At 47.8% G+C, this 57,671-nt stretch carries 57 protein-coding genes, 1 riboswitch and 1 other annotated feature (1 of these 59 running past the window's edge); of the genes, 48 read left to right on the top strand and 9 right to left on the bottom strand.

What is annotated here, in order from left to right; translation table 11 throughout:
* Positions 1 to 597, bottom strand: the 5' portion of a protein-coding gene (locus PCH02S_RS27720) for a sensor histidine kinase (protein WP_127457343.1). Its footprint begins 240 nt before the window's first position; 597 of the gene's 837 nt are visible here — the first part of the coding sequence; it begins with the start codon at positions 595 to 597; the stop codon falls past the left edge of the window.
* 172 nt (positions 598 to 769) lie between these two features.
* Between PCH02S_RS27720 and PCH02S_RS27715 the strand changes: the two genes are divergently transcribed.
* From PCH02S_RS27715 to phnE, 3 genes are all read left to right on the top strand, one after another.
* Positions 770 to 1,795, top strand: a complete 1,026-nt coding sequence (locus PCH02S_RS27715; RefSeq protein ID WP_246069278.1) for a HoxN/HupN/NixA family nickel/cobalt transporter — start codon at positions 770 to 772, stop codon at positions 1,793 to 1,795.
* Between the two features lie 186 nt (positions 1,796 to 1,981).
* Positions 1,982 to 2,755, top strand: a complete 774-nt coding sequence (gene phnC, locus PCH02S_RS27710; RefSeq protein WP_127457341.1) for a phosphonate ABC transporter ATP-binding protein — start codon at positions 1,982 to 1,984, stop codon at positions 2,753 to 2,755.
* Positions 2,752 to 4,326 carry a phosphonate ABC transporter, permease protein PhnE gene (gene phnE / locus PCH02S_RS36775; protein WP_127457340.1) on the top strand — a complete coding sequence of 525 codons (1,575 nt, stop codon included), beginning with the start codon at positions 2,752 to 2,754 and terminating at the stop codon, positions 4,324 to 4,326. Before phnC ends, phnE begins: the two co-directional genes overlap by 4 nt.
* 61 nt (positions 4,327 to 4,387) lie before the next feature.
* Here the strand turns inward: phnE and PCH02S_RS27700 are convergent, their stop codons facing one another.
* Positions 4,388 to 4,636 (bottom strand): hypothetical protein, encoded by a 249-nt coding sequence (locus PCH02S_RS27700; protein ID WP_127457339.1) that lies wholly within the window; start codon positions 4,634 to 4,636, stop codon positions 4,388 to 4,390.
* 187 nt (positions 4,637 to 4,823) lie between these two features.
* On the bottom strand, positions 4,824 to 5,816 hold the full coding sequence (locus tag PCH02S_RS27695; protein ID WP_127457338.1) for a phosphate/phosphite/phosphonate ABC transporter substrate-binding protein: 993 nt from the start codon (positions 5,814 to 5,816) through the stop codon (positions 4,824 to 4,826).
* 153 nt (positions 5,817 to 5,969) lie between these two features.
* Between PCH02S_RS27695 and PCH02S_RS27690 the strand changes: the two genes are divergently transcribed.
* From PCH02S_RS27690 to PCH02S_RS27630, 13 genes are all read left to right on the top strand, one after another.
* Entirely contained in the window at positions 5,970 to 7,568 is a 1,599-nt protein-coding gene (locus tag PCH02S_RS27690; protein ID WP_127457337.1) for a bifunctional metallophosphatase/5'-nucleotidase, read from the top strand.
* Positions 7,569 to 7,728: 160 nt separating this feature from the next.
* Complete coding sequence (locus PCH02S_RS27685; RefSeq protein WP_246069277.1) at positions 7,729 to 8,532, top strand: alpha/beta hydrolase; 804 nt, start codon at positions 7,729 to 7,731, stop codon at positions 8,530 to 8,532.
* Complete coding sequence (gene pxpB, locus PCH02S_RS27680; protein ID WP_127457336.1) at positions 8,529 to 9,317, top strand: 5-oxoprolinase subunit PxpB; 789 nt, start codon at positions 8,529 to 8,531, stop codon at positions 9,315 to 9,317. Before PCH02S_RS27685 ends, pxpB begins: the two co-directional genes overlap by 4 nt.
* Positions 9,307 to 10,293, top strand: a complete 987-nt coding sequence (locus PCH02S_RS27675) for a 5-oxoprolinase subunit C family protein (RefSeq protein ID WP_127457335.1) — start codon at positions 9,307 to 9,309, stop codon at positions 10,291 to 10,293. Before pxpB ends, PCH02S_RS27675 begins: the two co-directional genes overlap by 11 nt.
* 76 nt (positions 10,294 to 10,369) lie before the next feature.
* Positions 10,370 to 11,131, top strand: coding sequence for a LamB/YcsF family protein (locus PCH02S_RS27670; protein WP_127457353.1), 762 nt, complete (start codon positions 10,370 to 10,372; stop codon positions 11,129 to 11,131).
* A 939-nt stretch (positions 11,132 to 12,070) separates the two neighbouring features.
* The gene (locus PCH02S_RS27665) at positions 12,071 to 12,358 is read left to right on the top strand and encodes a CD3324 family protein (RefSeq protein ID WP_127457334.1); all 288 of its coding nucleotides are present in this window, start codon (positions 12,071 to 12,073) and stop codon (positions 12,356 to 12,358) included.
* 151 nt (positions 12,359 to 12,509) lie between these two features.
* Entirely contained in the window at positions 12,510 to 12,899 is a 390-nt protein-coding gene (locus PCH02S_RS27660) for a gamma-glutamylcyclotransferase family protein (RefSeq protein ID WP_127457333.1), read from the top strand.
* An 87-nt stretch (positions 12,900 to 12,986) separates the two neighbouring features.
* Positions 12,987 to 13,361, top strand: a complete 375-nt coding sequence (locus tag PCH02S_RS27655) for a response regulator (RefSeq protein ID WP_127457332.1) — start codon at positions 12,987 to 12,989, stop codon at positions 13,359 to 13,361.
* A 51-nt stretch (positions 13,362 to 13,412) separates the two neighbouring features.
* Complete coding sequence (locus PCH02S_RS27650) at positions 13,413 to 15,164, top strand: response regulator (RefSeq protein WP_127457331.1); 1,752 nt, start codon at positions 13,413 to 13,415, stop codon at positions 15,162 to 15,164.
* A 137-nt stretch (positions 15,165 to 15,301) separates the two neighbouring features.
* A complete protein-coding gene (nikR, locus tag PCH02S_RS27645; protein ID WP_127457330.1) occupies positions 15,302 to 15,757 on the top strand; it encodes a nickel-responsive transcriptional regulator NikR in 456 nt (151 codons plus the stop codon).
* A 50-nt stretch (positions 15,758 to 15,807) separates the two neighbouring features.
* Entirely contained in the window at positions 15,808 to 16,212 is a 405-nt protein-coding gene (locus PCH02S_RS27640) for a DUF2203 domain-containing protein (RefSeq protein WP_127457329.1), read from the top strand.
* Between the two features lie 12 nt (positions 16,213 to 16,224).
* Positions 16,225 to 17,877: a copper resistance CopC/CopD family protein gene (locus PCH02S_RS27635; RefSeq protein ID WP_127457328.1), complete on the top strand. Its 1,653-nt coding sequence runs from the start codon at positions 16,225 to 16,227 to the stop codon at positions 17,875 to 17,877.
* A 26-nt stretch (positions 17,878 to 17,903) separates the two neighbouring features.
* Positions 17,904 to 18,089 carry a hypothetical protein gene (locus PCH02S_RS27630; protein WP_127457327.1) on the top strand — a complete coding sequence of 62 codons (186 nt, stop codon included), beginning with the start codon at positions 17,904 to 17,906 and terminating at the stop codon, positions 18,087 to 18,089.
* A gap of 57 nt (positions 18,090 to 18,146) precedes the next feature.
* Here PCH02S_RS27630 and glsA read toward each other — a convergent pair whose 3' ends face one another.
* The 4 genes from glsA to PCH02S_RS27610 form a co-directional block, all read right to left on the bottom strand.
* Positions 18,147 to 19,100 carry a glutaminase A gene (glsA, locus tag PCH02S_RS27625; protein WP_127457326.1) on the bottom strand — a complete coding sequence of 318 codons (954 nt, stop codon included), beginning with the start codon at positions 19,098 to 19,100 and terminating at the stop codon, positions 18,147 to 18,149.
* A 24-nt stretch (positions 19,101 to 19,124) separates the two neighbouring features.
* On the bottom strand, positions 19,125 to 20,045 hold the full coding sequence (locus PCH02S_RS27620; protein WP_127457325.1) for an aldo/keto reductase: 921 nt from the start codon (positions 20,043 to 20,045) through the stop codon (positions 19,125 to 19,127).
* A gap of 113 nt (positions 20,046 to 20,158) precedes the next feature.
* Entirely contained in the window at positions 20,159 to 21,790 is a 1,632-nt protein-coding gene (locus PCH02S_RS27615; protein WP_268597375.1) for an MDR family MFS transporter, read from the bottom strand.
* 54 nt (positions 21,791 to 21,844) lie between these two features.
* The gene (locus tag PCH02S_RS27610; protein WP_157319565.1) at positions 21,845 to 22,273 is read right to left on the bottom strand and encodes a MarR family winged helix-turn-helix transcriptional regulator; all 429 of its coding nucleotides are present in this window, start codon (positions 22,271 to 22,273) and stop codon (positions 21,845 to 21,847) included.
* Positions 22,274 to 22,463: 190 nt separating this feature from the next.
* Positions 22,464 to 22,725, top strand: a binding site (T-box leader).
* Between the two features lie 70 nt (positions 22,726 to 22,795).
* On the opposite strand from PCH02S_RS27610, the gene pheS reads away from it, so the two are divergent.
* The 4 genes from pheS to PCH02S_RS27590 all read left to right on the top strand — a co-directional run bounded on the left by pheS (position 22,796) and on the right by PCH02S_RS27590 (position 28,952).
* Complete coding sequence (gene pheS / locus PCH02S_RS27605) at positions 22,796 to 23,830, top strand: phenylalanine--tRNA ligase subunit alpha (RefSeq protein ID WP_127457323.1); 1,035 nt, start codon at positions 22,796 to 22,798, stop codon at positions 23,828 to 23,830.
* A gap of 25 nt (positions 23,831 to 23,855) precedes the next feature.
* Positions 23,856 to 26,309 carry a phenylalanine--tRNA ligase subunit beta gene (gene pheT, locus PCH02S_RS27600; protein ID WP_127457322.1) on the top strand — a complete coding sequence of 818 codons (2,454 nt, stop codon included), beginning with the start codon at positions 23,856 to 23,858 and terminating at the stop codon, positions 26,307 to 26,309.
* Between the two features lie 91 nt (positions 26,310 to 26,400).
* On the top strand, positions 26,401 to 28,392 hold the full coding sequence (locus PCH02S_RS27595) for a hypothetical protein (protein ID WP_164819764.1): 1,992 nt from the start codon (positions 26,401 to 26,403) through the stop codon (positions 28,390 to 28,392).
* A gap of 8 nt (positions 28,393 to 28,400) precedes the next feature.
* A complete protein-coding gene (locus PCH02S_RS27590) occupies positions 28,401 to 28,952 on the top strand; it encodes a CvpA family protein (RefSeq protein WP_246069276.1) in 552 nt (183 codons plus the stop codon).
* Positions 28,953 to 29,059: 107 nt separating this feature from the next.
* Here PCH02S_RS27590 and PCH02S_RS27585 read toward each other — a convergent pair whose 3' ends face one another.
* Both PCH02S_RS27585 and PCH02S_RS27580 read right to left on the bottom strand, forming a co-directional pair.
* Positions 29,060 to 29,446, bottom strand: a complete 387-nt coding sequence (locus PCH02S_RS27585; RefSeq protein ID WP_127457320.1) for a cupredoxin domain-containing protein — start codon at positions 29,444 to 29,446, stop codon at positions 29,060 to 29,062.
* A gap of 195 nt (positions 29,447 to 29,641) precedes the next feature.
* A complete protein-coding gene (locus PCH02S_RS27580; RefSeq protein ID WP_127457319.1) occupies positions 29,642 to 30,010 on the bottom strand; it encodes a phage holin family protein in 369 nt (122 codons plus the stop codon).
* A 250-nt stretch (positions 30,011 to 30,260) separates the two neighbouring features.
* Between PCH02S_RS27580 and PCH02S_RS27575 the strand changes: the two genes are divergently transcribed.
* The 28 genes from PCH02S_RS27575 to PCH02S_RS27440 form a co-directional block, all read left to right on the top strand.
* Positions 30,261 to 32,621 (top strand): endonuclease MutS2, encoded by a 2,361-nt coding sequence (locus PCH02S_RS27575; protein ID WP_246069275.1) that lies wholly within the window; start codon positions 30,261 to 30,263, stop codon positions 32,619 to 32,621.
* 138 nt (positions 32,622 to 32,759) lie between these two features.
* A complete protein-coding gene (locus tag PCH02S_RS27570) occupies positions 32,760 to 33,440 on the top strand; it encodes a PspA/IM30 family protein (RefSeq protein WP_127457317.1) in 681 nt (226 codons plus the stop codon).
* A gap of 115 nt (positions 33,441 to 33,555) precedes the next feature.
* Positions 33,556 to 33,975, top strand: a complete 420-nt coding sequence (locus PCH02S_RS27565; RefSeq protein ID WP_127457316.1) for a DUF350 domain-containing protein — start codon at positions 33,556 to 33,558, stop codon at positions 33,973 to 33,975.
* 136 nt (positions 33,976 to 34,111) lie between these two features.
* On the top strand, positions 34,112 to 34,612 hold the full coding sequence (locus PCH02S_RS27560; protein WP_127457315.1) for a hypothetical protein: 501 nt from the start codon (positions 34,112 to 34,114) through the stop codon (positions 34,610 to 34,612).
* Positions 34,613 to 34,732: 120 nt separating this feature from the next.
* A complete protein-coding gene (locus PCH02S_RS27555) occupies positions 34,733 to 36,046 on the top strand; it encodes an MFS transporter (RefSeq protein WP_246069274.1) in 1,314 nt (437 codons plus the stop codon).
* A gap of 80 nt (positions 36,047 to 36,126) precedes the next feature.
* On the top strand, positions 36,127 to 37,035 hold the full coding sequence (cysK, locus tag PCH02S_RS27550; RefSeq protein WP_127457349.1) for a cysteine synthase A: 909 nt from the start codon (positions 36,127 to 36,129) through the stop codon (positions 37,033 to 37,035).
* 148 nt (positions 37,036 to 37,183) lie between these two features.
* A complete protein-coding gene (locus PCH02S_RS27545; protein WP_127457314.1) occupies positions 37,184 to 37,453 on the top strand; it encodes a hypothetical protein in 270 nt (89 codons plus the stop codon).
* 178 nt (positions 37,454 to 37,631) lie between these two features.
* Positions 37,632 to 38,123: an Lrp/AsnC family transcriptional regulator gene (locus PCH02S_RS27540; protein ID WP_127457313.1), complete on the top strand. Its 492-nt coding sequence runs from the start codon at positions 37,632 to 37,634 to the stop codon at positions 38,121 to 38,123.
* 15 nt (positions 38,124 to 38,138) lie between these two features.
* Positions 38,139 to 39,344: an aminotransferase class I/II-fold pyridoxal phosphate-dependent enzyme gene (locus PCH02S_RS27535; RefSeq protein WP_127457312.1), complete on the top strand. Its 1,206-nt coding sequence runs from the start codon at positions 38,139 to 38,141 to the stop codon at positions 39,342 to 39,344.
* 67 nt (positions 39,345 to 39,411) lie between these two features.
* Positions 39,412 to 39,678, top strand: coding sequence for an aspartyl-phosphate phosphatase Spo0E family protein (locus PCH02S_RS27530; RefSeq protein ID WP_127457311.1), 267 nt, complete (start codon positions 39,412 to 39,414; stop codon positions 39,676 to 39,678).
* A gap of 62 nt (positions 39,679 to 39,740) precedes the next feature.
* Complete coding sequence (locus tag PCH02S_RS27525) at positions 39,741 to 40,271, top strand: hypothetical protein (RefSeq protein ID WP_127457310.1); 531 nt, start codon at positions 39,741 to 39,743, stop codon at positions 40,269 to 40,271.
* A gap of 31 nt (positions 40,272 to 40,302) precedes the next feature.
* A riboswitch (cobalamin riboswitch) is annotated at positions 40,303 to 40,463 on the top strand.
* A 150-nt stretch (positions 40,464 to 40,613) separates the two neighbouring features.
* On the top strand, positions 40,614 to 41,633 hold the full coding sequence (locus PCH02S_RS27520; protein ID WP_127457309.1) for an ABC transporter substrate-binding protein: 1,020 nt from the start codon (positions 40,614 to 40,616) through the stop codon (positions 41,631 to 41,633).
* Positions 41,634 to 42,671 (top strand): FecCD family ABC transporter permease, encoded by a 1,038-nt coding sequence (locus PCH02S_RS27515; RefSeq protein ID WP_127457308.1) that lies wholly within the window; start codon positions 41,634 to 41,636, stop codon positions 42,669 to 42,671. It abuts the gene before it with no gap.
* 5 nt (positions 42,672 to 42,676) lie between these two features.
* Complete coding sequence (locus tag PCH02S_RS27510) at positions 42,677 to 43,453, top strand: heme ABC transporter ATP-binding protein (RefSeq protein WP_164819763.1); 777 nt, start codon at positions 42,677 to 42,679, stop codon at positions 43,451 to 43,453.
* Between the two features lie 23 nt (positions 43,454 to 43,476).
* Entirely contained in the window at positions 43,477 to 44,559 is a 1,083-nt protein-coding gene (cobT, locus tag PCH02S_RS27505) for a nicotinate-nucleotide--dimethylbenzimidazole phosphoribosyltransferase (protein WP_407670135.1), read from the top strand.
* Positions 44,560 to 44,586: 27 nt separating this feature from the next.
* Positions 44,587 to 45,168, top strand: a complete 582-nt coding sequence (cobU, locus tag PCH02S_RS27500) for a bifunctional adenosylcobinamide kinase/adenosylcobinamide-phosphate guanylyltransferase (RefSeq protein ID WP_127457305.1) — start codon at positions 44,587 to 44,589, stop codon at positions 45,166 to 45,168.
* 23 nt (positions 45,169 to 45,191) lie between these two features.
* Complete coding sequence (cbiB, locus tag PCH02S_RS27495; RefSeq protein ID WP_127457304.1) at positions 45,192 to 46,166, top strand: adenosylcobinamide-phosphate synthase CbiB; 975 nt, start codon at positions 45,192 to 45,194, stop codon at positions 46,164 to 46,166.
* A complete protein-coding gene (cobS, locus tag PCH02S_RS27490; protein ID WP_127457303.1) occupies positions 46,142 to 46,972 on the top strand; it encodes an adenosylcobinamide-GDP ribazoletransferase in 831 nt (276 codons plus the stop codon). Before cbiB ends, cobS begins: the two co-directional genes overlap by 25 nt.
* Before the next feature lie 17 nt (positions 46,973 to 46,989).
* Positions 46,990 to 48,096 carry a threonine-phosphate decarboxylase CobD gene (gene cobD, locus PCH02S_RS27485; protein WP_127457302.1) on the top strand — a complete coding sequence of 369 codons (1,107 nt, stop codon included), beginning with the start codon at positions 46,990 to 46,992 and terminating at the stop codon, positions 48,094 to 48,096.
* Positions 48,089 to 49,693 carry a cobyric acid synthase gene (locus PCH02S_RS27480; protein ID WP_127457301.1) on the top strand — a complete coding sequence of 535 codons (1,605 nt, stop codon included), beginning with the start codon at positions 48,089 to 48,091 and terminating at the stop codon, positions 49,691 to 49,693. The genes cobD and PCH02S_RS27480 overlap by 8 nt, the downstream gene beginning before the upstream one ends.
* Positions 49,690 to 50,259 (top strand): cob(I)yrinic acid a,c-diamide adenosyltransferase, encoded by a 570-nt coding sequence (locus tag PCH02S_RS27475; protein WP_127457300.1) that lies wholly within the window; start codon positions 49,690 to 49,692, stop codon positions 50,257 to 50,259. Before PCH02S_RS27480 ends, PCH02S_RS27475 begins: the two co-directional genes overlap by 4 nt.
* Entirely contained in the window at positions 50,256 to 51,197 is a 942-nt protein-coding gene (locus tag PCH02S_RS27470; protein WP_164819762.1) for an RluA family pseudouridine synthase, read from the top strand. The genes PCH02S_RS27475 and PCH02S_RS27470 overlap by 4 nt, the downstream gene beginning before the upstream one ends.
* A 125-nt stretch (positions 51,198 to 51,322) precedes the next feature.
* Positions 51,323 to 51,691, top strand: coding sequence for an arsenate reductase family protein (locus tag PCH02S_RS27465; protein WP_127457298.1), 369 nt, complete (start codon positions 51,323 to 51,325; stop codon positions 51,689 to 51,691).
* 7 nt (positions 51,692 to 51,698) lie between these two features.
* Entirely contained in the window at positions 51,699 to 52,796 is a 1,098-nt protein-coding gene (locus PCH02S_RS27460; protein ID WP_127457297.1) for a site-2 protease family protein, read from the top strand.
* A 32-nt stretch (positions 52,797 to 52,828) separates the two neighbouring features.
* Positions 52,829 to 54,004 carry an aminotransferase class I/II-fold pyridoxal phosphate-dependent enzyme gene (locus PCH02S_RS27455; protein WP_127457296.1) on the top strand — a complete coding sequence of 392 codons (1,176 nt, stop codon included), beginning with the start codon at positions 52,829 to 52,831 and terminating at the stop codon, positions 54,002 to 54,004.
* A 93-nt stretch (positions 54,005 to 54,097) separates the two neighbouring features.
* On the top strand, positions 54,098 to 55,234 hold the full coding sequence (locus tag PCH02S_RS27450) for a DNA sulfur modification protein DndB (protein WP_127457295.1): 1,137 nt from the start codon (positions 54,098 to 54,100) through the stop codon (positions 55,232 to 55,234).
* Positions 55,234 to 56,412, top strand: coding sequence for a DNA sulfur modification protein DndB (locus PCH02S_RS27445; protein ID WP_127457294.1), 1,179 nt, complete (start codon positions 55,234 to 55,236; stop codon positions 56,410 to 56,412). Before PCH02S_RS27450 ends, PCH02S_RS27445 begins: the two co-directional genes overlap by 1 nt.
* Positions 56,413 to 56,985: 573 nt before the next feature.
* Positions 56,986 to 57,671: transcriptional regulator (locus PCH02S_RS27440; protein ID WP_127457293.1), on the top strand; the 686-nt coding region annotated here is incomplete at its 3' end.

Here is a 57,671-nt window from a genome sequence, read left to right as displayed (position 1 = left end):
GATTGCCGCTTCTGTTGCCATGGAGTGTTTGCGAATGTTCGTAAAGGCCTCCTGGATGATGCCGAAAAGCTGTACCTCCTCTGCGGGAGTGAAGCTGTTCTCCTCAATTTCCAGCTCCTCCTGCAGCTCGATGCCCGTCACCATCCGCCAGTCGTGCAGAAACTTATGGATACGCTGCTCAAGGCCGGTTCCTTCTTCAGGCGGCGTGCGAAGATTGAAAATCGCCTGCCGGAGCGAGTTGTCGATTTCCGATACGGCGGCTTTGGCTTCCTCCAAATCACCTTGCTTTAACTTGACGTTGAGGAAAAAAAGCGTCTGAGCCAAGTCGTCATGCAGCTCTCTGGCGAGACGTTCCCGCTCTTCGTAGACGGCTCTGCGGGCTTCGCCCATGGTAAGCTGCTCATTGCTGCGTTCAATGCTTTGAAACATCCACGAAGCGAAGAGGTACGAGAGCAGCAGCGTAATAACGGTAATGGAGAAGTTGCCGGCTTCCATTGTTAAGTAATTTAATAGGAATTCGTGGCGTATATATTCAAAGCCGCCGATGATGACCACAGGTACGAAAATGGTAAAAAGTTTAAAAAGACGAAGAGACATCAGATCGTTTACACTCCTTACATAGCTCATTATTTTGGAACGGATACTATTATATCAAATAAATGTTAGAGATCTTCACAATAAATTAGGCAAAATGCTATTCAAGTCACGCACACGTGTGCTACATTGTAAATAAATCGTAGCACGAATGGAAAGGTTGTGTGTATACCACATGTGGAAATCATTGCTGGAGCAGCGGAAAAGCTGGGGCGGATACATAGGCTTTATCTTGCTTCTCCATATATTAGGCCTTATTGGCCTTTATTCGGTGGCCAAAACGTCTCCTGCTTTTTGGGGGATCGGACTGCTTGCCTATACGCTGGGTATGCGGCATGCCTTTGACGTCGATCATATCGCGGCCATTGACAATACCGTGCGCAAGCTTGTTCAACAGAAACGCAACCCCTTAGGCGTCGGTTTTTATTTCTCGCTAGGTCATTCTTCGGTCGTTTTCCTCATGTCGATTGTGACCGCTTTTTCGGTGACATGGGCGGAGCGTGAGCTTCCATGGATGCAGCGTTTCGGAGGCGTTATCGGCGCTTCGGTATCCGGGCTTTTTCTAGTTATCATTGGTGTCATTAACTTGATTATTCTAATAAGCTTATATAAGCTATTCGTCAAATTTCGCGGCGGCAAGCAGGATGACAATGAGTTTGAAGAGCTGTTGGAATCCCGGGGCTTCATTGCCCGCATGATCAAACCGTTGTTCTCTTTCATCAGCAAAAGCTGGCATGTGTATCCGCTAGGTTTTCTCTTTGGTCTGGGCTTCGATACGGCTAGTGAAATTGCGCTGTTAGCCATTTCCGCCCATGCGGCCAAAGATGCCATTCCGTTCATCGGCGTCATCTCACTTCCGCTGCTATTTGCAGCAGGCATGAGTTTATTTGACACAGCTGACGGGATGTTCATGACTAAGGCCTACAAATGGGCTTTCCACACGCCCGTGCGCAAGCTTTATTACAATTTGACTGTAACCGCTCTAGCCGTCATCGCCGCTTTAATTATCGGTGTCATTGAGTTGGGGCAGGTGCTCTCGGAAGAATTCGGCATGGAAGGCACCTTCTGGACTTGGCTGCAGGATATTGATTTCGGCACCTTGGGCTTCATCCTCGTCGCCCTGTTCGTCATTGCGTGGATCGTCTCCATTGCAGTGTGGAAAGGGATGAAAATCGAGGAGCGCTGGCGTGCTAAAGTATAGTTCTAAAGTTTGAAAATAAGTAATTATGACTAGCCTCGGATCATATTCCGGGGCTCTTTTGTTGTCATGGTGAACAATGGAATATGAATATTTTCTAAAGGTTATCATAGAAAGAAGGATTTTGACGAATTTCGTTGAATTAATTTGGTCTGATCTTTGATACCATTTAAAGAAAGTAGGACTTATATGATTGAGTTTAAACATATTTCCAAGGTGTATCCTAACGGAACTGTGGGTCTGAACGACATTAATTTGACGATTAACCCGGGAGAGTTTATTGTGATCGTTGGCCTCTCAGGCGCAGGGAAATCTACTTTATTGCGTTCAATCAATCGCTTGCATGAGACGACAGACGGAGAAATTCTGATAGATGGCAAATCGATCACAAAAGCAAATGGTTCGGAATTACGCCGGATGCGCAGAGATATCGGGATGATCTTCCAAACCTTCAATCTCGTTAAGCGTTCCACGGTTCTTCGCAACGTATTATCTGGTCGCGTAGGTTATCACTCCACATTACGTACTATCCTTGGTTTGTTCCCTAAACATGATATCGAGCTTTCCCTGAAAGCACTGGAAAGAGTGAATATTCGGGAGAAGGCCTATTCACGCGCTGATGAATTGTCCGGTGGTCAGCAACAGCGTGTTTCCATCGCGAGGGCGCTTGCCCAAGAAGCCAAAATCATTTTGGCGGATGAACCTGTTGCCTCCTTGGATCCTTTAACTACAAGACAGGTTATGGATGATCTGAAACGCATTAACACGGAACTGGGTATCACAACGGTTGTTAACCTGCACTTTATTGATCTTGCGCGTGAATACGCAACGCGGATTATCGGCCTTCGTGCAGGTAAAGTCGTATATGACGGACCCGTTGCTGAAGCGACAGACGAGGTATTCTCCGAAATTTATGGCCGTGCCATTAAGAAAGATGAGCTGTTGGGGGTGCAGGAGGGATGAGTGTGACGTCTGTCAAAAGACCTCCTCGAACGAAGATTTATCTCACAGCCATCATCATGATCTTGTTCCTGATCGGAAGCATCTATCAGACGGACGCGACACTCTCGAAGCTGGTTACCGGAACACCGGAAATCCTCAAATTCATTGGGGAAATGTTTCCGCCGGATTGGGCGTTTTTCGCTGATATTTGGAAGCCGATGGCACAAACCATCCAAATGTCCATTATTGGTACAACTGTTGGAGCTATTTTCGCTTACCCAATGGCGCTTCTTGCAGCACGTAACGTAACAACGACGCCATGGCTTTTTTATCCGGCCAGGCTGATCATGAACTTGCTTCGCACGATTCCGGACCTGCTGTACGCTGCACTGTTCGCGGTGTTGGTAGGCTTTGGCCCCACAGCAGGTACGCTCGCGCTGATTTTCTTCACGTTCGGTATTTTGTCCAAGCTTGCATATGAATCGACGGAAGCGATTGATCCAGGCCCTCTGGAAGCGATGACAGCCGTTGGTGCCAATAAACTGAAGCTGATTCGTTTCGGCGTTCTGCCACAGGTCGCACCTACGTATCTCGCTCATTTCCTGTATACGTTTGAAGTCAGTATCCGCGCCTCCGCGATCCTAGGTTTGGTAGGAGCCGGCGGTATCGGTTTGCTGCTCAAAAACACGCTGGATCTGTTCCGTTACGATCAGTCCTGTGCGATTGTCATTTATACGTTGATCGTTGTTGTCATTATTGATTTGGTAAGTACCCGGTTCCGTTCCTACCTGCTGAAGGGCAGCGCAAAGCCAATGTCAGAATCTCGTGCGCGCACTTACAAAATTGTAGGATGGGTCGCGGTTATCGCTTTATTCATCTGGTCGTTGACAGGTCTGGAGTTAACAGGCTTTCAACCAACAACTTGGATTTTGACGAAAGCCATGATTACCGGTTTGTTTCATCCGGATTGGGCGTATGTCTATATTCCGGAAGGCGAAGATTTACTTCGTTCTTTGCTTGAAACGTTATCGATTTCCTACTTGGGGAACTTCGTTTCGGCGATTGTCTGTTTGCCGTTTGCCTTCTGGGCTGCAGCGAATATGAGCCGTTTCCGCGCCGTCTCGGGAACAGGGAAATTGTTCTTGAGTATTGTTCGTACGATTCCTGAAATTATTATGGCTTTGATCTTTATCAAAGCTGTAGGACCTAATGCGTATGCCGGGGTAATGGCCTTAGGATTGCACTCCGTAGGGATGCTCGGGAAGCTGTATGCCGAAGCCATTGAAAATATGGATATGGGGCCTACAGAGGCGATGAACGCCGTTGGCGCTAATATTTGGCAGCGGATGGCCTTTGCCGTCATTCCACAAGTCATTCCTGATTTCATCTCGTATACGCTATATCGTTTCGAGATCAACGTTCGTTCCGCAACCTTGCTTGGAGTCATTGGTGCCGGAGGGATCGGTACGCCGCTTATTTTCGCGCTGAATGCAAGGCAGTGGCCGCGCGTAGGGATCATCCTGATCGGGATAATCATTACCGTCTCAATTATTGACTACATTTCAGGATCGCTTCGTAAACGCATCGTATAAAGCAACAGACGCCGCATCAGCGGCGTCTGTTTTGTTATGCACGTTGTATGATGTATGTCTGTTACACTTGACTTGAAAGCCTCTCGCGGGTTACTAAACGAAGAGAACTGCGGCTAAGTTTTGATAATCCGGCTGAGCTGTTTGTCGGTTCCAGGACTTCAATCTGTTCGATTAGCTCCAGGGGAATCATGATGTTTCTTATTTTCAACAGTTGGAAGGCTGAATAGTAATGCGTAATAACTCCTCTAATTTCGTCGTTGCCGCACCGGATGGAGACTTCATTTTTACTGCTAATAAGCTTTTCGAACATTCCATTTTCACCCCACTATGATATATGACAAGTTCAAGTAAACGTTTGTCATGCAAAAGTAAAAAAAAATTTACCGGACGTGCCACATCCATAGTATGCAAGCGTGGAAATACGTAGAATTGAAAAAAAAAGAGGCTATCCCTCCGTCAATGGATGACTTTGGGACAGCCTCTTGATTTAGATCGGCTTATTTCAAGCCCATTTCTTTGTTCGCATCACGAACGATGTTGAAATCTTCATCTTTCGCTACAACATAACCTTTATGTGTGTAAACATCAAAAATGATTTTTTGGCCTTCTGGATCCGTACCAAGTGCTAGGAAAGCGTCTTGGATTTTCTTTTTCCATGCTGCATCCATATCGGAGCGAACAGCAATGGTATCGTTAGGGATTTTATCGGAGAAAGCAAGAACTTTCGTTTGTTTGAAAATGTCTGGGTAATCTTTGATCATGTTCGTACGAATGTCTTGGAATACGCCGACAGCATCAACTTGACCGTTAAGAAGCGCGATAACCGCTTTGTCATGTCCTTGGAATTGTACGCCTGTTACGTCTTTCACTGGATCAACGCCAGCTTTTTTCAACAATAGACCTGGGTAAACGTAACCAGCTGCGGAAGTAACACCTTGCCAGCCCATTTTTTTGCCTTTCAAGTCAGTTACAGATTTAATAGGGGAATCTGCTTTCACAAGGATTTCGGATTTGTAGAAATTCACGAGATCTTTTGTTGGTTGGCCTGTTGCATCGTCAACGCCGAAACGTGTCGCTTGGGCAAGCAGATCAGCCGCTTTGCGGTTATCATGGGCAACAACATAGTTGCTCGGAGGCAGGAAGCCAACGTCAACTTGTTTGGAAGCCATAGCTTCGATTACAACGTTGTAGTCAGTTGAAACGGATACTTTAACCGGGATACCCAGCTTGTCCCCAAGAAGTTTTTCAAGTGGTTTGGCTTTCGCTTCAAGCGTCTCCGCATTTTGGGAAGGAACGAATTGTACTTTAAGTTCTTTTGGAACAAAACCCGTTGCTGCAGCTGGACTAGCGGAAGCTGCTGCTGCCGGAGAAGCACTCGCTGCTGCACCTGCTGAAGCGGATGGAGCCGGTGTTTCTTTCTTTGCGCAGCCAGCAAGCAGACCTGTGGCAACAACCATCATGGAAAGGGTAATCACTGTTAATTTTTTCATTACTTTTTTGACCTCCGTTTAAATTTATTTGCTATTTATCTAAGATGTAATATAACATTAACATAAGGGATATGGAAGATAGTGTGAAGTATTTGTTAAACTGCCAATTGTTATGTACGTATTTACAAAATAAAAAGTTGTGGAGTGGGGAACTTGACTCAACCTGGTAAGGTGCAGAAAAGTATAGTAACCATACTGGAAACAAGCGATTTACATGGCAATATGCTGCCTTTGCATTACGCGAATAACTTGCCCAACGATGTGGGTTTAGCCAAAATAGCGGCATTGGTAGCAGGTGAACGGAAGAAGGAAGCCAATGTGATCGTCATCGACAACGGGGATCTCATTCAAGGCACTCCGCTGGCCTACCATCATGCCAGATTGGATAACGAGCCGATGGATCCGATGGTGATCGGACTCAACTATATCGGCTATGATGCTGCTGTAATCGGGAATCATGAGTTTAATTATGGTCTTGATGTACTTGGCAAAGCGGTCAAGGAATCCGAGTTCCCGTGGCTGTGCGCAAGCATTGTAGACGCAAGCGGAGAGCCGTTCTTAGGCAAACCTTATATCATCAAGGAACTTCCTGAAGGTGTTCGCATCGGTATTTTGGGATTAACGACACCGTATATTCCAAATTGGGAAAACCCTGCACACATCGCCGGTTTGCAGTTTGTGGATGCTGTAGAAGCAGCTCACAAGTGGGTGAGAGTGCTTAAGGAAGAAGAGCGAGCGGATGTTGTAGTCGTCTCTTATCATGGCGGCTTTGAAAGACATTTGGAGACAGGGGAACCAACGGAACCTTTGACAGGTGAAAATCAGGGCTATCAGCTTTGTATGGAAGTTGAAGGGGTGGATGTGCTTCTGACCGGGCACCAGCACCGGAGCATTGCAGGGCAAAGCATCAATGGCGTCCTTGTTGTGCAACCGGGAACGGCTGGCGTTACGCTTGGGAAAGTGAAGCTGGAGCTTTCATTGGTGGAAGGCAAATGGCAGATCGATACCAAGACATCCGAGCTGCTCTCCGTAACGGGTGTTGAAGCAGACCAGAAGCTTTTGAAGCTTGTAGATACCCATGAAGCGAAAACGCAAGAGTGGCTGGATCAACCGATCGGCAAGCTCACGGGCGATATGCTCGTGAAAGATCCCATGCAGACCCGCTTGAAAGACAGCGCACTGATCGAATTCATCAATCGGGTACAGATGGAGCTGTCCGGAGCGCCCATTTCGAATACGGCATTGTTTGATAACGTATCGCCGGGTTTTCCTTCCGATATTACGATGAGGGACATCGTATCCAATTACATTTACCCGAATACGTTGAAAGTGATTCGGATTTCCGGACAAGACATCAAGGACGCCTTGGAACAGTCCGCGGAATATTTCGAACTGTCACCTGGCGGCGAAGTTCAGGTCAGCAGCAAGTTTAGAGAGCCGAAGCCACAGCATTACAATTATGATATGTGGGAAGGCATTACGTATAAATTGAACATCTCCCGCCCAATTGGAGAACGTGTCGTACAGCTCGATTATGACGGGCAGCCGCTGGACCTTGAGGCATCCTACGATGTAGTGATGAATAATTACAGGGCAGCCGGCGGAGGCAACTACGCCATGTTCCAGGATAAGCCCGTAATTAAAGATATTCCGACGGATGTTGCGGAGCTTCTTGCCGGGTATATTATGGAGCGAGGTACGATTGAAGCCAGCGTGAATGGGAATTGGGAAGTCATTTGGGATACAGAGTAGCAATGAAAAAGGCGGTGCAGGGTTATCCTGCGCCGTCTTATTTTTTTCTTTCCACATAAGAATCAAGGCAAGGTCCTAATTTTTTGTAAAATCCTACCTATGCGAACTTGGGGGGATTCGATATGATTAGCATAGCACATAAATAAAGGAGGTTTCTTGAGTGAACAGCGCAACCACAATCGAATTATGGCCCGGAGCATCCGAGATTAGCATCGGTGAGGAAAACCAAGGATGCCCGAGCTTGACTTTGTATCCTGTAGCAAGCGAAGGCTTGAGCTCTGCCGTTATAGTATGTCCCGGAGGCGGCTACGGTAGGCGTGCGCCCCATGAAGGCGAACCTGTCGCAAAGTGGCTTAATGGACTTGGGATTTCGGCCTTTGTTTTAAACTACCGGGTAGCTCCTTATGAACATCCAATTCCGCTCCGAGATGCCCAAAGAGCGATTCGAACGGTAAGACACCATGCAGAGCAATGGGGGATTGATCCGAATCGGCTAGGGATCCTTGGATTCTCCGCAGGCGGTCACTTGGCTTCCTCCGCAGGTACGCTTTTTGATGCCGGGAACCAAGAAGCAGAAGATCCTATCGAGAGACAAAGCAGCCGTCCGGACGCTTTAATTCTTTGTTATCCTGTCATTTCCTTCTATGAGTTTGGACATGTGGGCTCCAAAAAGAACCTGTTAGGCGAGGCACCGGATGAGAAGTTGGTGACTTTGTTATCCACAGAGAAACAAGTATCGTCGGATACACCGCCGACTTTTCTCTGGCACACCGCCGACGATGCCGCCGTTCCTGTCGAGAACAGCTTGCTTTTTGCCATGGCGCTTAGCCGTCATAAAGTGCCGTACGATCTGCATGTTTTTGAGAGCGGACGGCATGGCATTGGCATGGCGACTGATCACGATGAAGCCTATATATGGCCTGAACTTTGCGCAAACTGGTTGAAAAAGCAGAAATTTGCATGACGAAGCTCCATTACGAATGGCATCATCTTGGGGATTCGGCCATCGTACTTACGCTTGGCACGAGCATTGAGCTGTCAACGCTAGATCTGGTGCGGCAAGTGACGGCCTATCTGGAGAAGCGCCCTTTCGCAGGTTATATAGAAATGGTGCCCGCCTATACGACGATTACGATTTATTATGATCCGGTCGTGGTATATCAGCATTTTTCTGAAGCGGAGGTTCACCGCAAACATGTGCACCCTGCTGGGGAAAACTATATGCTCCCTTGCGACAAGGTTCTCCAACATATAGTGCGGTGCTTGGGCGGCTTTGAGTTCACAAACGAACAGCAGTCACCTCAGATAGAGAAACATATCGAAATTCCCGTTTGTTATGGTGGGGAATATGGTCCTGATCTTGCGGAAGTAGCGGCTTATCACAGTCTGACAGAGGAAGAAATCGTCGCCCTGCATACTGCACAAATCTATCCGGTCTATATGATTGGTTTTGCGCCGGGTTTCCCGTATTTAGGCGGGATGGATGAGCGGTTGGTTACACCTAGAAAATCAGTGCCCCGACCCCGTATACCAGCTGGATCGGTAGGAATTGGCGGCGCGCAAACCGGCATTTATCCATTTGAAACGCCAGGCGGGTGGAACCTGATCGGTCGGACGCCGCTTGCTTTATTTCAGCCGCAATCCGCGACTCCGTCCTTATTGCAGGTAGGAGATCGGGTGAAATTCGTCGCCATCACGCCGGAGCAGTTCCATTTTACCGCTGAAAGGAACCTGGGACATGGGCTTTAAAATCATCAAGCCGGGAATGTTATCGATTCTGCAGGATCAAGGGCGTTATGGATACCGCAAATTTGGCGTCATTGCATCGGGTCCTATGGACCTTTTTGCCCACCAAGCGGCTAACATTCTTGTAGGAAATACCGCCGATGCCGCCGTATTAGAAATTACTCTGAACGGACCGAGCATGGTCGCGCAATCGGATATGCTGATAGCCTTGTGTGGAGCTGATCTGGAGGCGGATGTGGAAGGCAGAAGAGTGCCGTTATGGCGATCTTTTTTCATCCAAAAAGGCGAACAACTGGGCTTCCGCTATGCGGTGAAGGGCTGCAGAGTTTATTTAGCCGTGCATGGGGGCTTTGCAGCGAATGTCAGCATGGGCAGCACAAGCACTTATCTCCGGGCAGGGATTGGCGGGTATGAAGGCAGAGCGCTTCAAGCGGGAGATGAACTGAAGCTGGGCAGTGCGGGGAAAGCAGCCGCTAATTTCTACAACCGGTCTGTTTCCGGTGAGGTCACTCACTTTATTCGGCCTAATTATGAAGACAACCCGGTTGTGGGTATTGTATGGGGCAAGGAAGCGGACCATTTTGCGAAATCGGTCAAAGCGAAGTTTCTGGCTCGAAGCTTCACGGTTACCCCGCAATCGGACCGAATGGGATATCGGCTGGAAGGAAAACCTCTTTCGCTAAAACGCGGTATCTCCCATGAGATGATTTCGGAAGCCGTTGTCCCAGGCACGATTCAGGTGCCACCGAGCGGTCAGCCCATTCTTTTGCTTTCTGACTGCCAGACAACAGGCGGCTACCCGCGCATTGCCCATGTCATTACGGCTCATCTGCCGCTAATCGCTCAAATGAAGCCAGGGGGCAAACTGCGTTTCCGCGAGGTTAGCTTGAGGGAAGCCCAGGAGCAGCTTTTGCTGCAGGCTATGGATATGCGGTTGCTGGAAGCTGGCGTGCAGGCTTGGTTTAGGGATCGTGGATGATTTGAAAAATGCAGATAAGAGCACACGAGATACTAAGTAAAGTATAGGAGCTATGAAAGGTGATGGAAAAGTGAGTTTGCTGCGTATAGATTTAAATTGTGATATGGGCGAAGCCTTCGGCGCTTATCGCCTCGGGCGTGACGAGGAGCTGCTGGACTTCGTCAGCTCCGCCAACATCGCCTGCGGATTCCACGCAGGCGATCCTGCCACGATGCGCAGCACCGTACAGCTGTGCATGCGCAAAGGCGTGGCGATCGGGGCCCATCCGGGACTCCCCGATCTGCAGGGCTTTGGCCGGCGCGAGATCGCCATCACGCCGGCTGAGGCTTACGAGCTGACGTTGTATCAGCTCGGGGCGCTGCAGGCGTTCGTCCACGCCGAAGGCGGGCGCCTGCAGCACGTCAAGCCGCATGGCGCGCTCTATCACATGGCGGCGAAGCGCCATGATCTCGCCGCGGCCATTGCGGCTGCGACGTTCAGCGTCAGCGCGGAGCTGACGCTGCTCGGACCGCCCGGCAGCGAGCTGCTGCGGGCGGGTGCCGCCGCGGGGCTGCGAACCGCGAGCGAAGCTTTCGCGGACCGCACCTACCGGCGGGACGGCACGCTGACGCCCCGGGATCAGCCCGGGGCGCTGCTGGAGAGCGCCGCGGATGCAGCGGCGCAGGTGGTGCGCCTTGTCCGCGAGGGGAAGGTCCTCTCCCAGGAGGGAGAGGATCTGAGCATGCGCGCGGACACGATCTGTATCCACGGCGACGGTGCTCACGCCGTGGAGTTTGCGCGCGATATCCGCGCGCTGCTGAACCGCGGCGGCATCGCGGTGACGGCGCTGGGGCATTGATCCGTGACTCTAACGGACTGAGATGCCGCTATCTGCCACTTTTAGGATGAAATTTGGATCTAACGGACTCAAGTGCCGTTATTTACCTGAAAGCTGCTGATATCCACCCTAAAATCAGCAGATAGCGGCTGTACAGTCCGTTAGCCCTTGCTCAACCAGCAAAAACACTATAATAGCGGCAACCAGGTCCGTTAGCCTTTAGAGGGGCAGTCCCTGCACTCCGCCACACTCCTTTCAGGCCCACATTCCTTCACTTTCCACAATTCCTGCACCACCACACTCTTCGCATCCAGCCCCTGCACTTATCCACCCACCGCCACCCTTCCGTTTAATCCCAGACACCCGCCTAGGAAAGAATCCTTATAACGATTCTTTCACTTGAGAATGGGGTAGGATTATGAGTAAATAGAGAAGTAGCCGGCCAGCTAATAACTTCGGAAAGGAGTGATCAAGGTGATTACAACAAAAGCGGAGGTGATCTCTGCGTAAGCAGAGGTCATCGTTACAACCGGGGGCCCTATGGGCTCCCGCATATTCTTAACTTACGAGTAGACAGCGAGATGTTTTTTACATATAATGAGAATTGTGAACACGAAGTGAACACACAGCAGTGAAGGAGAGACTTTGCTCTCCAACTCAAGTAATACAATCCCAATATTAGGTGAAAGGAGTGTTTTTTAATGAACACAATGACAATGACAGTAGCGATGAGTGTTGCGGCCGCCGCAGAGGTAATCGTCTCCTAACTGAATATCATTCGTGGAATAACCGTTCACCTGAATTTGTATAATTGCATATACAACCGACAGGCACGATTATGGTCGTGTTTTTTTTATTCCATTTTGATAAGAATGGTATGAGGTTTAGGGGCGATGAGATTACTCTCTGCAAATCCGAACAAAGTTTAATCTTTGCGACAATTTGAGGAGGTTTTCATCCATGAGTTACAAGAACGGGAAAGACGTTCTTCCCCCTAACCTATTAAAACAATTACAAGAATATATCCAAGGTGAAATCGTATATATCCCTAAGAAAGAGCAGAAACGCGCTGGATGGGGAGAAAATAACGGAACACGCATTATTATCGAGCGTAGAAATCAAGAAATTTTCCGATTGTACCAAACAGGCTCCACAGTGATGGAGTTAATCAAGGTCTTTCATTTATCGGAAGACAGCATTCGCAAAATTATTGTGAAGACGCGCGAGTTAACAGCTAATCAAGCATAGAAGCAGCATCCATTGTGGATGTTGCTTTTTTTCTTTGCCCGGCTCTACATGAAATTGTAAAAGGTTGGATGTTTTGAAGAGGGATCGGGGAGATGGCTAGCGAATTTAAAATCAACCTTATAAATTACATAATTCGACAGGAGGAGTTTTCATGATATCTGTATTTGTCTACGGCACACTGCTTGTTGGAGAGAGTAACCATTTCGTAGCGGCTCCTTTTGTGCAGTCCGTGCAATCGGGCACGATTTTCGGCCGTTTATTTGATGTTGGGCCTTATCCTGCGCTCTTGCTAACGGAAGGCTATGGGGAGCAGCATGTTGTTGGGGAATGGTTGGAAGTGACGGAAGAAGGCCTGCAAGCGATGGATGTCCTGGAAGGTTATTATGGTCCTGGCGCCTCCAATAATGAATATGACCGCGTCTGGATCCAAGATGTGAACGGAGAGCGTGAAGGTTGGGTTTATATCTATCCCTTCGTGGAAGGACTTAAAGAAATTAACGGCTCATCGTGGAAAGAATACGATGCTTCGCGAATGAAATAATATTTTTTGACTTTATTCGACAAGTTCCTATCTTGCCTTCGAGCAGGATGCTATAATTAAAGTCATATTTTAATAGAGGTGACCTGTATGTCTATATATAAAATATTGCTGGCTGACGACGAGCTTGCACTCCGCTTCCTGCTTACAGAAACGTTATCCGATGAAGGATATGAAATTACGGAGGTGGAGGACGGTCAGCAAGCCATTGAACAGCTTCAGAAGGCATCGTTCGATCTGGTTATCCTTGATTATATGATGCCGGAGCGTACGGGTGTTGAAGTATGCGAGTGGCTTCGTCAGAGCGATAACGCGAACCGGGACCTGCCTGTTATTCTTTTAACAGCGAAAGCCTTGGACAAAGATAAAGAGAAGGCCAAAGCGGCCGGCGTCACCACTTATATTGTGAAACCGTTCAGCCCGCTTCAACTTCTAGATACGGTCGGACATTTATTGGAGAGTTGATTCGAAATCTATAGAGATTAATTTTATTTGTAAAAAGGGTGATTGTCCGTCATGAATCATACGAATCTAGAGCCAAAGGGCCCAAGGTCAGAATCGGATAAAGATGCAAGAATTCTAAGACAAGGCAGAAAACTGTTCATTCGCGAGTTTGAAAAGCAGTTGAAAGAGCTAGAGACCCTGCTGGATGCCGTTCGTGTTAAGCCGGAAATCGATGGCTTGAATCGGTTCTATCGCATTATCCATACGCTGAAGGGCAGTGCGCCGATTTTTGGCTATGAGAGGATTGGCCGGCTGGCGGAGGAATTGGTGCGCCTATGGGAATGGACGCAAACCATTGATGCGGATCAGGCGTTGTCGTTGACATCGACGAACCCGGTTCAAGAAAACGCAGAGCGCAGTCTCGGGCTTCTTCGCGATATGAATATGGAATACGATATCTGTCTGACGGAGATCCAAATGGACGAGCAGAAGGATCCCACAGGAGGTTCTATGCTTCGAACGTTGAAAAGCCGTTTGCTGCTTGTCGATGATGACGAAGTGCTGCGTTCGTATTTGACCCGGCGTCTTCAGCTTGATGATTGTGTGGTCGATGAGGCTGCTGATGTGGAATCCGCTATGAAATTATTGCGTACACACACCTATGATCTCGTGACGCTTGATCTTATGATGCATCCGCAATCGGGCTATGAGCTGTTTGAGTTTCTCAAAGAAGATCCAACGTTGAAATGGCTGCCTCTCATTGTTCTATCAGGGCGCAATGATTTGAACGATAAAGTCCGCTGTTTCCATCTGGGGGCTGACGATTATGTCACCAAGCCCTTTCAGTATGAAGAATTAGCCGCCAGGATCTATGGTTTGCTCAAAAGGACGAAAAATTTCGAGCAGTTGGCCTTCCGCGATCCGCTTACCGGCGTGTTCAACCGGCGATATTTCGACCTTCAGATTGGCATGGAGCTGCAGCGGATTGAGCGGTATCCCGCTCCGATTTCGCTTGTGTTTATCGATATTGATTTTTTCAAAAGAATCAATGATACGTATGGACATCACGTGGGAGATTTGGTGCTGCAAGGCTTGGCTCATCTCTTGCAAACCAATTTGCGCTCAACGGATTTACTGGCGCGTTTCGGCGGTGAAGAGTTCGTAATTGCCCTGCCGAACACCTCTTTGGAACAGGCGTTTTCCACGATACAGAACATTCTGCACATCATTAGCTCGAATCCGGTTGCCCACTATGAGGGGAAACCTTTCTCCATCACATTCTCTGCAGGAGTTGCCCAGTGGCGGGAAGGGTTGTCCGTGGCGGATTGGGTGGCTAAGGCAGATGAAGCAATGTATCAAGCCAAACAGCAGGGCCGGAACCGCGTAATATGCGCTTCAGCAGAGAAAGAGAGCGATCCGAACAAATCGGCGTCGCCGCCTCTTCCTGAGAAGAAAAGTTTGCTAATCGTTGACGATGATCCAATCTTAAGAGCAATTCTGACTTCTCATTTGGAGCATCTACCGATTGCCATCACACATGCTTCCGATGGTGAAGAGGCGCTCGGCTTGATGCAGGAAAAGACCTATCATGCGTGTATTCTGGATGGCATGATGCCTAGGTTGGACGGTTTTTCCTTGTTAGATCAGATTAAGAAGGATGAGCGCTCCGCGAATGCGAACATGAAGGTGCTTATGCTTTCCGGCAAGAAAAAGGAAGACGATATGCTCAAAGGCTATCAGATGGGCGCTGATGACTATATGACGAAACCTTTCTCACTCGTGGAGCTGGAAGTTCGTGTCAAAAAACTGATGAACTTTATCTAACAAGCAAGGGAGCAGGGCGTATGTCCGCTCTCTTTTATTATTTTCACCTCAAATAGGGGCTGACCATTTTGCGACTACACCACTTTCTGGTAGAGTGAAGGTAGAGGACGAGGTTAGTTAGAAAGGAGCGTGATCCCATGTCGGAGAAAGAAACGCTTGTACGTTTTGGCATCTCGATGCCGCAATCATTAATTGAGCAATATGATCGGCTCATTGCCATTCAGGGCTATAGCAACCGCTCTGAAGCGATCCGAGATCTCACACGCAAAGCGTTGTTGACCTCCAGCAGCATGCAGTTGGACGAAACGGTAGCCGGAACCATTGTGATGGTATATGACCATCATATTAGCGATCTGCCCATTACGTTGATGGAACTGCAGCATGAATATCACCATGCCATTATTTCCACGATGCATATTCATTTAAATCATCAGCAATGCTTGGAAATATTAGTTGTTAGGGGCAAGGTGGAGAAACTTAGAGAATTGCAGCAGCGAATTCAAGTGCTGAAAGGTGTCGGATATGCCGAGTTATCTGTGACTCATGTGGATGAGCATGGATCCTCACACGAGCACCCGCATACGCATGCGTAGAATTCGAAGTTGCGCTCTTTTTTTGTTAAAATTAGGCATGGAGGTGCAAGATGTCTGATAAAAAATATTTTAGCTTGGAAGAAGCGAATGAAATGCTTCCGTTTGTTGATCAGGAGTTAAAGAAAATGCAACTGCTGAAGCGGGCTTTTGAGGAGAAATACGCAGAGCTTCGCAGGAAAAAAAATGAGCTGGCTGAGAAACCCGGCACGGAAAAGGATCCCTTTTTTATGCAGGAAGCGGAGCTTGAATTTATGCAAATTGAAGCGCGCGGGCTGATCCAACATTTTCAACAAACGGGTATCGAACTTAAGGATATAGAGACGGGTCTTGTGGATTTTCCCTCTACGATCGGGGGCCAGGAAGTATTGCTTTGTTGGAAACAAGGAGAGGACAAGATCCGTTATTATCACGGCAAAGAAGATGGTTTTGCCGGACGTAGACCAATAATGGATTAGAGGAATTTATCTATGAATAAACAGAAACAACATGTTCGTCGGTTTTGGTTCTTGCCCGCTGTATTATTGTGTATATTATCAATGATGCTCTTTAGTTCTTTCGTCGCCCCCCAAACGGCTTCTGCTCATGCATCGCTGGTACAGGCAATTCCGGAATCGGGCGCTAAGCTGGAAAGCTCTCCGCCCCAAATCGCAATTACCTTCAATGAACCTTTGGATGCAGGGCTCTTTTATATCAAAGTTTTTAATCATGACGGCGACGAAATGACCAGTAATAAAGCTTATTTGAACAAAGAGCAAACAGGTGTGCTCCTTGATCTGCCTAAGCTGACCGAGGGCGTTTATTTAATCAGCTATCATGTCATTTCGGCTGACGGCCACCCTGTTGGCGGAAGCTATCCTCTGACAATCGGCAATCCGCCGCAAGAAGATACGCTAGATCTTCCTTCCGCCCATGCCAATCACGAGCACGGTTCAGGTCCGCTTACGACGAAGGTACTCTTGCAGTATGCGTCTCGCGGGCTCTGGTACCTTATGGTGCTCGCTTTGACAGGATGGGTCGTCTGGTTAAGGATGCTAGGTACGAATGGCGGGAATGAAACAAGAAAAACATTATCTTCATGGACGCTGAATTTGCAGCGTGCTCAACTTGTCGCCCTCCTGCTGCTCATTTTTACTCATATCGAGGATTTACTAGGCGGCGGCGGTGTGGAAGAAGTCGCGAAGCTTTTTAGTGCGACCAATATCGGAATATCCTGGCTGATTCTACTAGTCTTATCTTTCCTAGGGTTCGTCCTTATCGGCAGATGGGCGTGGTTAGACTGGATATGGCCATTAGGCTTGCTTGCGGCTAAAAGCTTTAGCGGCCATGCGGCTTCTTTTTCACCTGTATGGGCAACGATCGGGCTCGATTGGATTCATTTGGTTGGCGCAGCCATGTGGGTGGGAGGCTTGGTACTTCTCTACGCGAAGTGGCGTCAGAAGAGCAGTGACATTGCCACGTACATGCGACAATTTTCAAATATGGCGCTGATTTCCATCATCGTGCTCACGATATCCGGCATTTTATCCGTGTTGTTATTCCTGCCGAATTTGCATTATCTGTTATACGCCGGGTGGGGGATCTTGCTGCTAGTGAAAGTTGGCGCAGTTATTCTAGTCGTGCTTACGGCATTTGTGATTCGCCTCATGATGCGCAAGAAGAAGGCTGCTCAGTCCTTCCTGTGGGTAAGAGTGGATTTGACCCTAATGGTACTGATTGTGCTGTTGGTGGGAATTATCACCTATGTGGCGCCAATTCCGGCCAATGAGCCGCTGCAGTGGCATCAGATGGGAGAGAAGGTCCACGTATCTGCGGATATCACACCCAAAATCCAAGGGACCAACTCTTTTACGGCCAAAGTCTTCCTTCCTGAAAATTCAGGGAAACCGAAGCAGGTGCTGATGATTCTTCATTATTTGGACGACAAAGAGATCGCTCCGATAGCGGTGCCGATAGCAGCCTATGAGGATAAGGAACAAGAGGAGTCATACGGCTTTGCCAAGTTCAGTTATCGAGCGGAGGGAGCCTATCTGCCATTCAGAGGGAACTGGGAATTGGAAATGCGTGTGATGGATACAGAGGATAATGAAACGGTTTACAAAAAAGAATTCATCGTCTACTAACACATTGGCCGAAAGTAGGTGCCGTCATGGCTTGGATTAACATGCTCGAAAGAGAACAATTGTCTGTTAAATTGGATGACAAGGATGAGGTGGCCTTGCTGGAGATCAACGACGGGGGTATATCACCTAACTATGTGACGGTTCGCCTGAGCGAAACCGAGATTGATGAACTGATTGAAGTGCTGCAGCGAATTAAACGAGCCATCCAATAGCTTGCTTGATATACGAAACAGCGGTATTCGTGTGATGACGAATACCGCTGTTTGTTGTTAAAATAAGCTCCAGTCAAACTCCTGCGAAAGTTTCCCCAGGAGGTGAACGCCAGCGGTGCTGTTGCCTTTGCGGTTGAGAGCAGGGCTGACAAGACCAATGCCGTAGCGTCCGGGCACCATCGTTAGAATACTGCCGGACACGCCGCTTTTAGCGGGAAGCCCTACGTTCATGGCGAACTCGCCTGAGGCATTATACATCCCGCAGGTAAACATGAACGTTTTGGCGATTTGTACGAACCGCCGCGGAATCAGGCGCTGCTTGCGAATCGGATCGACGCCGTTATGGGCGAGAACTAAAGCCATTCTGGCCAAATCCGTGCAGTTCACTTGGATGGAACAGTGGCTGAAATAGACCCGCAGGACATCGTCAACCTCGCGGTCCAGAACGCCGTTATCTTTCAGGAAGTAAGCAAGCGAACGATTTCGGTGAGCGGTGTCTGATTCCGATTTGAATACATCCTGATTAATGTCCAGCGCCGGATTGTCCGCAAGTTCCCGGAAAAACTGTAGAATTCGCTGCGTTTGTTCAGATGGCGTGTCCCCTGCAATTAAGGACGAGATAGCGATAGCTCCGGCATTGATAAGCGGGTTAAAAGGTATACCGGGCTCTACCAGCTCGAGCTTCAGCATCGAGTTGAAATCGTCTCCCGTCGGCTCCATGCCGACCTTGGAGAACACATACTCTTCGCCGTTATCCATGAGAGCCAGAATAAGGGTGAATACTTTGGAGATGCTTTGCAGCGTAAAATGATAGTCGGTATCACCGGCTGCAACGGTATTCCCTTCTGCATCCATGATGCAGATCCCCAAGATATCAGCTGGAGCATTCGCTAGTTCAGGAATGTAGGAAGCAACATGGCCATCTTCGGTATGGACTTTGCTAGCTGTAACCCATGACGCCAAATGGTCATTAAGCTGCTTCCAAGTTGTTGTATGCTCGTCCAAGTTCATCTAGAAGTTAGTCCTTCCTATTGCTTATGCTTTCCATGCTTGTGGGTGGTTGTCGCTGATAAGCTCCGTTGCGCTTGCGTTAGCAATGACTTGCTCCGGGTTCTTGCAGCCCGGAATAACGCTTGTGACGGCATCGTGCTTTAAGCACCATGCGAGCGCCCATTTGGCCATATCCATGCCTTCCGGCACTTCTTCTTTTTGAATGCGCTGCACTTCCTCCAGCTTTTGTCTGACGTTCTCCGCATCATGGCGATGACGGACATCGTTGTTGCCAAACACCGCACCAGGCTTGTACTTGCCGCTTAGATAACCGCTTGCCAAAGGCACGCGTGCCAGTACGCCAAGATCCTGATTCACACAGGAAGGGAAAACAAGCTCTTCCGGCGCTCGATCCAAACGATTATAGACCACTTGAATCGCTTTGGAATTTACCTTCGTAGAGGCTTCTGTCTGATGGATGTTGGCATTACTGCCGATGGAAGTGCCCAAATGTCTGATCTTCCCTGCTTGCACTTGTTTATCTAAGGTTGTCCATAAGTCATCGTTGTCGAATAGACTGTCTGGTCCTGAGTGAAATTGGTATAAATCTATGTAATCCGTTTGCAATGCTTTGAGCGAAGCATCCAATTGTTTGATGACACTTTCCGAGTTGAATTCGTCAGTTCGTGTAAATAGATCATGGAAATGGTGACCGAATTTCGTGGCTACAACCCAATTCTCACGATTGCGTCTGGATAAATAATTGCCGATAAACGATTCGGATAGATGATCCCCATAGCATTCCGCGGTATCGATTAGGTTAATGCCAAGATCAGCGGCTTGATCCAAGATAGCATCTGCTTCCGCTTGTGTGTATGTAAGTCCCCATTCTCCTCCGAATTGCCAGGTTCCCACACCAACGATAGAAACTTTTAAATCAGTTTTCCCAAGTCTGCGATATTTCATGGTAATCACTCTCCTTTTATAGTATCCAACCTCATTAAACGCTATTGCTGGAAGGTTGTCAAAAGATAAAAAGCCCCCGACCTTCCGAAGAAGGAGGGAGGCTGATTGATACATTAAGCAAGTTCGGCGGAAAGGTCTTTTTCAGCCTTTGGACTTGTCTTTTTCGATTTAGGGCCCACTTTAATATTGCCGATAAACAGGGCAAGAACCGCCCCCAGCAATACGAAGACTAGCCCGATTATGAATACTTGATGAAGGGAGGAGACAAGCGCATTTTTTAAAATAGGAAGCATATGCTCCACAAATTCTTTCGGCATTTTCGCCAACGTTTCAGGACTTAAGAGAGAAGAATACAAGCCCTGCGGATTGGAGTGAATCATATCTGTCATTTGATTGGATAATTGGCTCGCTTCTGCAGGCAGCTGTTTAACAACAGGCGTTAAGTCCTGATTAAGCAAAACCGATGATTTGTGGTTCATGACAGCACCCAAAATTGTCATACCGAACGTACCGCCGATTTGACGGAAGAATTGGCTGGAAGACGTAACCACACCAAGCTCAGATTTCGGGAAGCTTTCTTGCAGAGCAAGGGTCAGAATCGGCATCACAAGCCCCATGCCAAGACCTAAGATCAGCATATAGGCAGATGCTATCAGTTTTGTCGTGTCTATGCCCATCGTGCTTAGGAAATAGAAGCCAACAGCCATGATGATCATCCCGGCTAACAGTTGTTTGCGTACACCGATTTTATGAATAAATTGACCGGAAACTACGCTGGCCGCAATCATCGTAAGCATCAGTGGCATCATCACCGTACCAGACGCGGAGGCGCTGATCCCAACAATGCCTTGCATGAACAGAGGCACGAACATAATAGCACCGAACATACCAATAGCCATAAGGAAACCTACACCGTTAATGGTTGTAAAAGTTCTGTTTTTAAATAAACGAACAGGAAGAATCGGCTCTTGCGCTTTGCTTTCAATAATGACGAAGGACACTAATGATACAATCGCTAAGGCGAAAAGGCCAATAATTTGCCAAGATAACCAAGCATAATCTTTACCGCCGAATGTTAATGCTAGCAGCATGGAAACAACACCGATAATCATGGTGGCAATACCCGGAATGTCGAATTTCACTTTGCCGATTGATTTATGCTTAGGCAGTGCAATTGCGATTAAGATAACAGCCAGGATACCAACGGGAAGATTGATGTAGAATACCCAGCGCCAATCTAAAGCATCAACGATCCAACCGCCGATTTGCGGACCAACAACGGAAGAAAGACCGAAAATCGCACCGAAAACACCTTGCCATTTGGCACGCTGCTTACCGGTAAATAGATCCCCGATAATAATCATCGCCATCGGCATCATGATCCCGCCGCCTATACCTTGCAAGCCGCGGAACAGGATGAGCTCCGTGATGTTCTGGGACATCCCGCATAACGCGGAAGCTCCTATAAAAATGATAAGTCCTGTCACATAAATCACGCGGCGGCCCATTAAGTCAGCCAATTTACCCGCGATAGGAACAACAACGGTTGAAGTCAGCATATAAGCTGTTGTCAGCCAGGCCATTAAACCAAGACCGCCTAATTCACCAACGATACGAGGCATGGCGGTTCCGACAATCGTACCGTCGAGAGCACCGAACAGCATGGCAATAATAAGTCCTGTCAAGAGGAGGCCACGATTTTTTAGCGCAGGAGCCGCTGTTTCGGAAAGGTTGTCGTCAGAAATTGTTTTTTGTATAGTTTCCACTACAGTCCACTCCTTTTTTAATTATATTGATTTTCAATAATAGGTGGTTAACTTTTCAAAAGCACTTACGAGGACCCTGAGCTCTTCAGGCGGGAGCTTGGATAAGCCTCGGGCAATCACTTCTTTTTGAACATTTTGAGCTGTGGTAAGGACCTCTTGGCCAAGCTCTGTGTTTTCTACGAGAACAATGCGCCGATCCGATTCATGATGCTTGCGAATGACATGCCCGCTTTGGACAAGACGATCGATCATGACGGTAATCGCACTTGGTTTGACCCCCATTTTCTCCGCAAGAACGGTTTGTTTGGGAGTTCCCTCCTTGGCGATCATGAACAGCATAAATAACTGCGGCCCCGTTAACTCTGATTTCAATTCAGCGAATACGGCGCTGTTAATTTTTCGATGGGCTGCTTCAAACGTTGTCCGGAAACGATTGGTATAAGCCATCAAGTCATCTTCCATAGAAACGCTCCTTCCGGTCATTGTATGATCAAATTATTAAACAATAAAATATTTATATAAATTAATGTTTAAACTGTTTAAATAAAATATACGCTTATTTGCTTTCCGAGTCAACTGGGAAAATGCATATGTAAAGGTCGCGTACTTGCATATGAGCACTATCTTGCATATAATTACTGGTACATATACGTAAAATGCTTTGACGGAGAAGAGTACGCAGTGCTTCTTGACAGGGAGGGTAAGCCGTTGATTGAGAGCTGGCCCCGAGAATCAGGCTGCGGAAGTTCGCTCCCGAGCAGTCCTTTGAACCGAATTAAGCTTAAAGGCGCTTTTTTCTAAGTAGAGGGAACCGGACGCATCGTCCGTTATCTGGAATGAAGTGAGATCATTTATTGGCCTATGGGCCGGGAAATGTTCTAATTAGGGTGGTACCACGGCTTTTCGTCCCTTGCGAGGGAGCGGAAAGTCTTTTTTGTGTTTTCATTTTGGTTGATTCAGGGGCCTAATTCAGGAGGGATTGCAATGAAAGAGCGGTTGGAAGCTTTGAAGCAGGAAGCACTGCAAGAGCTAAGCGGCGTACAAAGCCAGCAGGAGCTGAACGATTTACGTATTAAATATTTGGGTAAAAAAGGTCCATTAACCGAGGTTCTCCGCGGAATGGGAGCGCTAAGCGCAGAAGAGAGACCGATTATCGGGCAAGTGGCGAACGATGTTCGCGCTGCGATTGAATCGGTGATCGAAGAGAAGCAAGCCGCGTATCAGCAGCAGGAAACGGAAAACAGACTACGTGCTGAAATGATCGACGTAACGCTGCCGGGTCGTCCATCTGAGCAAGGCGCGGTACACCCATTAAGCAAAGTAATTCAAGAAATTGAAGATATTTTCATCGGAATGGGTTATACCGTTGCGGAAGGACCGGAGGTTGAGCAGGACTACTACAATTTCGAAGCGTTGAATCTGCCCAAAGACCACCCGGCCCGCGATATGCAGGACTCCTTCTACATTACAGAAGAAATCTTGATGCGTACGCAAACTTCCCCTGTTCAAGTTAGAACGATGGAGAAACGTAAAGGCGAAGTTCCGATCAAAATCATTTGCCCGGGTAAAGTATACCGCCGCGACGACGACGATGCGACACATTCCCATATGTTTACGCAAATCGAAGGTCTGGTTATCGACCGCAACGTTCGGATGAGCGATTTGAAAGGGACCTTGCTGCAATTCGTGCAAGAAATGTACGGCAAAGAGACGAGAATTCGTTTGCGTCCCAGCTTCTTCCCTTTCACAGAGCCGAGTGTCGAAGTTGATGTGAGCTGTGCAATGTGCGGAGGCGTTGGCTGCCGGACTTGTAAACAAACAGGTTGGTTAGAAATTCTAGGAGCGGGTATGGTGCATCCGCGCGTTCTTGAGATGGGCGGTTACGATCCTAAGGAGTATACAGGGTTCGCCTTCGGTATGGGCGTTGAGCGTATTGCTATGCTGAAATACGGAATCGAAGATATCCGTCATTTCTATACGAATGATCTGCGTTTCTTAAAACAATTCTTACATCTGTAAGCACCAGGAAAAGGAGGGGTTAAGCATGAATGTTTCATACCAATGGTTATCGGAATATGTAGATGTATCAGGTTTCACGGCTGAGGAATTAGCGGAAAAATTAACCCGAAGCGGTATCGAAGTGGATATCGTGGAGGATCGAAATAAAGGCGTAACGAACGTCGTTGTCGGATATGTGAAATCCCGTGAGAAGCATCCGGATGCGGATAAATTAAGCGTGTGTGTGATTGATGCCGGTCAAGGCGAAGATTTGCAAATCGTCTGTGGAGCCAAAAATATCGATGCAGGCCAAAAAGTGCCTGTCGCTATGATTGGAGCTGTCCTACCGGGAGGCCTGCAAATCAAACGCGCCAAATTGCGCGGTGTTGAATCCCAAGGGATGATTTGCTCTGCCAAAGAGCTTGGCTTGAACGATAAACTGCTGCCGAAAGAAATTCAGGAAGGTATTCTAGTGCTTCCTCCAGAAACGGAAGTCGGAAGCTCTGTTCTTGATGTTCTGGCGATCAATGACAAGGTGTTGGAGCTTGATCTGACACCAAACCGTTCCGACTGCTTGAGCATGCTCGGAGCCGCTTATGAGATCGCAGCGATCCTTGGGCGCAGCGTTAAGCTGCCGGATGCGCAAGCAGCGCTTGGGCAGGCTGGATCAGCTGGTGTGAAAGCCGCTGACCGCATCAGCGTGAAAATCACAGCCACCGAGCAGTGCTCTCACTACGCGGCGCGCCTGATCGAAGGCGTGCGCGTAGGCACTTCTCCGCTGTGGATGCAAAACCGTTTGATGGCGGCAGGTATCCGTCCTATCAATAACATCGTAGACATCACGAATTTCGTGATGTTGGAATATGGTCAGCCGCTGCATGCTTTTGATGCTGAACAGCTGAACAACGGCCACATCGACGTACGCCTTGCTGAGGCTGGCGAGAAGCTTGTTACGCTCGACGACGTAGAGCGTACCCTGGAGCCGCACATGCTGCTTGTCACGGACGGTACGAAGCCTGTAGCGATCGCCGGTGTTATGGGCGGCGCGAATTCCGAAGTGACGAATGATACGACTCGCATTTTGCTGGAATCCGCAAAATTTGCAGGCTCCTCTGTGCGCCGTACTTCACGCCAGCTAGGCCTTCGCTCTGAAGCGAGCCTTCGCTTCGAGAAAGAAGTGAACCCGGAAGCGGTGCTTCCGGCATTGAACCGCGCGGCTGCATTGATTGCTGAGTATGCAGGTGGCAAAGTCGCGGACGGCATCGCCCAAGCTGTCGCCGGCTCACACAAGCCCGTCAGCATCGAGCTTGCTGCTGACCGCGTGAACAACTATCTCGGCACGGCGCTTTCGCTTGACGAGATGGGGCAAATCATCGAGCGCCTGCACTTCACGTTCGAGCAGGCGGGAGAAGGCAAGCTGCTCGTGCACGTGCCGAGCCGCCGCGGAGACATCACACGGGATGTTGATTTGATCGAAGAAGTGGCACGCCTCTTCGGCTACGATAACATCCCGACGACCTTGATGACCGGCGTGACGACGCCAGGCTCCTTGTCCAAAGAGCAGTCGATTCGCCGCATTGCACGCAATCTCCTGACTCAAAGCGGGCTGCATGAAGTCATTACGTATTCCTTCACGCACCCCGACCAAACGGCTTCGCTGCCTGGTCTTTACCCAGCGGCTAAACCGATCTCCCTCGCAATGCCAATGAGCGAGGATCGCAGCCAACTGCGTACCAGCTTGCTGCCGCATTTGCTGGAAGTCGTGAGTTACAACCGTAACCGGACGATGGATGACGTAGCTATTTTCGAAATCGGCAAAGCATTCATTACTGATGAGTCAGCACTCACTGCGCTGCCGCAAGAGAAGCTTCTGCTTTCTATTGCCATGACAGGCAAACGTCGCGGGGCGCATTGGGCGCAGAAATCCGAAGCCGTTGATTTCTATGATATCAAAGGAATCTTTGATCGCCTAATCAGCTACCTGGGTGTCAAAGGGCTAACTTATACATCAGCTTCCCCGGACGGATTCCATCCAGGGCGTACGGCAGAGCTTTTGCTTGCTACTTCCGAAGGTTCCAAAGTCATCGGCCGAATGGGGCAACTGCACCCAACCGTTCAACAGCAGCGTGATCTGGATGACACGTATGTGCTTGAGGTTGAGCTGACTCCTATTCTTGAAGCTGCTGGCGATGCGATTGTGTATAAACTATTGCCGCGTTATCCGTCCGTTGGACGTGATATTGCAGTCGTTGTAAATGCTAGCGTGCCTGTCGGTCTCATGGAGCAGTCCATTGCCGAGGTTGCCGGCGATTTGCTTGAGTCAATCCAGGTTTTTGATATCTACACAGGAGAGCGCCTCGGTGCCAATCGTAAGAGCGTAGCGATCGCACTTGTGTACCGTCATGCAGAAAGAACCCTGTTGGATGAAGAGGTAACAGAGCTCCATGCCAAAGTGGTTCAAACCCTTGAACAGCAATATGAGGCAGAGTTAAGAAAATAGAGCAAGTTTCTCATAAGTTGCAGGAAAACAGGCTGGTCTTATCGAAATTAACGTCGATAAGGCCAGCCTTTTCATCTAAGGGGGAAATAATATGACTGCAGAAGATAAAACGAAAATAACCGTTGACATATATGGAAATCAATACAAGTTGAAAGCAGATACAAGCACCAATTACATGAAGCGTGTAGCAGAGTATGTAAATGACCAAATGTTTCGCATCGCCAAAGGCTATCCGCGGTTGGATTCACAAAGAATTGCCGTGCTCGCCGCCGTGAACATGGCCGATGAATGCTTCCGAATGAATGAAATTATGGAAGAGCTGAGCGCGGCGCAGAAAGAACAAGAGGCGACCAAAGCTGCCTATGAGAAAATGAACGTTACATACAATCAGTTGAAGCACGATTATGATAAACAACAAACGTTCCTGAATGAACAAAAAGGGAAGTTAGACCAAGCTCAAGCGCAAAAGGAACAGCTCCAGCAGGAAGTGCAGAAGGGCAAACAAGAGCAGGAGCTAGTCAAGCAGCAATTGCTACAGCAGCAAGAGCAAGCGAAGCAGCAGCAGGATCAAGCGAAGCAACAGCAAGACCAAGCCAAACAGCAGCAAGATCAGGCTAAGCAGGTTCATGAACAAACCAAACAACAGCTTGAACAAGAAAAAAAGCAACTTGCCCAAACGCGGCAGCTGCTTGATCAAGAAAAACAGCAGCATTTACAAGCGAAAAAACAAATTGAACAAGGCAAACAACAGCAGGAGCAGCTGAGACAGCAATTGCAGCAGGTTAGAAAGGAACAGGACCAAGCTAAACAGATTCACGAACAAATCAAACAGCAGCTGGAACAGGAGAAAAAACAACGAACGCAAGATCAGCAGCTGCTTGAACAGGAAAAACAGCAGCATTTGCAAGTCGTCAAGCAGCTTGAACAAGGCAAACAAGAACAAGAGCAAGAGCATGATCAGCTAATCCAGCAATTGCAGCAAGTCAAAGAGGAGCAAGTTAAAGCGAAGCAGCTTAACGAGCAAACCACGCAACGACTCACAGAACAATTGGAACAAGAGAAAAAACAGGTTACGGAAGCGCTGCAGTTGCTTGAACAGGAAAAGCAGCAGCTCTTAGATCTGCAACAGCAGCTCAAACAAAATAAACAAGTACTAGAACAAATGGAACAACAATTACAGCAAGCTGGCCAGCAGCATGAGGAAGACACTGTTATTCAGGAGCAACTCAAACAACAGCTTGAACAAGAGCAGCAGCAGCACTTGCAAGCCAAACAACAGATCGAACAAGGCAAACAACAGATCGAACAATCCAAACAACAGATCGAACAAGCCAAACAACAACAAGAGCAGCTGAGACAGCAACTACAACTGGCCAAACAGCAGCAAGTAGAACTGCAACAACAACTGGATCAAGATAAACAAATCCAAGAGCAATTGAACCAGCAACTACAACAAGCCAGTCAGCAGAATGAAAAAATCACTCTTATTCAAGAGCAAATCAAACAACAGCTGGAACAAGAGAACGAACAATACTTGCTAGCCAAACAGCAAATCGAACAAGCCAAGCAAGAACAAGAGCAGTTGAAACAGCAATTACAGCAGATCCAGCACGAGAAAATAGAATTGCAGCAAGAGTTGGAACAAGAGAAGAGCCAGACAATGAAAGTAGAGCAGAAATTTGAGCAAGAAAAAGAAGGGCTTGTTCAACAATATTTGCAAGAAAAAGCTGACTTTGTAGCAGACTTCCAAAACCAACAAACCAACATCGTACAACAGTATGAAGGCCAGAAATCTACAATTATTCAGCATTACCAGGCTCAAATCAAAACGATCATTCAGCAGCAACAGCAAGAAAGAGCGTTGTTGAACACTTATTTGGAAGAAGAAAAAGAACGCCTTCAAGAACAATACAACAGCGACAAAGAAGCATTGCTGAACCAAAGTTTAAATGACGATGCCTTGCAAAAGGAATTACAACAGATTAAAAAAGAATACAATGAACTGCGCGAGGAATACGCTAAGCTGCAAAACGAGTACAATGAATGGATTGAATTAGCTGAAACAGACAGCCCGGCCAGGTAATCCGGGAGATGCTGAACAAACTGGATTATTTCTTATTGGCTATTGTTGCTTTGGGATTGCTGATTGGTTACTTTAGAGGGTTTATTGCGCAAATTGTATCCATCTCCGGGTTTGTGCTCGCTTATTTAGTGGCCTTTTATTTCTATAAGGATTTCGCACCGGTGCTTCGAAATGCGATCTCACTGCCTACGTATCAAAATTATGAGAAATACGAATTTATCGTGAAAGGCCTCAATCTGGACACCTATATCTCGAATGCGATCGCCTTTGCCATCTTGTTTTTTGGTGTGAAGTTCGCATTGGTCTTCATCGGACGAGCATTAAATATTTTAGCTAAAACGCCGGGATTGAATGTCATTAATCGTTGGAGCGGGGCGTTGCTCGGCTTAGCTGAAGCCCTTTTAATCGTCATTATCGCTGTGAACGTCATCACGATCATTCCATCGGATGGACTTCAGAAGATGCTTTCGAGCTCAGCCGTAGCCCCTTACCTGATTAATGAATTGCCCGATATTGCCGGTAAATTGCAAGAACTTTGGAAGCAAGGAATCCCCATATGAAAGCTGCCGATTTCTATTTTTTATAGAAAAAGGCGGCTTTTTATTATTTCCGAAACAACAAAAAAGCCTTACCGCGTTTGCCGCGATAAAGCCTTTTGAACAAGTATTTATTCAACAATCAAAGTTGTTTTCATATTGGCATGGCCGCTTCCGCACATGATGGAGCATGTAATCGGAAATGAACCCGTTTTATCCGGTGTAAAAGTAAAAGTTTTGTTGCTGTTATCCAATTTAACGTTGAATTCTTTGATCGAAGCGCCGTGAATACCTTGCGAGTTATCAAGCGTAATCGTGACAGGCTCGCCTTTTTTCACGCGATATTCAGTCTGATCAAATTTGAAGTTCGTTGCTTTCAAAGTTACGTTCTGACCACCGGCCGCTTGTGTAGTTGCAGCAGGAGAAGTCGTATCTGCCGGCTTGGACGCTTTGTTTCCACAAGCAGTAATTGCGATAACTATAGCAACTCCCATTAAAAGAACGAGTAGTTTTTTCATCAATACCCTCCGACGATAAAATGTATTTGTTTTCCTTTCAATTGTACATCACCGATATGGAAAAAACAGTGACAAACTAGTGAAAGCGTTCGGATGGGTTTGAAAAAAAGGAAAAGATCGGCCCGGCGAGTGGTACGCAGCAGACCGATCTTTTTTGGGCTTTATCATGGCTATCAGGACTACAAACTGATACAGTTATCGACGATCTTCTCTTCCTGTGATCCCTTGTTCGAAGGGGGTTTTCACAGGAATGAACAAGTCGATGATCCCAATGACTAAAGCGGCTAAAATCGCACCTATGATGCTCGTTGAAACATTGCTCACGACGAACTGGGCGGCCCAGATGACCAGCGCGCTCACCAGAAAGCCTACGATTCCTCTGCCAAAAGGAGTGATTTGCTTGCCAAAGATTCCTTCAATGATCCATGCCGCAATGGCAATGACCAAGGCAAGGAAAAACGCGCTCCAGAATCCCCCGACCTGAAATCCTGGTACTAACCAACTTACAAACATTAATACCAAAGCAGATACAATAAACCTAACCAGATGTCCTAGAAGATGCATTCAAGAACCTCCTTTTTTCTACGATGAGACAAACGTGCTCTCATGGCTAGAAAAGATGTTTTTTGTTGAATTTTGCTTGGTGTGTTTGACATTTACTTCGATTCCTTGGCAGAAGGAATAGGTGCACAAATTAGTGTATCCAACTTTTGAACAGATTATGGCAGGCAGCATCTTCCATATAACTATTGTCTCCGTAGCTAATCATACGCAAAATGGTTTATAATATAGGATAGAAATGAGGTTGGGACAGTTGAATCAGAAAATTATTAAAACATTGGAATATGCGAAAATTTTACATAAACTAGCTCATCACGCGGCTACTTCTCTCGGGAAGGACGCTGTCCAGCATCTTGAACCGATCGGGGATTTCGAACTCGTTAAGCTGCGGCTGCAAGCAACCGATGAAGCGGTAAATGTAGAACGACTGAAAGGTAACGCCCCGTTTGGCGGGATACGGGATATTCGTTCCTCCTTGCACCGGGCCAGAATTGGCGGGATGCTGAATCCGGCCGAATTGCTGGACATATCGACGACGATGTTTGGTACCCGCAGGTTGAAGCGATTTATACTGGCTGTTCACGAGGAGTATTCAATTCCTATGCTCAAGGGACAGGTTGAATTACTGACTGAGAATAAATCATTGGAAGATAAGATTAATAGCTGCATTGATGAGAATGCCGTTGTTGTCGATAGCGCAAGCGTTGAATTAGGCCGTGTGCGCAGTGAGCTGCGTACAGGCGAGAGCAGAGTGCGTGAACGTTTGGAGCAAATGCTCCGCAATTCGTCGGTACAAAAGATGCTGCAGGATGTGTTGATCACGATCCGAAACGATCGTTACGTGATTCCGGTCAAATCCGAATATCGTTCTAACTTCGGCGGGATGGTACATGATCAATCGGCTTCGGGAGCGACTCTGTACATTGAACCTGACGCTATCGTTCAGCTGAACAATAAGATTCGCGAGCTTAAGTTCAAGGAAGAAGCGGAAATCGAGAAGATTTTGCGCGCCTTAACTGCGCTTGTCGCTGAACAAGTTGATGTGCTTGTTTATGATGTGGATCAATTGGCTGAGCTCGATTTTACATTTGCCAAAGCAGGCCTGGCCAGGGAGCTTAAAGCTACGATGCCTAGGTTGAATGACCGCGGCTTTATCAAAATCAAGCGCGGGCGTCACCCGCTTATCGCGGCAGACGTCGTTGTTCCTCTTGATTTGGAGTTAGGGAATGATTTTACGCAAATTATTGTGACCGGACCAAATACAGGGGGAAAAACAGTCTCTCTCAAAACGGTTGGTTTATTAAGTTTGATGGCGATGTCCGGTTTGTTTGTACCTGCGGAAGAAGGCAGTCAATTATGTGTATTCGATGCGATTTATGCCGATATTGGGGATGAACAGAGCATCGAGCAGAATCTAAGTACATTTTCGAGTCATATGACAAATATCATCAGCATTTTACGGGATATGACGCCTAAAAGCTTGGTCCTGCTGGATGAGCTTGGAGCAGGTACAGATCCAGCCGAAGGCTCTGCGCTGGCGATTTCAATTCTTGATTATATCCACCAAATAGGCTGCCGAATTATTGCAACGACTCACTACTCGGAGCTTAAGGCTTACGCGTACCAAACGCGCGGCACGATAAATGCGAGCATGGAATTTGATATCCAAACGTTAAGCCCAACTTATCGTTTGCTTGTAGGGGTTCCAGGGCGAAGCAACGCGTTTGCCATTGCAGAACGGTTGGGCTTGTCACGCCGAATTATTGAGCATGCGCGCACCCAGGTCGGCGAAGAGGAGAAACGCGTAGAGTCGATGATCGCGTCTCTCGAAGAGAACCGCTTAATCGCGGAAGCGGAGCGTGAGAGCGCCGAGAGGCTGCGGCGCGAGGCGGAAGAGATGCGCCGAACGTTGGAGGCGCAGCAGCTCAAATTCGACGAGCAGCGCGACAAGCTGCTCGAGAAAGCCGAACGCGATGCGCGTGAGGCTGTCGCCAAGGCGCGCCGCGAGGCGGACGAAGTGATCGCCGACCTGCGGCGCATGGCGCAAGAAGAAGCCGGCGGGGTCAAGGACCACCGGCTGGTTGAAGCGAAGCGCCGCCTCGATCAGGCGGCGCCTGAACTGCGCGAGAAGCAGGTTCGCGCAGCGAAGAAGCGGCCGGAGAGAATCGAGGCCGGTGATGAAGTGCGTGTCGTGAGCCTGGGTCAGAAGGGTCACGTGGTGGAAATCGTTAGCCCAACGGAAGCGACTGTGCAGCTGGGGATTATGAAAATGAAGGTTGAGATAGCCAACCTCGAGAAAATCGGCAGTACGGCTCAGAAGAAGCCGGTTCATCAGGTGGCGACCACCGTCAAACGAACAAGGGATGACAGCATTCGGATGGAGTTGGATATGCGCGGGCTGAACATGGAGGAAGCGTTGATTGAGGCAGATCGCTTCCTGGATGAATCGTTCCTTGGCAATCTGGGGCAAGTGTACCTGATTCACGGCAAAGGAACAGGCGTGCTCCGCACAGGCATGCAGGAGTATCTGCGCCGTCACAAACACGTGAAAAGTTACCGTATGGGGAACTACAATGAAGGCGGAGCCGGAGTGACCGTTGTGGAATTGAAATAACTTTTAAAAATATTTTCAACTTTTTGAAACTCATTCTTTGGGACTGCGTATTTAATGTGTGTAAGCACCGGTGATTAGAAAACAAAACGCAATACCAATTATAAAATAAATAAGGAATAACCTTAGGAGGAATTCAAAATGGGTATTTTTAAAAGATTACGTGATATGACAATGGCTTCGATCAATGATTTGCTGGACAAAGCAGAAGACCCTGTCAAAATGTTAAATCAGTTTTTGCGTGACATGGAAGAAGACATTTTGGAGGCAGAATCCGCAGTAGCTAAGCAAATCGCGATTGAGAAGAAATTCAAGCTTCAGTTCGAAGAAGCAGAAGAAATGGTTACCAAACGTACAGAGCAAGCGATGAGAGCTCTTGAAGCCGGCAATGAAGATTTGGCCCGCCGCGCGCTTGAAGATAAGAAAGAGCAGCAAGTTCGTTTCGATGAGTTGAAGCGTCAATATGATCTTGCCAAAACAAATGCGGATCAGCTTCGCGGCCAGTTGACGGAGATGAAAGACGAGTTCAACAAAATGAAAAACAAAAAAGATTTGCTGATTGCCCGTGCTGAAACAGCCAAAGCGCAAAAACAAATCAATCAAGCAATGTCCGGATTCGGTACAGACAACGCAGCCAAAGGCTTTGACCGCATGAGCGAGAAAGTCCTTCAAATGGAAGCTGAAGCGCAAGCAAGCGGCGAGATTCGTGCCAAAAACCGCAGCCTGGATGATGAGCTCGAAGGACTTGGCGCAAGTAAAAGTGGCATCGATGATGAATTGGCCGCTATGAAAGCAAAGCTTGCTGAAAAAAAACAATCTTAATGATATACTAATAGTACCTGCGAGAGACTGAGCCAAACTCAGTCTCTTCTACCGTATATAGGGATTTTTAAATCAACGTTTAAACTCTCTACGTGGAAGGAAGGCAGGAGACGATATGAATGAAGAGGTGGATGTGTTGCTGAGTAATCCGTATTTATCGACGCTTGCATTTTTTGCAGTAGCTGTCATTGCGCTTGTGGTATTTTTAACAATTTTCGAAATGGTCACGAAGTATGATGACTGGGCAGAGATCAAAAAGGGCAATCTCTCTGTGGCAATGGCGACAGGCGGGAAAATTTTTGGGATTTGTAACTTGTTCCGGTTTTCCATTTTGAATAATGACACGATGATTCACTCTCTCATTTGGGCAGGCTACGGATTCTTACTGTTGCTGGCAGCCTACTTCATTTTTGAGTTCTTAACGCCATATTTTAAAATTGATGAAGAAATCAAAAAAGATAACCGCGCTGTAGGGTTCTTGTCCTTGACGCTATCTGTCTCCCTATCTTACGTAGTAGGCGCATGCGTAACCTAGAATCATACATAGTCTTGGAGGCTTGAACATGAAATACCTGTGGGGCACCTTGTTTGCTATCGCATTTGTGTTTATGGCGGCAGGGATTTATTATTTAATGAAATTTGCTTGAGTGCAATAGATGGAGGATTACGTCATGAGTGCGAATGAAGAAGTTGTTTGTCCTTGGTGTCAAACAGAGATTGTTTGGGATCCTGAGATTGGACCGGAGGATGAATGTCCGCATTGTTTCAACGAGTTGAAGGATTACCGCAGTATTGATTTGAAAGTGAAATTAACGGGTCAACCGCTTCGTTTTCAAGATCAGGAGTTCCCGGATGCGGACGAGGATTTGTCTTTGGCATGGGATGACTCGGATGAACCGCTCGATAAATATGGGGAAAAGGTACAGCATATCACAGACGAGCAGGAAGAAGCGCCGGAGTGCTCGAACTGTCATGAACTGCTTCTGCTGGCCGGAAATGAAGTTGTAAACGAAACTTACTTCACGCCAACCATTCCAAAAACGCTCGGCAGCGCGTTCCTGACGGCGCCGTTCACGATGAATGTATATGTGTGCCCGTCCTGTTTTAAAGTTGAGAAAGTGTTGTCCGATACAGATCGACTATTGATGGTTGAACGCATTAAATCGGAGTAAAAAGGAAACCGAGTCCTCGTGGATTCGGTTTTTTTATATGGAATACCTCATATTTTCACCCGAATGGGGAAGTTTAACTAGAACTATTTCGTTTCCGCGGGGAAAGGTGAGGAATCATTTATGCACAATGATCAGAGTATGCAGCGAATGCATCCAGGTAAAGGGAAAGAACGACAGAAGGGCAATTATTTCGAAGAGCGCGATCAACAACCTGCTCAGCCCAACAACTCGGCCCCAAAAGGGCGATTAGATTCACAAGCGATTCTTCTGATTATCGTTCATACGCTATTTGGGAGCGCAAACGCGCTGTCGGGAACTTTTGTCGGCGTCTATTTGTGGAAAGCTAAAAATGACTTCACGCTAATTGGTTGGTTCACGTTAGCGACTCATTTGACGATGGCCATCACTTTCTGGTTGGCAGGGAAATGGGTGAAGGAACATAATAAAATGAACTGTTTGCGCATCGGCGTAGCTATTTCTGCCGTATTTTATATGCTGGTTCTGTGGCTGGGAGCGAACAGTTTTCAATATTTTGTATGGCTGGGCATCGTGCAAGGAATTTCTGCAGGGCTGTTCTGGGTTGCCTTTAACGTTGTTTATTTCGAAGTAACGGACCCTGGCAATCGAGATCGGTTTAACGGATCGGTGGGCTTGCTGGGAGCTGGAGCGGGCATCATTGCGCCATGGATATCAGGTTTATTGATTGTGAATTTGGGCGATATCAAAGGATATCGATTAATCTTTTCCATTTCGCTTGGCATCTTTCTGCTTGGCGTAGTGATTAGCTTTTTTCTGAAAAAGAGAAAAGTACAAGGTACTTACGAATGGATGTTTCCTATTCGAAGCCTTAGGAAAGCGGAAACGCCTTGGAAGCGTGTCAGTTTGGCCTTGGTTTTTCAGGGGGTTAGAGAAGGCGTCTTCGGTTTCATGATCGCTCTGCTTGTTTATATTTCTACATCAAGTGAAGCGAGTCTGGGGAATTTTGTGTTGATTACTTCTGCGGTTTCTTTAGTTAGCTTCTGGGCGGCAGGCCGGTTTATCAAGCCGAAGTTCCGGAAGGTGAGCATGTTTATCGGCGCAGCTATGGTGGTAGCGATAATTCTTCCTTTTTTCTGGAAAATGGGTTACAGCACTTTACTTCTTTTCGGATTGGGGTCAGCGCTTTTCTTTCCTATGTATTCCGTACCGATGGTATCGGCCGTATTTGATTTGATTGGTTCGACAGAGGAAAGCGCCAGGCAAAGAGAGGAGTATATCGTGCTTCGTGAGCTTGCTTTAAATGTTGGCAGGGTCTCCGGGGTGCTGCTGTTTATTTGTGTGATTTCGTGGAGCAAGGCGCCACTTGTCATTAATGTGCTTTTATTAATCATCGGCAGTTCTCCCCTTTTTAGCTGGTATTTTATGAAAAAGCAGTTATCTGTAATTAAAACTTGACATCTCTGGGGCTTCCCGATAAAAATGTGGATAGTGTTGGTTAATGGGAGGAGGAGGGGCAACCCTTGACACATAAAAAAATGGTGAACAGCATCACAGAGCTGATTGGCGATACACCGGCTGTCCGAATTCAACGGTTGGTGGAGCCTGACGATGCAGAGTTGTATGTCAAACTTGAATATTTTAATCCAAGCGGCAGTGTAAAGGATCGGGCGGCTTTTAATTTAATCGAGCAGGCGGAGAAAAATGGGCTTCTTAGCCCGGGCGCCACGATCATCGAACCGACGAGCGGCAATACAGGCATAGGCCTCGCGATGAATGCTGCGGCCAAAGGATACAAAGCTATTCTCATCATGCCGGATAATATGTCGAAGGAACGGATTAACCTGCTCAAGGCCTATGGCGCAGAGGTCGTCCTGACTCCTGCCGCGCTGCGGATGCCAGGAGCTATCGCCAAAGCACAGGAGCTGAGGGATCAAATCCCGAACAGCTACATCCCTCAGCAGTTCGAGAATCCGGCGAATCCGAGCATTCACCGGGTTACGACAGCTCCGGAGATTTTGGAGCAGATGGAAGGGCGTTTGGACGCTTTCGTTGCAACTTCAGGCACCGGAGGAACTATCACCGGAACGGGCGAGGTGCTCCGCGAGAAGCTGCCGGACATCCAGATTTATGTCGTGGAGCCGAAGGGATCTCCTGTTTTATCCGGAGGAAACCCAGGACCTCATAAGCTGGTTGGCACGAGCCCGGGCTTTGTACCGTCTATTTTGAATACGAGCATATATGATCAGATTGTTCAAGTGACAGATGAGGACGCAATCGGTACGATGAAAGACTTAGCTAGTAAAGAAGGCATCCTCGTAGGACCATCCGCCGGTGCTTCGGTTTGGACGGGACTGCAGGTCGCCCGCAAGCTTGGAGCGGGGAAAAGGGTGCTTTGTATCGCGCCGGATACCGGTGAACGATATTTAAGTATGGATCTATTTTGATTAAAAAATAGGCGATGAGTACGGCTGCTGGATTAAAATGTCCAGAAGTCGTATTTTTTTTGTAAATCGCGAAAAAATATTGAATAAAAATTCATGATTGAGTATAATTATAGAAGTAGCAAAGCGATTGCAGAGAGGTGGATTTAGCTTGAAATTAGCCTATATTAATGGACATCCCCAAAATGATCAACTTCATGATTTTATACAGTCATATACAAATGAATGCATAACAACCGGTGCTCAGAACCAAGTGGACTGGAATCAGCTGGAGTCTCAGAATGTGATTTCTGTGTATGACGAAAATACGCTTGTCGGGATTGGCTGTATGGCTGGGGAACCAAGTATCCATGTGCGCCCTACGTATGAACACCGAGAAATTGAACATACCGTTGCTAAATTGCTGAAAGCTGGCATCTAAACGGGTTGTATAAATAAAAGCTGCCTGGATCAGGCGGCTTTTTGTTATTCTCATGCAGGAAAATTCATTTATACACAAATTATCTGAAAATTTGATGAGCGGAGTAATTGAATTAGGACAGCAATTCATTGTAAGATTAAAGGATGAATGAATACGATCACAGAAAGGTTGGTTAACCATGGATGCTTTGAAGCTTAAAATTCTCGAATTACTGAAAGAAGACGCCCGCCGGAGTGCGGAACTCATCGCCACAATGTTAGGAACGGCGGAGGACGAGGTGGCGCGAGCGATAAGCGAGATGGAAGCGGATAAGGTCATCGTCAAGTACGCGACAGTTGTTAACTGGAGCAAGGTAGATGACGAAAAGGTTACCGCCCTGATTGAAGTGCAAATTACGCCTGAACGCGGACGCGGGTTCGACGCTATTGCGGAACGGATCTATTTATATCCAGAGGTCAAATCTGTTTATCTCATGTCTGGGGCTTATGATTTACTTGTAGAGGTTGAAGGCCATTCGCTTAAACAAGTCGCTTCTTTTGTTTCTAACAAGCTATCGCCAATTGATCGCGTGCTTTCAACCAAAACGAATTTTATCTTGAAAAAATACAAACAAGACGGCATCATTTTCGAGGATCAGGCTGATGATCATCGGATGCTTGTCTCTCCGTAAGGAAGAGGTAAAGCCATGATCAAAAATGAGACAATCGTAGAGCCGAACAAAGTGAAATCGATGCAGGGCTACCTTGCTCCTGCCGTACGTGAAATGAAGCCTTCAGGTATTCGGAAATTTTTTGATCTAGTAAGCAACAGCAAGGATGATATTATTTCCCTTGGTGTGGGGGAGCCGGATTTCTCAACCCCTTGGCACGTTCGTGAAGCAGCCGTTTATTCTTTGGAGCGCGGCAGAACGAAATATACGCCAAACTCAGGGATTCCTGAGCTTCGCGAAGCGATTGCGGACTATTTGCACACATCCTTTAAAGTGAAATATGAGCCGTCGAATGAAGTCCTTGTGACTGTCGGAGGCAGTGAGGCCATTGATTTGGCACTGCGTGCTTTGATTACGCCGGGGGATGAGATTCTGATTCCAGAACCTTGCTATATCTCTTATTCACCTATTACGAGTATTAGCGGCGGCGTTCCAGTCGGAATCGAAACATTTGCGAAGGATCAGTTCAAGCTAACGGAGAAAGCGCTTCGTGATGCCATTACGCCACGCTCCAAGATTTTAATTCTATGTTATCCAAGCAATCCTACTGGCGGCATTATGACTTATGAGGACTGGCTGCCAATTGCCAAAGTTGTGGAAGAGAACGATCTTATTGTGATTTCGGATGAAATTTATGCGGAATTGACCTATGGGCAGAAGCATGTAAGTTTTGCAGCTGTTCCAGGTATGAAGGATCGGACGATTCTAGTCAGCGGCTTCTCCAAAGCATTTGCGATGACTGGCTGGAGAATGGGATATGCATGCGGTCACCGAGAGTTGATCTCCGCTATGACCAAAATTCACCAGTATACGGTGATGTGCGCACCTGTGATGGGTCAAGTAGCTGCACATGAGGCTTTGACGAATGGTTTGGAAGAGAAAGACCGTATGATAGAGTCTTACAATCAACGCAGGCGCCTGGTCGTCAAAGGGTTCCGTGATATTGGACTGGAGTGTCATGAACCGCAGGGTGCTTTCTATGCGTTCCCAAGCGTTGTTGCCACAGGACTTACTTCAGACGAATTTGCCCAGCGGCTTTTATTCGAAGCTAAGGTTGCTGCCGTACCGGGAGATGTGTTCGGCTTAGGCGGGGAAGGTTTCTTACGCTGCTCTTATGCCTATAGTGTATCTCAACTGAATGAAGCTTTAGAGAGAATTGGAAAATTTCTAAGAAATTTGTGATTCAATCTGAAAAATCTATGTTAATTATTCATGAAAACTGGTATTCTTGTAGTAAGGAGGGATGAGCATGGCTTTCATGGAATACCAACTATCAACCTATCGAAAACATCTGCAAATAAATGAACAAGATTTCGAACAACGTTGGTTGACTAAGCGTGCTAAGAAACGTAACTCCCTAAACTTATTAGAAGAAGAGATTCATTCTCTGCGACGCAGATTAGAACAGATGGTTCTGGACGGAGAAGAAATGACATCCGAATCTGTCGTGGAACTCAGTACGATACTTGATCTCAAAATAAATGAATATATGAATAATTGGAAGAAAAGTCGGTGAAAGCCGACTTTTCTCGCGACTATCGATATATTTAGATTCGTATACGGAGGTACTCTTACATCATGAAATTGAAATTTCTAATGGTCATGCTAGTGTCAGCGCTTATGGTGATAGTTGCGGGTTGTGGAGGACCAAAGCCGGATGTTTCTATCTTTGTCATGGGTCAAAATGGATTTCCAAGTGATGCAGGCGAGAAGCTAGAGGCATCTTTGAAATCGAAAATCGGCGAAACTCCTACCGTTAAGCTGAATACCTCTCCCATTTTCTCTATGGAAAAAATGATCGTTGAATTGGCGGCAGGCGGAAACGGCATATTTATCCTGGCGGATGACCAATTTAAAACATTAAGCAATCAAGCAGGGTTCGTTTCTTTGGACGAGACGATTAACCCTTCAGATTATCCGGACGGTGTTATCGAAATTGCGGAAGAGGGCAAGCCTGCCGAAAAGCATCTGTATGGAATTCCGCTCTCAGGCAACAAGTGGATGAAGGAGCAAGGCTTCGAAGGAAAAGGACTTATTGCTTTCATTCCTGTCAATGCCCCAAAAATGGAGGAAGCTAAGCAAGTACTTAAGGTTATTGCACAAAAGTAGCAAGAAGTCTATAATCGACAATTAGATTGATAGTCAAATATGCAGCCATTGGTGCCGGCAACGAATTCACATATGAATTTCATTGCCGCTTAAAAGGGAAGCCGGTTGAAGTCCGGCGCGGTCCCGCCACTGTAACCCGGAAGAGAAGTATTGCCGGGGAGCCAGGATACCTGCCATGGTGCCGTTACGACATCCTTCGAGGAAAAGGATCGCTTTAAATCAGGAAGCAACGGATTCGTTGCTGAGCACCGCGATTTATCGTCCCCTTTGTTCCTTAGGAACAGAGGGTTTTTTTATTTGAGTTTTATTGAAATCACAGGTTTCAGAGAAAGGGGTTACACCATGCAAGTGAAAAAGAACGGGATCAAGAGGACGCTCCTCTTATCGGTTGCTTTAGCGACAGCGGTTAGCTTAGCGGCTTGTGGTAAGCAAGAAGCGGAAGTTACCAGTCCATCTAAGCTTGGCGGAGAGACAACGACGGCGCCTACTCCTGCTGCAACAGCAGCTGCGACATCCAAAAAGACGGCCTATCCGCTGAAAATTAAAGATGCAACGGGGAAAGAATTCACTTTTGACAAGGCGCCGGAGCGGATCGCATCGGTTTCTCCTGCAGAAACGGAAGCACTTTTTGCACTTGGATTGGATGATAAGATTGTCGGCGTCTCCGATTTCGATGATTATCCGGAAGCAGCGAAGTCCAAGCCCAAATTGGGAAGTATCACGAAGCCGAACCAGGAAGCTTTGATTGCGACTAACGCAAATATTGTCTTTACAGGTGTCTCGATGAAAGCAGACACGGTTGAAAAACTGCGAGAATCGAACATCAACGTGTTTAAAGTGGAGCCAAAGACGTTGGATGATGCGATTGCGAACATTGAAACCTATGGTTTGATTACAGATCGTCAGGAGCAAGCTGAGAAAATCGTCACCAAGATGAAAGCGGATCGTAAGAAGGTTGTCGATGCCGTGAAAGATGTAAAACAGGAAAATAAGAAAAAAGTATACATAGAATTCAGTCCGGGCTGGACCGTCGGCAGCGGCGAATTCATGGACGAGCTGATCAAACTTTCGGGCGGCATTAACGTAGCCGGCGACGGTAAAGGCTGGTACCAAATCAGCGAAGAGAAAATTATCGCACAAAACCCGGCTGTTATTCTCTTTGCGAACGGTGTCGTGGATACCAAAAGCAAGATGTCGCTTGATGAAATTATTCGCACACGGAGCGGCTGGGATGCTATTGAAGCTGTGAAGAACAAACAGGTAATCGGTCTTGACCAGAACCTGCTGAGCCGTCCGGGACCGAGATTGACCGATGGACTGCTGGAAATGGCGAAAGGCATTTATCCTGAACTGGTGAAATAAATGAAAAAAAAACTAATGCTATGGGGAGGAGTAGGGGTTATACTCCTTCTTCTTTCTATTCTGGCAAGTTTATCGCTGGGAACAGCTAATCTCCCAGTACTCCAAATTGCGGGCATCCTAGGGAAGCATATTCCTTGGGCTGGTGACTATATCGACGTCACTTGGCAGCAATCTGCGGAGCAAATCATAAATAAGGTTCGTTTGCCTCGTGTATTGCTGGCGATTCTCGTAGGGGCTTCACTCTCCGTTGCCGGAGCTGCTTTCCAGGGCGTGCTGCGCAATCCGCTTGCAGATCCATACGCGCTGGGGGTTTCTTCAGGTGCTTCGGTCGGGGCGGCGTTTTTAATCTATTTTGGTCTGCAGATGGCTTTGTTTGGGCAATGGTCGGTTCCGATTGTTGCTTTTGTAACGGGACTTATTTCCCTTTTCCTCGTGCTTAAGCTGGCTCAGATCGATGGCAAGCTGAAAATGGAGACGCTTATTTTGTCCGGCGTTGTCATGCAGGCTTTTCTTGGCGCGATTGTTTCCTTTATGGTTTCGATTTCCAAGCAGGTCATTAATGAAATTGTTTTTTGGTTAATGGGCAGCTTGGCGATGCGGGGCTGGCCGTACATAACGATTATTTCGCCATATTTAGTCATAGGTTTAGTATTACTGCTTAGTTATGCAAGATCATTGAATTTGCTTGCGTTGGGAGAGCGGCAGGCTTCCCATTTGGGAGTAAATGTAGAACGAACGAAGCTGATTGTGCTAATTGTTGCTACATTTATTACGGCGGCAGCTGTCTCTGTAGCAGGTGTTATCGGCTTCGTAGGACTCATCATTCCTCACTTGGTTCGTCTGATCGTCGGTCCGGACTATCGTCTTATTATTCCTTTGTCCGCGATTGGCGGCGGCATCTATGTCTTGTGGGCGGACACGCTCGCTCGTACATTGCTAAGTCCGACGGAGATTCCGCTTGGAGTTATCACAGCGTTTTTGGGGGCGCCATTTTTTGCCTATTTGCTACATAAGGATAAGAAAACGTTAAGAGGTTGAAAAAGATGATTAAAGTGCAGCAGCTTTCCCAGAGCTTTCATGAACGGCCGGTACTTGAGAATATAAGCTTTGAGGTCCAACACGGTGAGTTTTTTGGCATTATTGGGCCAAATGGCAGCGGAAAATCGACGTTACTACGCCTTCTTTCCGGGATTGATCCGGTTAAAAAAGGCTCAGTAGAGCTGGAGGGTCGACCGGCGTCGGCCTATTCACGAAAGGAACTGGCCAGATGGCTGGCCGTTTTGCAGCAGGATGCACTGCCGCCGGTTGGATTCACGATTCGCGAAGTCGTGGAGATGGGCCGTTATCCGTTTCAGAATTGGCTTGGCGAGGATACCGTGGAAGCGGAGCAACTCATTGAAGCGATTATTCGGAAGCTGCAGTTGGAGCCGTTTGTTGAACGAACGATTGAGCGTCTTAGCGGCGGCGAGAGGCAGCGGGTTGCGCTTGCGAAAGTCATGGCTCAGCAGCCGCGATTGCTTATGTTGGATGAGCCTACAACCTTTTTGGATATTGGGTATCAAGTACAGATGATGGATTATATTCGTGAATGGCAGAGCGAGTCGCAGTTAACCGTAGTGGCGGTTCTGCACGATTTGAATTTGGCCGCGCAATACTGTACACGGTTAATGGTGATACATAACGGAGAGTTGGCAGCGATAGGAACGCCTGACGAGATTATTACAAGTAAATTAATTACAGAGGTCTATGGAACAGAACCTATTGTTCTGCAGCACCCAACGAACCAAGCACCACAGATTTTATTGCAGCCTGGAAAATAATGAACTTGGTAACGGAGGAATGGATGATGAGTAATTTACAAACGATGATCGACGCTATTGAGCCTATTCATGAAGATGTGGTGAAGCAGGCGAATGATCATTTGAATCAATTGACCAAACCACAGGGGAGCTTAGGCAAGCTGGAAGATATTGCACGACAAGTTGCCGGGATTACCGGTGAAGTGAAGCCGTTGTTTGATAAAAAAGCGGTCATTGTGATGGCTGGCGACCATGGTGTCTGTGAGGAAGGCATTAGTGCTTTCCCGGCGGAAGTGACGCCGCAGATGGTGCTGAACTTCCTGCAAGGCGGTGCCGCGGTTAATGTGCTGGCCAGACATGCGGGAGCAGACGTTGTTTGCGTCGATATGGGGGTTAATGCGGACCTGGAGCATCCCGACCTTGTTTCACGCAAGGTGAGAAAAGGCTCGCGCAACATGGCGCGCGAAGCGGCGCTTACGTTAGAGGAAACCGTACAAGCGATTGAGGCGGGCATTGAGTTAGTGGATGACCTGGCTCAACAGGGCTATCGACTTTTCGCGACCGGTGAAATGGGGATCGGCAACACAACGGCTAGCGCAGCAATTTTATGCGCACTGGGCGGTGTGGATGCTGAAATATCCGTAGGCCGCGGAACAGGCATTGACGACGCGAAATGGCTGCATAAGCGGTCGGTCGTCAACAAGGCGCTCCACGTGAACGGACTTCGTCCGGCGAAGGACAACGCGATCAGCACAAGCGGGGATTTCGCGCTTGAAGTGTTGAGCAAGGTCGGCGGATTGGAGATCGCCGGACTGGTTGGCGTGATTCTTGGCGCAGCGAAGAATCGGTGTCCGGTTGTCGTCGACGGCTACATCTCGTCGGCGGCGGCGCTCGTGGCGAGCCGATTAGCCCCGCTAAGCGCGTCCTACATGCTCGCCTCGCACTTATCGCAGGAGCAGGGGCATGCGAAGATGCTTGAGGCTGTGGGCCTCTCTGCGATGCTGCAAATGGATATGCGCCTGGGCGAAGGAACAGGCGCGGTGCTTGCCTTTAACTTGATCGAAGCCGCAGGCAAGATCATGCGAGAGATGGCGACATTCGAAAGCGCAGGCGTGTCGAGGGAGTAGACAGCCTGAGAAGGAGGCGGAAGCGCCATGGCGGTTTTGGTAACGGGCGGCGCGCGCAGCGGCAAGAGCTCTTTTGCAGAGAAGCTCGCGATGCATGGCAGCGAGCGGGGGATCTATATCGCGACCTCCCACATCTACGATGAGGAAATGAGGGAGCGGGTTCGTCTGCACCAGCAGACGAGGCTCAGTTCGGGGTATCCATGGGATACCCGGGAGGAGCCGTTTCGGCTGTGCGAGCTCTTGCAGCAGCTGGACGAGAGCGGCGAGGAGGCGGTCGTACTGGTCGATTGCTTAACACTCTGGTTAAGCAACTGGCTGCTCCAGTATGAAGGCGAGCAGGACCCTTCCACTTTGGTAATGAAGCAGGTTGAACAACTGGTGAATACAGTGTCTGGTTACCGTGGACGTGGACAGCTCATCATGGTAACGAATGAAGTCGGAGACGGCATTGTGCCGGAATACCCGCTTGGCCGCAGCTTCCGCGATTTGGCCGGAAGAATGAACCAGCGGTTAGCTGAGGTGTGCGAGCAGGTATTCCTGGTAACGGTCGGGATCCCTATTGAACTGAAAAGCATGGCTTACCGGCTGGATGGAAGCAAGCAGCCTTAAGAGGATCGGTGCGGTGATAATTGATGTGGATTTATTCCTGGCAGGAGATCGTCAGTATGACGGCTGCTGCCATTGTACTGGATTGGCTCATTGGCGATCCGAGATGGCCGACGCATCCCGTTATTCTTATCGGGCGTTGGATTCGCTGGATGGAAGGGTTACTGCGCAGTAAAAACGACTCACCCACGAGTGAAAAATTTAAAGGAGTAGTGCTTACAACTACTACTTTGATTGTCGGCACGGGGAGTGTATTCGTCCTCGTTCTAGCCGCGCGTTCGGTTCACGAATGGCTCGGTTACGCCGTCTGTACGTGGTTGATTTCAACGACGATTGCGATCAAGGGACTCAAGGATGCCGCGTATCTCGTGTACAATCCGCTGCGCAAAGGCGAACTTGCCGACGCTCGCAAGTATACGGGCTACATCGTCGGCCGTGAGACGGAAGCCTTGGACGAAGAAGAACTTACGCGCGCGGTCGTGGAAACCGTGGCGGAGAACATTGTTGACGCGGTGATTTCGCCGCTCTTCTATGCGCTGATCGGCGGAGCGCCGCTCGCTATGCTATATCGGGCATCGAATACGCTGGATTCGATGGTCGGCTACCGAAATGACCGTTACCGTCATTTCGGCTGGGCGTCGGCCCGCTGGGACGACGCCATGAACTGGATCCCGGCCCGGCTGACCGGCCTCCTGCTGATCCTCGTCGCCCTGCTGCAGCCGGGCCTCTCGGCGAAGCGCGCAGCGGCGGCGATACGCCGCTTCGCGCACCTGCACCCCAGCCCGAACAGCGGAATTCCGGAGTCGGCGGTCGCCGGGGCACTCGGAATTGAGCTTGGCGGGCTGAACGTCTACGGCGGCGTAGCGAGTGAGCGCGCCCGCCTGGGCTGGCCGCTGCGTCCGCGGACGCAGCAGGATATTGTCTACGCCGTCAGGATGCTTTACGGCGTCAGCTTTGTAGTGATGGGAGGATTGCTGTGCATACTGCTCGTATTGTTCTAGATTGGCTGCGTGCTTGCATCGCAGCCTTTCAATTTCTAACACGTTTGCCGATTCCCGTGCAAATAACCTATACAGACCTTGTCTTTCGGCGCAGTGTGATCTTCTATCCGCTAGCCGGCGGCGTGATAGGTCTCCTGCTGCTTCTCGCGAGTGAAGGTCTAAGCCTGTTCCTTCCTCCACTTCCGGCAGCTGTGCTGCTTCTGGGACTTTGGGTTGTTTTGACAGGCGGACTGCATCTGGATGGCCTAATGGACACCGCAGACGGTATTCTCAGCCATAGACCACGCGAGCAAATGCTCGAAATCATGAAGGACAGCCGTGTTGGAGCGATGGGCGTCATTGTGGCTGTGCTTCATTTGCTGCTCAAGTTCGCGCTTCTCTACACGCTGCTCGAGTCCAATCAGTGGGATGGAGCTACTGGGATAAGGGGATATTTGCTGCTGGCGATTGTCCCAGTTTGGAGCAGATGGTTTATGACGGCAGCCATCCAGGGGTGGCCTTACGCGAGGAAAGAGTCGGGTTTAGGCAGTTTTTTTCAGGGAGTAACAAAGTGGCATGTTGCTATTTCATTAGTAGTAGCCCTGTTTACAACTACTCTTTTTGTTAGTTTTGGTGATACCGTTTCGGATGCAGCCGTTTGGCCTGTCCCTCTCTATTTTGCCTCTGCCACATGCTTGGCAGGATGGCTGATTGCTACTTACATCAGCCGTAAATTAGGGGGGCTGACCGGAGATACCTATGGTGCTATGAACGAGCTGCTTGAAGCGATTCTCCTGCTTGGCGTCGTTATTTGTGCAACACCATAAAGAAAGGAGTGGAATTCATGTTAGAACGCTACGGACACGGAGGCGATCTCTGGACTGCTGAAGAAGCGTTCGGCTTGTCGAGAGATGAATTTCTTGATTTTAGCTCAAATATGAATCCGTTGGGACCGCCTCCCGCTATGAAAGGGATATGGATGGATGCCTGGAGGGATGTCGTGAAGTATCCAGATCCTGCGGTCCGTGAATTGCGCCGTAAGCTCGCTCAGAAATATGAAATTGAGATGGAGAGCATCTTGGTCGGCAATGGGGCGGCAGAGCTGATCGATTTGACAGCAAGGGTATTGAAGCCATCCGTGACGGGCCTTGCAAGGCCGTCATTCAGCGAATATGAGGAAGCGATTCACAAAACAGGCGGCAGGATTTACAATATCCCGCTGCGATCATCCCATCAGTTTGAGCTGCAACAGCAGGATGTGGAAGCCGCAATATCGGCTGTGGATCTCTTTTTCCTGGGCCACCCGAACAATCCGACAGGCCGGCTGCTTCCTCGACACGTTGTAGATAGCCTTCTAGTGAGTGGTCGCAGCTGCGTGCTCGATGAGGCGTTCATGGATTTTGTGCCCAATGAGCAGGAGCACTCGTTGCTTAAGCTGGCTTCAACGAGCCGGAAGCTCATTGTTATTCGTTCGATGACGAAATTTTATTCGATTCCAGGCATTCGGCTAGGGTTTATGGTGGCGCACCCGGACTTGATTCGGGAAATTAGGCAGCAGCAAGTGCAGTGGAGCGTTAATTATTTGGCTCAGCGCATCGGTACGGCTGTCCTTGAGGATGAGGAGTTTGAGCTGGCGAGCCGTCATTGGCTGCAGGATGAGAAAGCGTGGCTCTCTGAGCAGCTGCAGCAATTGGGCTTAGATGTAGTGCCTACGGATGTGAACTTTGTATTGTTTTCTTTTCCTCCAGCATTAGGCTTAACGGTAAAACAGGCACAAAAACATATGGGACAAATGGGGATTTTGATTAGAGACGCATCGCTGTTTGAAGGCTTGAACGAAGAATATTGTCGAGTCGCGATTCGACTTCGCGAAGACAATGAGCGGTTAATTGAAGGGCTTCGGCAGACAGTGGCAGCTTTGGCTCAGAATCGAGGTCGAACGCATGGCTAAAGCCGCAACGTTAATGATTCAAGGCACTGCTTCGGATGTTGGCAAAAGCATTCTTACGGCGGCGTTATGCCGTATTCTCGTTCAGGATGGCTGGCAGACAGCCCCTTTTAAATCACAAAATATGTCGCTTAATTCCTACGTGACTTTTGACGGGAAAGAGATTGGACGGGCTCAAGGCGTACAGGCTGATGCCTGCCGCATTTTAGCTACAACGGATATGAATCCAATTTTACTTAAGCCGAAGCAGGATATGGTCGCTCAGGTGATTGTGCACGGCAAGCCATACTCGGATTTAGATGCAAGGACCTATCGCGAGTCGTACCTGCCGAAGGCGGAAGCGATTGTCAAAGATGCCTTAGGCCGGCTGCGCAGTGAATATGAGATTGTGGTGCTTGAGGGTGCGGGAAGCCCCGCCGAAGTTAACCTGAAAGATCGCGACATCGTTAACATGCGTTTGGCCGGATGGGCGGATGCGCCGGTGCTTCTCGTCGCCGATATTGATCGTGGTGGTGTCTTTGCATCGATTGTTGGGACGTTGGAAATTTTGACGCCGGAAGAACGAGATCGTGTTAAAGGTTTTATCATTAATAAGTTCCGTGGAGATGTCAGCCTGCTGAAACCGGGATTGGATTGGTTGGAGGAAAAGACAGGGAAACCTGTGTTAGGCGTGATCCCCTATTTGCCGCAGCTTGGCATTGAGGATGAAGATTCCGCTTCTCTGGATTCCAAACGTATGCAGAAGAGGGCTCAAAGCGCGCCTGAGAAAGCAAAGGATCAGCTGGATGTTGCTGTGATTCGCTTGCCTCGTTTATCTAATTTTACGGATTTTGATCCGCTGCAGGAAGAAAAAGATGTTCATTTCAGATACATTACCCATCTCTCCGATTGGGGGGATCCTGACGTTGTCTTGATTCCGGGAAGTAAAAATACGATGGATGATCTGCGGCACTTGAACGAGTCCGGCTTGGCAGCGCGTATCAAAGCTTTTGCGTTGTCCGAGAATGGATGGGTTACCGGCATTTGTGCGGGTTATCAGATGCTTGGCGTTAGGCTGCTTGATCCGCAAGGCCATGAATCCGATCATCCTGAGCTTGAGGGAATGGGGCTTTTGCCGACAGAGACCGTGTTTACTCCGGACAAACGTACGGTTCAAGTGCAGGGTAGTTCTTCGCTTTTTGCAGATGATGCTGATGCCGGCCGGATGTTTGAAATTGACGGGTACGAAATCCATATGGGGCGTACGAGGTTTTTGGAAGATGTCGTCATGCCTTTTCAAATTAGAGCGTATATCAATGATGAGGCGATTGCCTCGGATCATGTGTTGCACGGAGACGGAGCAGCTGTGGAACAGGGACGTGTTTGGGGGACTTATGTGCACGGCATTTTGCATAATGATGATTTTCGGAGAGCATGGTTAAACCGGATTCGGAAAATGAAAGGGCTCACGCCTGTTGACGGGGGCTTGCGCTTCAAAGAACGCAGAGAGGCCGCGTTCAATAGGCTGGCTGACCATGTTAGAAGTCACTTGGATATGCAGCGCGTTTATGAGATGATGAAGGTATCACAGCCTTGTCAAAGGGAGGACGTCATAGAATGAAAATTTATACTCGCACCGGGGATGCCGGACAGACAGGCGTAATTGGCGGTCGTGTGGATAAAGACGATGCTCGTGTTGAAGCATACGGCACGACGGATGAATTGAATTGTTATGTGGGCCAGGCCATGAGCTTTATGGACCCGGCCAAATATCCGGATCTCCTGCCGGATTTGCTCCAGGTGCAGCATGAGCTGTTCGACTGCGGGTCGGATCTTGCGCTCTTAAAGCAGGAACTGCGTCCATACAAAGTTACTGCAGCAATGGTGGATGCGCTAGAGGCGTGGATCGATAAATACGATGCGGAAACGCCGGATATTACACGCTTTATCTTACCTGGCGGTGGAAGCGTATCCTCTACGCTGCATGTATGCCGCACGGTTTGCCGCAGAGCGGAACGCAGGGTTGTCACCCTCGCACGCACACAGGAAATTAATCCGGAAGTACGCAGATACTTGAACCGGCTGTCCGATTTGTTCTTTACGATTGCCCGCACAGCGAATCACCGCGAGGGGATTGCAGATGTGGAGTATGTACGCAGCGCCGAGGTGTTTAGACGTAAATCATGAGCTATTATGAACCGCTAGTATATATGGTGCCGCCTGAGGAAGAAGGTTTTATACTGAAGACGGTGCTGCAAAAAAGATTGATGGTCTCGCGCAAGCTGCTGTCCCGCATTAAATTGACGGAACAAGGCATTACTGTGAATGGCGTCAGGCAGTACATTAATATCAAGGTGAAAGCAGGAGACCGTGTAGAGATCCGTATGGAGGAGGAAACGTCCGAGGATATTTTGCCGCAAGACCTTCCTCTGCATATTCTTCATGAAGATGAGCATCTGCTGATCTTGGCCAAAGACGCCGGAATTATCGTGCATCCCACACATGGACACTACGTGAATACGATCGCTAACGGTGTCGTGTATCACTGGCAGCAGGCTGGCATCATATGCCGTTTCCGCCCTGTGCATCGGCTGGATCAAGAAACATCCGGTGTATTGGCAATCGCCAAGACGCCATATGTGCACCAGCAAATATCCGAGCAGATGATACAGCATCAGGTGAAAAAGGAATACTTGACCTTTGTTTGGGGACGTTTTGAGGAAACGAAAGGCACGATTAACGAGCCTATCGACCGCGATCCGGAACAACCGCATGTCCGTATCGTCACTCCGGAGGGTTATTCGGCTGTCACCCATTATGAAGTCGTGGAGCAATATGCTCAGGCTGCTTTAGTTCGTATTTGGCTCGAGACCGGGAGAACGCACCAAATTCGCGTACATATGCGGCATTTAGGTCACCCGCTAATCGGGGATAAAATGTACACATTGCCCGAGTTTGAGACGAGTCCGGCGGCTGAAGAGGCTGGCAAGCGGCTGAATCGGCAGGCGCTGCATGCTTTCAGGCTCGGCTTTGTTCATCCTGGGACAAGGGAATGGGCAGAATTTAACGCTCCGCTTCCTGCAGATTTAGCCGGTTTACAAGCGTGGCTACAAAAAAATAACTAGTTTTACAAAAACCATCCAAATTTTAGGATGGTTTTTGTTTGGAATAACTTGACTTTCGAATTAAATTAGCCCAAAATTTTAAGTAATTATGAATTAGCTTCCCACATACATAAAGGAGTCCTTACATCATGAGAGTAAAAGTATTTAGCTATGATAAATGCGGCACATGCCGAGCAGCCCTGAAATGGCTAAAAGCGCATGACGTCGAAATCACGGAGAACGTTCCGTTATTCGAGACGCCGCCTTCTGCTGGCGAGTTGGCCAAGCTGTTAAGCGACAGCGGGCTTGGCATCAAGAAGTTTTTTAACACCTCTGGTGAAGTGTACAAAGAAATGAATTTGAAAGATAAGCTCCCGGGCATGACGAATGAGCAAATGTTGGAACTGTTAGCTTCAAACGGCAGACTGATCAAACGTCCTATTGTAACAGATGGTGCGAAAGTCACGGTTGGCTTTAAAGAAGCTGAATTTGAGGAAGCATGGGCAAGGGGGTGAGGTGAGGTTGGATGAGAAACAGAAACCACCACGCAAAAAATCACCGCTAGCCATAGGCGGTTTCCTCGCGGTTTTGCTATCGCAAGGAAAGCTGCTTTTGGCAGCCTTGAAATTCGGCAAGGTCGGCGGGGCCGTCATTTCGATGTTTATTACGATTTGGGCATACGCTTATCTCGCACCGCTTCCTTTTGCTATTGGCATAGTAGTCATGATTCTGATTCATGAACTTGGTCATGTTTTAGCGGCAAAGTTAAAAGGGCTTCCTGTCTCGGCGCCTGTTTTTATCCCTTTTCTAGGCGCATTGATAACAATGAAAAAAAATCCGTCTGATGCAGCAACAGAAGCTTTTATCGGTATCGGAGGGCCTATTCTCGGGACGGTAGGCGGCGTTGCTGCATTTGCACTAGGCATGTATGTGGATTCCCCTGTTATTGTTTCGGTCGCTTATGCTGCGTTTTACCTGAATTTAATTAATTTATTGCCGATTCATCCATTGGATGGCGGTCGAATTGCAACGGCTGTCACCCGTTGGTTATGGATTGTCGGTTTAATTGGCGGTTTAGTCTTTATTTTTTATCTGGACCATTATGTTAATCAGCTTATTTTCTTTGCGATCTGGGCGATGTTTGCCTGGGATTTGTATAAGAAATACGTGAAATACAGACATAAAGAGCAGTTAGTTTCCGTTGCTACCCGTTTTGAATTTGCTGCCAACCATTTACTTCAACAAGGGTATATGATCCCAGGCGAGAATCACACCCGCGATTTGGATTTTACAACATATTCGGATTTACAGGGCGTAGGTGACGGCAGGCAAACGATTGTTATGTACTGGCAAGGAATCGGTTTTGAAGGACAAGCCTACTTGCCTCAGCAAGCCTTGATTCGAAGAGTACAGCTTGTCAAAGTAGACCGTTTGCAGAAAGAAAGCGGATTTTATCTAGGTCTGCAGGTACAGGTCGATTTTACACCTTTGGGCAATCAGGAGCGATACTATGAGGTTCCGGCCAAAACCCGTTGGAAATTCGGAGCAGCTTATTTCGGGCTCATTTTATTTTTACTTTATATGATCAGACTGGTTCATCAAGCAGGAATTATGGATTGACTGTTTAATACAACATAACGAGGAAAACTATCATGACATTTATGGGATCAAAACGGCTTAGCCAGCTAGGATCGGCTATTTTTTCGGAAGTGGCGGATTGGAAGAGAGAGGTTATGAACCAAGGGGTAGACGTCATAGATTTAGGTATAGGAAGTCCTGACCTACCGCCGTCTGAACGCATTATTGAAGCCATTACAGAGGCCGTGCGCAACCCGGCACACTATGGATATCCAACATCGGAAGGAAGTTTGGCTTTTCGTGAAGCGGTAGCCAGATGGTACCAGTTCCGATTCGGTGTAGAGCTTAATCCCGATAATGAAATTTTGACGTTAATGGGTTCTCAAGATGGTCTTGCTCATTTGGCGCTTTCACTCTGTGATCCTGGGGACATTGCTATTGTTCCCGATCCAGGTTACCCCATATATTCGGCAAGTCTCGTGCTAGCGGGAGTTGAGCCTTACTTGCTTCCCCTGCGCGCTGCAAATGATTTTTTGCCCCAATTAGATGACATCCCAGTAGACGTGGCTGCCAAAGCGAAATTCATCCTGTTAAACTATCCGAGCAATCCGTTGTCTGCTGTTGCAGATCGTGCTTTTTTTGAGCATTTGATAGCTTATGCCAAAAAGCATGAATTGCTTGTCGTACACGATCTAGCCTACTCTGAAATGGCTTTTGACGGCTTTAAACCGATCAGCATTTTAGAGATCGAGGGCGCTAAGGAGGTTGCTGTCGAGTTTCATTCACTGTCCAAAAGCTTTAATATGGCAGGTTGTCGGATCGCGTTCCTAACTGGAAATGCGGCTGCGGTAAAAGCGCTGCGAACGCTCAAATCGAATATCGATTATGGCGTATTCGGAGCCATCCAAGCGGCCGGAATTGCAGCATTAGAAGAAGATATGGAACACGATCATTCCGTTGCCGGCGTTTATGAAAGAAGGCGAAATGTGTTTATTTCGGCTTTAGCAGATGCCGGTTGGAGGATACCGCCACCCAAGGCAACCATGTTTATCTGGGCACCCATTCCAAAAGGATGGACATCTCGACAAATTTCCCGGGAAATGCTGTTCCGTGCCGGTGTCGTTGTTATACCTGGAGACGCTTTCGGAGCAGAAGGAGAAGGCTTTGTACGAATTGCTTTGGTGCAGGATGAAGCCAGATTACTTGAGGCGGCAAGACGCATAGGCGATTGGCTTCGAACCGTAGAATGAAAATTAGAGGTTTTGGTAAAAATAGGAGAATGAGAGATATATGATTTTTTTGCACAAGAAGATTAAACCTTAATAGTTGAAAGGGGTAAGCATATGGACGCCATTTCCTCATTATCAGAGCTCTTAGCTGAGCAGAAGCCTTCATCGTATGTAGAAATTCCTGGAGTCTTGGGACAGACGTTTGGGCAAGCGACAATTGCAGCAACATTACCTATGAGCAAATTATTTTCACTCTATGAAGTTGATTTAGAAGTTCAGCGTGCGATTATTCCGCGCAATCTTTCTAAATTAATTGATTATGTTAATCTGTACTTGGAAAATCGCCAACCGATCTATTTCCCGGGCATTATTTTCTCAGCAAGAGGCGCGGGTCAATATGACGATGAACAACAAGCGCTTCGTTTGCAACCGATTGAGAAGTTGTATGTGGTCGATGGCCAGCATAGGCTGGCAGCTTTCCAACGCATTATGGAAACGTTGCAAAGCCAGATGGCACGCGCCAAAGACCGTCGGGAATACGAAAAGATGGAAGAGATCACAGAGAAGCTTCGCCGTTTGTATGCGTTCCCGATTTCCACAATGACCTATTTGGACATTAACGCCCGTCAAGAACGCCAATTGTTCTCCGACATCAACAAACTTCCTCGCAAGCTTGGCGGCAACTTGGCTGTGCTTCGGGATCAACGCAGATTTTACCATGTTGCTGCAACGGAGCTTGCTTCCAAAGCCCCAGCTATGCAAAAGCTGACCGTTGACATGTTCTCTGAACGCGGCAAATCGCCTGAGTATTTGTTCTCGTATCACTTGCTGATTGAAATTTTGGTTGCCTTGTTCGAAGGCAGAATGAAATCGGCGGCTCGGAATAACGGTTACCAATATGAGGACAAAGATCTTCAAGATCTGGTCTCTTTAGCGGGTACCTACTTTAACGGCTTGCTGAATTATTTGGATGCGCCGGCCAAAGGTGAAATCGTTTGGACGGAAAATATCCAAATTGCGCTTGCTTTGTTCATCCATGAAGAAGCTACGAAAACAGGCAAATTCAATCGTTATGCGCTTGAGCATGCTTTGAAAATACTTCCTCATGTGAATTGGAACGGGATCTACGCGGGAGACGAGAAGGATCGTTTACCTAGACGTACCCGGATCATGAAAGCTTATAATTTCATCAAAAATTTCTATACAGAGCAGAATGCTTTCCTAATCAGCGATAAGGAGGATGTGAGCTAATGGAAGGATTACGCCTCAAAATGACAATTCATCCGTTTTGCGAGAAATTCGGGCTTTCAACCGTAGCCTTGCGCGTTCAGGATTTGCTCAATTATACGATGATCGACCCTATGGTACAGCGGAAGCTAAGTAATATGCAAAGACGTAAAATCTCCACGTATCTGCAAGAACGCGAACTGGATCATGTCTTTTTCGGCCCGGTTACGCTTTCACTGCGTGAAGTGAATCAACTGTCCAAAGGTGAGAAAGAATTTTTGCTGAAGCATGGTTCGAAGCTTTCTATTTTGGACGGCCAGCATCGGATCCTGGCGCTTGGTTATGTGAATGAGCAAATGCAGAAGGAAGTTCGACGCTACGAGAAGAAGCTGGTGCTTCTGAAAATTAAACAGCGTAAGATGCCTGAAGATGCTGATATTAAGCAAGAAGTGGAAGAAACGGAAGGCACGATCAATCAACTTGAGAGCAGACGCCTTGATTTGATGGAGACACAGCTTGCCGTGCAAATCTACATTGGCTTAACGGAGGAAGAAGAGCAGCAGCTATTTGGCGACATCAACTCCAAAGTCCAGCTGGTGAGCAAAGAGCTCGGTCACTCTTTCGATTCCATTGATCCGCTTAATCTCGTTATTCAGCAGGTTGTTGATCATAACGTATATCTCAAAGCTGTTGGCGTAGAGCGACGCAGCAATTTGACGTCGTTTAACCGTAATTTCACATGCTTCAGCTGGTTATATGCGACAGCAACCATGTTGTTTTCGGGCAGAATGCAGCCGTCTTATGAGCTACAACGCAAGATCCGCCATGATCCTTCGACGTATGTGGAGATCCTGCACCAGTTCTTCAATACGTTATTGCCGATGATGCCGGAGCAACCGGGTCTTGCGCAATATACATCAGCAAATCGGGTGATCCAAGAGAGCATCGCGCTCTATTCAAACCGTTTCTTATTCCCGAACGGGCAATATAACGAGGAATGGACAGATTGCTTGCAAATTCTAGAAGGATTTGATTGGTCCCATGAGAATGAGGAATTGATTTATGTCTTCGGCGCATTGGATAATGGCAAAATCAACCTGATTCACGAAAAATCATTGAAAAAGCATGTGAAACTCGTACAATTTTTCCTCGAAGGCACAGAAGCAGCGAATGCGTCAGAAGAAGAAGAGTCAACAGCATAATAGGCTTGACCCAGTGCCTTTCTCTCTCAACGAGTGTTGTGAGAGGAAGGCTTTTTTGGTTTGCGCAGGCTCGTCTCATCCAAACCAATAATGAAAGAATAGAAACGCATAATCTACAAAAATACGAAATATACGAATATCTTCCATCATTCGTCTATACCAAAAAAGGTCACTAGAATACTATGTACTATAAAGATTGAAAGGAGGAGAAAACGATGAGTTGCTCCGTATATGCTACATTGTCTCGCATCAGCCTTGGTACAGTCATCACAATCCATGCAGGTACTACTCCGAACCACACAGGTAGATTCCTAGGTATTGAAAATGGTAACGTTGTTCTTGCAAGTAATAATACTGTATTCTTTTTCCCAGTAGATAGAATCTCCGTTATCCACATCCCTTAATTAAAAAAGTTGGAAGAGACTGTCTGGAAAGGTCAGAAATGATCAGATGGACAGTCTCTTTATTTCACGTTACACTTACTATATTCGGTCGTGAAGAACACGCCGCTTCGATACATTGTATCGGGGCGGCTTTTTGTGTTTATTTTGTCCAAAAAAGGAGTGGGACCGTGTGCAAAGCTTTGATCAGAAATATGAGGAATGGCTGCAAATGAATATCAAACAGGAAACTAATCAGAGAAGGTGTGGATTGCTTGAAAATGGGCTAGGTCATGGGACGGTGGAATTTCTCCGAAACATTTGGTATCCGACCGTGGGGAATTTTGACCACCTTTATCCTGAATGGGAGGTGCGTGATTTTAACAGTGGCTATCGCTATGTGGATCTGGCTTACAGGCCAGGCGGCATGAAGGGCGCTATTGAAATTCAAGGTTATGGTTCTCATGCCAGAGATCTGGATGTCAATCGATTCAAGGATTTATGTTGGCGGCATAGTTTGATGGCGCTTGATCGTTGGATATTTCTGCCTGTCGCGTACCTTTCTATCAAAGATGAACCTTGGCGGTGTCGACAACTCGTCCTTTCCTTCATTGGTATTTTTCTCTCGACAGAGGTGGCGTCTGAGTTAACATTTCTTGAAGCAGAAGTTGTCCGCTTTTCTCGTCGCCTTTTGCGCCCGTTTACAGCAATGGAATTAGCAGACCATTTACGAGTCACCGATCGCCATGCGCGGCGGCTCCTTCATGATTTAGTAGAGCGTGACTTTTTGATTGTGCATAGTGGGCACAAAAGGTACCGCACGTATTGCTTGCGGACAGAGTCGACAAATACTACGCGGCAACAGAGTCCGTTAGATAT

Origin of the sequence: Paenibacillus chondroitinus NBRC 15376, assembly GCF_004000765.1 — a bacterium.
Classification (GTDB): Bacteria; Bacillota; Bacilli; order Paenibacillales; family NBRC-103111; genus Paenibacillus_E; species Paenibacillus_E chondroitinus.
Note: the sequence above shows the minus strand (reverse complement) of the source record. Positions and strands in the feature narration are given on the sequence as shown.

Bases quoted from the DNA above. Each gene is read 5' to 3' on its own strand.
- PCH02S_RS27715 (WP_246069278.1), top strand. From the start codon at position 770: ATGTGGAAATCATTGCTGGAGCAGCGGAAAAGCTGGGGCGGATACATA.
- phnC (WP_127457341.1), top strand. From the start codon at position 1,982: ATGATTGAGTTTAAACATATTTCCAAGGTGTATCCTAACGGAACTGTG.
- phnE (WP_127457340.1), top strand. From the start codon at position 2,752: ATGAGTGTGACGTCTGTCAAAAGACCTCCTCGAACGAAGATTTATCTC.
- PCH02S_RS27700 (WP_127457339.1), bottom strand. From the start codon at position 4,636: ATGTTCGAAAAGCTTATTAGCAGTAAAAATGAAGTCTCCATCCGGTGC.
- PCH02S_RS27695 (WP_127457338.1), bottom strand. From the start codon at position 5,816: ATGAAAAAATTAACAGTGATTACCCTTTCCATGATGGTTGTTGCCACA.
- pxpB (WP_127457336.1), top strand. From the start codon at position 8,529: ATGACGAAGCTCCATTACGAATGGCATCATCTTGGGGATTCGGCCATC.
- PCH02S_RS27675 (WP_127457335.1), top strand. From the start codon at position 9,307: ATGGGCTTTAAAATCATCAAGCCGGGAATGTTATCGATTCTGCAGGAT.
- PCH02S_RS27665 (WP_127457334.1), top strand. From the start codon at position 12,071: ATGAGTTACAAGAACGGGAAAGACGTTCTTCCCCCTAACCTATTAAAA.
- PCH02S_RS27660 (WP_127457333.1), top strand. From the start codon at position 12,510: ATGATATCTGTATTTGTCTACGGCACACTGCTTGTTGGAGAGAGTAAC.
- PCH02S_RS27655 (WP_127457332.1), top strand. From the start codon at position 12,987: ATGTCTATATATAAAATATTGCTGGCTGACGACGAGCTTGCACTCCGC.
- PCH02S_RS27650 (WP_127457331.1), top strand. From the start codon at position 13,413: ATGAATCATACGAATCTAGAGCCAAAGGGCCCAAGGTCAGAATCGGAT.
- nikR (WP_127457330.1), top strand. From the start codon at position 15,302: ATGTCGGAGAAAGAAACGCTTGTACGTTTTGGCATCTCGATGCCGCAA.
- PCH02S_RS27640 (WP_127457329.1), top strand. From the start codon at position 15,808: ATGTCTGATAAAAAATATTTTAGCTTGGAAGAAGCGAATGAAATGCTT.
- PCH02S_RS27635 (WP_127457328.1), top strand. From the start codon at position 16,225: ATGAATAAACAGAAACAACATGTTCGTCGGTTTTGGTTCTTGCCCGCT.
- PCH02S_RS27630 (WP_127457327.1), top strand. From the start codon at position 17,904: ATGGCTTGGATTAACATGCTCGAAAGAGAACAATTGTCTGTTAAATTG.
- glsA (WP_127457326.1), bottom strand. From the start codon at position 19,100: ATGAACTTGGACGAGCATACAACAACTTGGAAGCAGCTTAATGACCAT.
- PCH02S_RS27620 (WP_127457325.1), bottom strand. From the start codon at position 20,045: ATGAAATATCGCAGACTTGGGAAAACTGATTTAAAAGTTTCTATCGTT.
- PCH02S_RS27610 (WP_157319565.1), bottom strand. From the start codon at position 22,273: ATGGAAGATGACTTGATGGCTTATACCAATCGTTTCCGGACAACGTTT.
- pheS (WP_127457323.1), top strand. From the start codon at position 22,796: ATGAAAGAGCGGTTGGAAGCTTTGAAGCAGGAAGCACTGCAAGAGCTA.
- pheT (WP_127457322.1), top strand. From the start codon at position 23,856: ATGAATGTTTCATACCAATGGTTATCGGAATATGTAGATGTATCAGGT.
- PCH02S_RS27595 (WP_164819764.1), top strand. From the start codon at position 26,401: ATGACTGCAGAAGATAAAACGAAAATAACCGTTGACATATATGGAAAT.
- PCH02S_RS27590 (WP_246069276.1), top strand. From the start codon at position 28,401: ATGCTGAACAAACTGGATTATTTCTTATTGGCTATTGTTGCTTTGGGA.
- PCH02S_RS27585 (WP_127457320.1), bottom strand. From the start codon at position 29,446: ATGAAAAAACTACTCGTTCTTTTAATGGGAGTTGCTATAGTTATCGCA.
- PCH02S_RS27580 (WP_127457319.1), bottom strand. From the start codon at position 30,010: ATGCATCTTCTAGGACATCTGGTTAGGTTTATTGTATCTGCTTTGGTA.
- PCH02S_RS27570 (WP_127457317.1), top strand. From the start codon at position 32,760: ATGGGTATTTTTAAAAGATTACGTGATATGACAATGGCTTCGATCAAT.
- PCH02S_RS27565 (WP_127457316.1), top strand. From the start codon at position 33,556: ATGAATGAAGAGGTGGATGTGTTGCTGAGTAATCCGTATTTATCGACG.
- PCH02S_RS27560 (WP_127457315.1), top strand. From the start codon at position 34,112: ATGAGTGCGAATGAAGAAGTTGTTTGTCCTTGGTGTCAAACAGAGATT.
- PCH02S_RS27555 (WP_246069274.1), top strand. From the start codon at position 34,733: ATGCACAATGATCAGAGTATGCAGCGAATGCATCCAGGTAAAGGGAAA.
- cysK (WP_127457349.1), top strand. From the start codon at position 36,127: ATGGTGAACAGCATCACAGAGCTGATTGGCGATACACCGGCTGTCCGA.
- PCH02S_RS27540 (WP_127457313.1), top strand. From the start codon at position 37,632: ATGGATGCTTTGAAGCTTAAAATTCTCGAATTACTGAAAGAAGACGCC.
- PCH02S_RS27535 (WP_127457312.1), top strand. From the start codon at position 38,139: ATGATCAAAAATGAGACAATCGTAGAGCCGAACAAAGTGAAATCGATG.
- PCH02S_RS27530 (WP_127457311.1), top strand. From the start codon at position 39,412: ATGGCTTTCATGGAATACCAACTATCAACCTATCGAAAACATCTGCAA.
- PCH02S_RS27525 (WP_127457310.1), top strand. From the start codon at position 39,741: ATGAAATTGAAATTTCTAATGGTCATGCTAGTGTCAGCGCTTATGGTG.
- PCH02S_RS27520 (WP_127457309.1), top strand. From the start codon at position 40,614: ATGCAAGTGAAAAAGAACGGGATCAAGAGGACGCTCCTCTTATCGGTT.
- PCH02S_RS27515 (WP_127457308.1), top strand. From the start codon at position 41,634: ATGAAAAAAAAACTAATGCTATGGGGAGGAGTAGGGGTTATACTCCTT.
- PCH02S_RS27510 (WP_164819763.1), top strand. From the start codon at position 42,677: ATGATTAAAGTGCAGCAGCTTTCCCAGAGCTTTCATGAACGGCCGGTA.
- cobT (WP_407670135.1), top strand. From the start codon at position 43,477: ATGATGAGTAATTTACAAACGATGATCGACGCTATTGAGCCTATTCAT.
- cobU (WP_127457305.1), top strand. From the start codon at position 44,587: ATGGCGGTTTTGGTAACGGGCGGCGCGCGCAGCGGCAAGAGCTCTTTT.
- cbiB (WP_127457304.1), top strand. From the start codon at position 45,192: ATGTGGATTTATTCCTGGCAGGAGATCGTCAGTATGACGGCTGCTGCC.
- cobD (WP_127457302.1), top strand. From the start codon at position 46,990: ATGTTAGAACGCTACGGACACGGAGGCGATCTCTGGACTGCTGAAGAA.
- PCH02S_RS27480 (WP_127457301.1), top strand. From the start codon at position 48,089: ATGGCTAAAGCCGCAACGTTAATGATTCAAGGCACTGCTTCGGATGTT.
- PCH02S_RS27475 (WP_127457300.1), top strand. From the start codon at position 49,690: ATGAAAATTTATACTCGCACCGGGGATGCCGGACAGACAGGCGTAATT.
- PCH02S_RS27470 (WP_164819762.1), top strand. From the start codon at position 50,256: ATGAGCTATTATGAACCGCTAGTATATATGGTGCCGCCTGAGGAAGAA.
- PCH02S_RS27455 (WP_127457296.1), top strand. From the start codon at position 52,829: ATGACATTTATGGGATCAAAACGGCTTAGCCAGCTAGGATCGGCTATT.
- PCH02S_RS27450 (WP_127457295.1), top strand. From the start codon at position 54,098: ATGGACGCCATTTCCTCATTATCAGAGCTCTTAGCTGAGCAGAAGCCT.
- PCH02S_RS27445 (WP_127457294.1), top strand. From the start codon at position 55,234: ATGGAAGGATTACGCCTCAAAATGACAATTCATCCGTTTTGCGAGAAA.